The sequence below is a fragment of the Eudoraea algarum genome (assembly GCF_050589645.1).
Taxonomy (GTDB): Bacteria; Bacteroidota; Bacteroidia; order Flavobacteriales; family Flavobacteriaceae; genus JBNGOQ01.
In genome coordinates this window covers 334,502-392,172 of record NZ_JBNGOQ010000001.1, presented here as the reverse complement: position 1 = coordinate 392,172, position 57,671 = coordinate 334,502, and the positions used below count along the sequence as shown (strand labels likewise).

General features: G+C 36.8%; 65 protein-coding genes (1 of these 65 cut by a window edge). 57 read left to right on the top strand and 8 right to left on the bottom strand.

The window, feature by feature from the left end; genetic code table 11:
* The 14 genes from ACRD67_RS01825 to ACRD67_RS01760 form a co-directional block, all read left to right on the top strand.
* A protein-coding gene (locus ACRD67_RS01825) for a hypothetical protein (RefSeq protein WP_430965324.1) crosses the window boundary here: on the top strand, positions 1–249 show its 3' portion. 204 nt of this gene lie to the left of the window's left edge; the window shows 249 of its 453 coding nt (coding positions 205–453); its start codon lies off the left edge, out of view; its stop codon occupies positions 247–249.
* Positions 246–755, top strand: a complete 510-nt coding sequence (locus tag ACRD67_RS01820) for a hypothetical protein (RefSeq protein ID WP_430965323.1) — start codon at positions 246–248, stop codon at positions 753–755. Before ACRD67_RS01825 ends, ACRD67_RS01820 begins: the two co-directional genes overlap by 4 nt.
* A gap of 129 nt (positions 756–884) precedes the next feature.
* Positions 885–1,787 (top strand): LamG-like jellyroll fold domain-containing protein, encoded by a 903-nt coding sequence (locus tag ACRD67_RS01815; RefSeq protein ID WP_430965322.1) that lies wholly within the window; start codon positions 885–887, stop codon positions 1,785–1,787.
* 229 nt (positions 1,788–2,016) lie between these two features.
* Positions 2,017–2,937 carry a helix-turn-helix domain-containing protein gene (locus tag ACRD67_RS01810; RefSeq protein WP_430965321.1) on the top strand — a complete coding sequence of 307 codons (921 nt, stop codon included), beginning with the start codon at positions 2,017–2,019 and terminating at the stop codon, positions 2,935–2,937.
* An 83-nt stretch (positions 2,938–3,020) separates the two neighbouring features.
* Positions 3,021–3,782, top strand: a complete 762-nt coding sequence (locus ACRD67_RS01805) for an SDR family NAD(P)-dependent oxidoreductase (RefSeq protein WP_430965320.1) — start codon at positions 3,021–3,023, stop codon at positions 3,780–3,782.
* A gap of 170 nt (positions 3,783–3,952) precedes the next feature.
* Entirely contained in the window at positions 3,953–4,753 is an 801-nt protein-coding gene (locus tag ACRD67_RS01800; RefSeq protein WP_430965319.1) for an endonuclease/exonuclease/phosphatase family protein, read from the top strand.
* 118 nt (positions 4,754–4,871) lie between these two features.
* A complete protein-coding gene (locus ACRD67_RS01795; protein ID WP_430965318.1) occupies positions 4,872–5,303 on the top strand; it encodes a hypothetical protein in 432 nt (143 codons plus the stop codon).
* 138 nt (positions 5,304–5,441) lie between these two features.
* Positions 5,442–5,882 carry a hypothetical protein gene (locus ACRD67_RS01790; protein ID WP_430965317.1) on the top strand — a complete coding sequence of 147 codons (441 nt, stop codon included), beginning with the start codon at positions 5,442–5,444 and terminating at the stop codon, positions 5,880–5,882.
* Between the two features lie 101 nt (positions 5,883–5,983).
* Positions 5,984–6,664 carry a hypothetical protein gene (locus tag ACRD67_RS01785; RefSeq protein WP_430965316.1) on the top strand — a complete coding sequence of 227 codons (681 nt, stop codon included), beginning with the start codon at positions 5,984–5,986 and terminating at the stop codon, positions 6,662–6,664.
* An 82-nt stretch (positions 6,665–6,746) separates the two neighbouring features.
* Positions 6,747–7,280, top strand: coding sequence for a hypothetical protein (locus ACRD67_RS01780; protein ID WP_430965315.1), 534 nt, complete (start codon positions 6,747–6,749; stop codon positions 7,278–7,280).
* A 120-nt stretch (positions 7,281–7,400) separates the two neighbouring features.
* Entirely contained in the window at positions 7,401–8,456 is a 1,056-nt protein-coding gene (locus ACRD67_RS01775) for a hypothetical protein (RefSeq protein ID WP_430965314.1), read from the top strand.
* 97 nt (positions 8,457–8,553) lie between these two features.
* Entirely contained in the window at positions 8,554–9,438 is an 885-nt protein-coding gene (locus ACRD67_RS01770; protein ID WP_430965313.1) for a hypothetical protein, read from the top strand.
* A gap of 172 nt (positions 9,439–9,610) precedes the next feature.
* The gene (locus tag ACRD67_RS01765; protein WP_430965312.1) at positions 9,611–10,177 is read left to right on the top strand and encodes a Crp/Fnr family transcriptional regulator; all 567 of its coding nucleotides are present in this window, start codon (positions 9,611–9,613) and stop codon (positions 10,175–10,177) included.
* 63 nt (positions 10,178–10,240) lie between these two features.
* A complete protein-coding gene (locus tag ACRD67_RS01760; protein WP_430965311.1) occupies positions 10,241–10,699 on the top strand; it encodes a DoxX family protein in 459 nt (152 codons plus the stop codon).
* Positions 10,700–10,873: 174 nt separating this feature from the next.
* Here the strand turns inward: ACRD67_RS01760 and ACRD67_RS01755 are convergent, their stop codons facing one another.
* Positions 10,874–11,221 (bottom strand): hypothetical protein, encoded by a 348-nt coding sequence (locus tag ACRD67_RS01755; protein ID WP_430965310.1) that lies wholly within the window; start codon positions 11,219–11,221, stop codon positions 10,874–10,876.
* A gap of 128 nt (positions 11,222–11,349) precedes the next feature.
* Here ACRD67_RS01755 and ACRD67_RS01750 point away from each other — a divergent pair, with 128 nt between their 5' ends.
* The 6 genes from ACRD67_RS01750 to ACRD67_RS01725 all read left to right on the top strand — a co-directional run bounded on the left by ACRD67_RS01750 (position 11,350) and on the right by ACRD67_RS01725 (position 16,267).
* Positions 11,350–11,907, top strand: coding sequence for a hypothetical protein (locus ACRD67_RS01750; RefSeq protein ID WP_430965309.1), 558 nt, complete (start codon positions 11,350–11,352; stop codon positions 11,905–11,907).
* Positions 11,908–11,933: 26 nt separating this feature from the next.
* On the top strand, positions 11,934–12,461 hold the full coding sequence (locus ACRD67_RS01745; RefSeq protein ID WP_430965308.1) for a hypothetical protein: 528 nt from the start codon (positions 11,934–11,936) through the stop codon (positions 12,459–12,461).
* A 145-nt stretch (positions 12,462–12,606) separates the two neighbouring features.
* The gene (locus ACRD67_RS01740; protein WP_430965307.1) at positions 12,607–13,986 is read left to right on the top strand and encodes a serine hydrolase; all 1,380 of its coding nucleotides are present in this window, start codon (positions 12,607–12,609) and stop codon (positions 13,984–13,986) included.
* 350 nt (positions 13,987–14,336) lie between these two features.
* Positions 14,337–15,428 carry a helix-turn-helix domain-containing protein gene (locus ACRD67_RS01735; protein WP_430965306.1) on the top strand — a complete coding sequence of 364 codons (1,092 nt, stop codon included), beginning with the start codon at positions 14,337–14,339 and terminating at the stop codon, positions 15,426–15,428.
* A 224-nt stretch (positions 15,429–15,652) separates the two neighbouring features.
* The gene (locus tag ACRD67_RS01730; protein WP_430965305.1) at positions 15,653–15,940 is read left to right on the top strand and encodes a hypothetical protein; all 288 of its coding nucleotides are present in this window, start codon (positions 15,653–15,655) and stop codon (positions 15,938–15,940) included.
* A gap of 3 nt (positions 15,941–15,943) precedes the next feature.
* Entirely contained in the window at positions 15,944–16,267 is a 324-nt protein-coding gene (locus tag ACRD67_RS01725; RefSeq protein WP_430965304.1) for a hypothetical protein, read from the top strand.
* Positions 16,268–16,314: 47 nt separating this feature from the next.
* Here the strand turns inward: ACRD67_RS01725 and ACRD67_RS01720 are convergent, their stop codons facing one another.
* Entirely contained in the window at positions 16,315–16,665 is a 351-nt protein-coding gene (locus ACRD67_RS01720; protein WP_430965303.1) for a hypothetical protein, read from the bottom strand.
* Between the two features lie 118 nt (positions 16,666–16,783).
* On the opposite strand from ACRD67_RS01720, the gene ACRD67_RS01715 reads away from it, so the two are divergent.
* Positions 16,784–18,034: an immunity 26/phosphotriesterase HocA family protein gene (locus tag ACRD67_RS01715; protein ID WP_430965302.1), complete on the top strand. Its 1,251-nt coding sequence runs from the start codon at positions 16,784–16,786 to the stop codon at positions 18,032–18,034.
* Positions 18,035–18,129: 95 nt separating this feature from the next.
* Complete coding sequence (locus ACRD67_RS01710) at positions 18,130–18,714, top strand: hypothetical protein (RefSeq protein WP_430965301.1); 585 nt, start codon at positions 18,130–18,132, stop codon at positions 18,712–18,714.
* 193 nt (positions 18,715–18,907) lie between these two features.
* Here the strand turns inward: ACRD67_RS01710 and ACRD67_RS01705 are convergent, their stop codons facing one another.
* Both ACRD67_RS01705 and ACRD67_RS01700 read right to left on the bottom strand, forming a co-directional pair.
* Positions 18,908–19,606, bottom strand: a complete 699-nt coding sequence (locus ACRD67_RS01705) for a LytR/AlgR family response regulator transcription factor (protein ID WP_430965300.1) — start codon at positions 19,604–19,606, stop codon at positions 18,908–18,910.
* Positions 19,606–20,553, bottom strand: a complete 948-nt coding sequence (locus ACRD67_RS01700) for a sensor histidine kinase (protein ID WP_430965299.1) — start codon at positions 20,551–20,553, stop codon at positions 19,606–19,608. Before ACRD67_RS01700 ends, ACRD67_RS01705 begins: the two co-directional genes overlap by 1 nt.
* Positions 20,554–20,760: 207 nt before the next feature.
* Here ACRD67_RS01700 and ACRD67_RS01695 point away from each other — a divergent pair, with 207 nt between their 5' ends.
* The 3 genes from ACRD67_RS01695 to ACRD67_RS01685 all read left to right on the top strand — a co-directional run bounded on the left by ACRD67_RS01695 (position 20,761) and on the right by ACRD67_RS01685 (position 23,461).
* Positions 20,761–21,765: an alpha/beta hydrolase gene (locus ACRD67_RS01695; protein WP_430965298.1), complete on the top strand. Its 1,005-nt coding sequence runs from the start codon at positions 20,761–20,763 to the stop codon at positions 21,763–21,765.
* A gap of 360 nt (positions 21,766–22,125) precedes the next feature.
* On the top strand, positions 22,126–22,701 hold the full coding sequence (locus ACRD67_RS01690) for a hypothetical protein (protein WP_430965297.1): 576 nt from the start codon (positions 22,126–22,128) through the stop codon (positions 22,699–22,701).
* A 292-nt stretch (positions 22,702–22,993) separates the two neighbouring features.
* On the top strand, positions 22,994–23,461 hold the full coding sequence (locus ACRD67_RS01685) for a hypothetical protein (protein WP_430965296.1): 468 nt from the start codon (positions 22,994–22,996) through the stop codon (positions 23,459–23,461).
* 358 nt (positions 23,462–23,819) lie between these two features.
* Here ACRD67_RS01685 and glgX read toward each other — a convergent pair whose 3' ends face one another.
* Together glgX and ACRD67_RS01675 are read right to left on the bottom strand one after the other, a co-directional pair.
* Positions 23,820–25,907: a glycogen debranching protein GlgX gene (gene glgX, locus ACRD67_RS01680; RefSeq protein WP_430965295.1), complete on the bottom strand. Its 2,088-nt coding sequence runs from the start codon at positions 25,905–25,907 to the stop codon at positions 23,820–23,822.
* Positions 25,904–27,076 (bottom strand): alpha-amylase family glycosyl hydrolase, encoded by a 1,173-nt coding sequence (locus ACRD67_RS01675; protein WP_430965294.1) that lies wholly within the window; start codon positions 27,074–27,076, stop codon positions 25,904–25,906. The genes glgX and ACRD67_RS01675 overlap by 4 nt, the downstream gene beginning before the upstream one ends.
* Positions 27,077–27,501: 425 nt before the next feature.
* Between ACRD67_RS01675 and ACRD67_RS01670 the strand changes: the two genes are divergently transcribed.
* The 32 genes from ACRD67_RS01670 to ACRD67_RS01515 all read left to right on the top strand — a co-directional run bounded on the left by ACRD67_RS01670 (position 27,502) and on the right by ACRD67_RS01515 (position 54,070).
* Positions 27,502–28,101 (top strand): hypothetical protein, encoded by a 600-nt coding sequence (locus ACRD67_RS01670; protein ID WP_430965293.1) that lies wholly within the window; start codon positions 27,502–27,504, stop codon positions 28,099–28,101.
* Between the two features lie 63 nt (positions 28,102–28,164).
* Positions 28,165–28,824 (top strand): CPBP family intramembrane glutamic endopeptidase, encoded by a 660-nt coding sequence (locus ACRD67_RS01665; protein ID WP_430965292.1) that lies wholly within the window; start codon positions 28,165–28,167, stop codon positions 28,822–28,824.
* Between the two features lie 287 nt (positions 28,825–29,111).
* Positions 29,112–29,618, top strand: coding sequence for a DUF7684 family protein (locus ACRD67_RS01660; protein WP_430965291.1), 507 nt, complete (start codon positions 29,112–29,114; stop codon positions 29,616–29,618).
* Positions 29,619–29,693: 75 nt separating this feature from the next.
* Complete coding sequence (locus tag ACRD67_RS01655; protein WP_430965290.1) at positions 29,694–30,203, top strand: hypothetical protein; 510 nt, start codon at positions 29,694–29,696, stop codon at positions 30,201–30,203.
* Positions 30,204–30,275: 72 nt separating this feature from the next.
* Complete coding sequence (locus ACRD67_RS01650) at positions 30,276–30,875, top strand: toxin-antitoxin system YwqK family antitoxin (RefSeq protein ID WP_430965289.1); 600 nt, start codon at positions 30,276–30,278, stop codon at positions 30,873–30,875.
* A gap of 153 nt (positions 30,876–31,028) precedes the next feature.
* Positions 31,029–31,307: a hypothetical protein gene (locus ACRD67_RS01645; protein WP_430965288.1), complete on the top strand. Its 279-nt coding sequence runs from the start codon at positions 31,029–31,031 to the stop codon at positions 31,305–31,307.
* Positions 31,308–31,409: 102 nt separating this feature from the next.
* A complete protein-coding gene (locus ACRD67_RS01640) occupies positions 31,410–31,832 on the top strand; it encodes a VOC family protein (protein WP_430965287.1) in 423 nt (140 codons plus the stop codon).
* 110 nt (positions 31,833–31,942) lie between these two features.
* Positions 31,943–32,941 carry a tetratricopeptide repeat protein gene (locus tag ACRD67_RS01635; RefSeq protein WP_430965286.1) on the top strand — a complete coding sequence of 333 codons (999 nt, stop codon included), beginning with the start codon at positions 31,943–31,945 and terminating at the stop codon, positions 32,939–32,941.
* Between the two features lie 97 nt (positions 32,942–33,038).
* Positions 33,039–33,926 carry an amidohydrolase family protein gene (locus ACRD67_RS01630; protein ID WP_430965285.1) on the top strand — a complete coding sequence of 296 codons (888 nt, stop codon included), beginning with the start codon at positions 33,039–33,041 and terminating at the stop codon, positions 33,924–33,926.
* A 204-nt stretch (positions 33,927–34,130) separates the two neighbouring features.
* Entirely contained in the window at positions 34,131–34,646 is a 516-nt protein-coding gene (locus ACRD67_RS01625) for a hypothetical protein (protein WP_430965284.1), read from the top strand.
* Between the two features lie 142 nt (positions 34,647–34,788).
* The gene (locus tag ACRD67_RS01620; RefSeq protein ID WP_430965283.1) at positions 34,789–35,202 is read left to right on the top strand and encodes a hypothetical protein; all 414 of its coding nucleotides are present in this window, start codon (positions 34,789–34,791) and stop codon (positions 35,200–35,202) included.
* Between the two features lie 204 nt (positions 35,203–35,406).
* A complete protein-coding gene (locus ACRD67_RS01615) occupies positions 35,407–36,267 on the top strand; it encodes a tetratricopeptide repeat protein (RefSeq protein ID WP_430965282.1) in 861 nt (286 codons plus the stop codon).
* 87 nt (positions 36,268–36,354) lie between these two features.
* Positions 36,355–36,603: a DUF7683 domain-containing protein gene (locus ACRD67_RS01610; RefSeq protein ID WP_430965281.1), complete on the top strand. Its 249-nt coding sequence runs from the start codon at positions 36,355–36,357 to the stop codon at positions 36,601–36,603.
* 12 nt (positions 36,604–36,615) lie between these two features.
* The gene (locus ACRD67_RS01605) at positions 36,616–36,909 is read left to right on the top strand and encodes a barstar family protein (protein WP_430965280.1); all 294 of its coding nucleotides are present in this window, start codon (positions 36,616–36,618) and stop codon (positions 36,907–36,909) included.
* 45 nt (positions 36,910–36,954) lie between these two features.
* Positions 36,955–37,173 carry a barstar family protein gene (locus tag ACRD67_RS01600; RefSeq protein WP_430966174.1) on the top strand — a complete coding sequence of 73 codons (219 nt, stop codon included), beginning with the start codon at positions 36,955–36,957 and terminating at the stop codon, positions 37,171–37,173.
* Entirely contained in the window at positions 37,170–37,532 is a 363-nt protein-coding gene (locus tag ACRD67_RS01595) for a hypothetical protein (RefSeq protein WP_430965279.1), read from the top strand. Before ACRD67_RS01600 ends, ACRD67_RS01595 begins: the two co-directional genes overlap by 4 nt.
* Before the next feature lie 137 nt (positions 37,533–37,669).
* Positions 37,670–38,191 carry a cytochrome c oxidase assembly factor Coa1 family protein gene (locus ACRD67_RS01590; RefSeq protein WP_430965278.1) on the top strand — a complete coding sequence of 174 codons (522 nt, stop codon included), beginning with the start codon at positions 37,670–37,672 and terminating at the stop codon, positions 38,189–38,191.
* Positions 38,192–38,897: 706 nt separating this feature from the next.
* Complete coding sequence (locus ACRD67_RS01585; protein WP_430965277.1) at positions 38,898–39,506, top strand: hypothetical protein; 609 nt, start codon at positions 38,898–38,900, stop codon at positions 39,504–39,506.
* A 160-nt stretch (positions 39,507–39,666) separates the two neighbouring features.
* Complete coding sequence (locus ACRD67_RS01580) at positions 39,667–40,305, top strand: tetratricopeptide repeat protein (protein WP_430965276.1); 639 nt, start codon at positions 39,667–39,669, stop codon at positions 40,303–40,305.
* 28 nt (positions 40,306–40,333) lie between these two features.
* Positions 40,334–40,630, top strand: coding sequence for a hypothetical protein (locus ACRD67_RS01575; protein ID WP_430965275.1), 297 nt, complete (start codon positions 40,334–40,336; stop codon positions 40,628–40,630).
* A gap of 269 nt (positions 40,631–40,899) precedes the next feature.
* The gene (locus ACRD67_RS01570) at positions 40,900–41,295 is read left to right on the top strand and encodes a hypothetical protein (RefSeq protein ID WP_430965274.1); all 396 of its coding nucleotides are present in this window, start codon (positions 40,900–40,902) and stop codon (positions 41,293–41,295) included.
* Between the two features lie 659 nt (positions 41,296–41,954).
* The gene (locus ACRD67_RS01565; protein WP_430965273.1) at positions 41,955–43,277 is read left to right on the top strand and encodes a DUF6161 domain-containing protein; all 1,323 of its coding nucleotides are present in this window, start codon (positions 41,955–41,957) and stop codon (positions 43,275–43,277) included.
* A 191-nt stretch (positions 43,278–43,468) separates the two neighbouring features.
* On the top strand, positions 43,469–44,242 hold the full coding sequence (locus tag ACRD67_RS01560; RefSeq protein ID WP_430965272.1) for a hypothetical protein: 774 nt from the start codon (positions 43,469–43,471) through the stop codon (positions 44,240–44,242).
* Positions 44,243–44,348: 106 nt separating this feature from the next.
* Positions 44,349–45,641 (top strand): hypothetical protein, encoded by a 1,293-nt coding sequence (locus ACRD67_RS01555; protein WP_430965271.1) that lies wholly within the window; start codon positions 44,349–44,351, stop codon positions 45,639–45,641.
* 217 nt (positions 45,642–45,858) lie between these two features.
* Positions 45,859–46,590: a trypsin-like peptidase domain-containing protein gene (locus tag ACRD67_RS01550; protein WP_430965270.1), complete on the top strand. Its 732-nt coding sequence runs from the start codon at positions 45,859–45,861 to the stop codon at positions 46,588–46,590.
* A gap of 487 nt (positions 46,591–47,077) precedes the next feature.
* The gene (locus tag ACRD67_RS01545) at positions 47,078–48,187 is read left to right on the top strand and encodes an ImmA/IrrE family metallo-endopeptidase (protein ID WP_430965269.1); all 1,110 of its coding nucleotides are present in this window, start codon (positions 47,078–47,080) and stop codon (positions 48,185–48,187) included.
* Entirely contained in the window at positions 48,184–48,756 is a 573-nt protein-coding gene (locus ACRD67_RS01540; protein ID WP_430965268.1) for a DUF4411 family protein, read from the top strand. The genes ACRD67_RS01545 and ACRD67_RS01540 overlap by 4 nt, the downstream gene beginning before the upstream one ends.
* Before the next feature lie 198 nt (positions 48,757–48,954).
* Positions 48,955–49,824, top strand: a complete 870-nt coding sequence (locus ACRD67_RS01535) for a phosphoribosyltransferase-like protein (RefSeq protein ID WP_430965267.1) — start codon at positions 48,955–48,957, stop codon at positions 49,822–49,824.
* A 10-nt stretch (positions 49,825–49,834) separates the two neighbouring features.
* A complete protein-coding gene (locus tag ACRD67_RS01530) occupies positions 49,835–50,149 on the top strand; it encodes a hypothetical protein (RefSeq protein WP_430965266.1) in 315 nt (104 codons plus the stop codon).
* Positions 50,150–50,319: 170 nt separating this feature from the next.
* Positions 50,320–51,360 carry a retron St85 family RNA-directed DNA polymerase gene (locus ACRD67_RS01525; RefSeq protein ID WP_430965265.1) on the top strand — a complete coding sequence of 347 codons (1,041 nt, stop codon included), beginning with the start codon at positions 50,320–50,322 and terminating at the stop codon, positions 51,358–51,360.
* 390 nt (positions 51,361–51,750) lie between these two features.
* The gene (locus tag ACRD67_RS01520) at positions 51,751–53,142 is read left to right on the top strand and encodes a YopA family protein (protein ID WP_430965264.1); all 1,392 of its coding nucleotides are present in this window, start codon (positions 51,751–51,753) and stop codon (positions 53,140–53,142) included.
* Between the two features lie 181 nt (positions 53,143–53,323).
* The gene (locus ACRD67_RS01515) at positions 53,324–54,070 is read left to right on the top strand and encodes a hypothetical protein (RefSeq protein WP_430965263.1); all 747 of its coding nucleotides are present in this window, start codon (positions 53,324–53,326) and stop codon (positions 54,068–54,070) included.
* 43 nt (positions 54,071–54,113) lie between these two features.
* Here the strand turns inward: ACRD67_RS01515 and ACRD67_RS01510 are convergent, their stop codons facing one another.
* Together ACRD67_RS01510 and ACRD67_RS01505 are read right to left on the bottom strand one after the other, a co-directional pair.
* Positions 54,114–55,313 (bottom strand): CehA/McbA family metallohydrolase domain-containing protein, encoded by a 1,200-nt coding sequence (locus tag ACRD67_RS01510; protein ID WP_430965262.1) that lies wholly within the window; start codon positions 55,311–55,313, stop codon positions 54,114–54,116.
* 263 nt (positions 55,314–55,576) lie between these two features.
* Positions 55,577–57,671: T9SS type A sorting domain-containing protein (locus ACRD67_RS01505; protein ID WP_430965261.1), on the bottom strand; the 2,095-nt coding region annotated here is incomplete at its 5' end.

Below are 57,671 nucleotides of genomic sequence, written 5' to 3'. Positions count from 1 at the left end.
TTTGTTGAACGGCGGGTCGACAATGGCTATAACAATTGGTTCAAGGAACAGTATTTGGAAGCAATCACTCCCGGAAAAAATCCGATCATACGATTGAAATATGCTAAAATAGACAGTTTAAGCTCCGAAAAAATACATGTAACGAGTATATTGGGGTATTATCGTGATGGGTTGCCGTTGGATTCCATAACACTGATCCATCATTATTATTTGAGAAAAAACATAGCTGAAATTCTAATTAAACATTGAGAAGAAAAGAAATTTATTGGTTGCTTGGAACAATCACCTTAGTGCTCATTTTGAATCTAGCAATTTTTGGAATTGACGGATTTAAAACCGACTCTACGTTTAGCTTGAATGTTCATGATACATACTACGTGGTTGAAAACATTCAATTTTTATTTCCACTTTTTGTTTTGATGTTTTTTTGCGTTTATAGTATCCGAACACTAGGGCGGAATTTTAAAAATTTGACTGCAAATCTGATTTTAATGATTGTTACTATTCTTTTGATCTTAGTTATCACAGGGTTAAATTCAATCGTTGATTCCCTGGTACAACAAACTTCAGGTTGGACAACATATCCTCCGTTAAGTTCCGAAGAAATTGTATCGGAAATTGAACCTGGGGTCAAACCATATGAAAACAATTTTGGAGTTTTTTCCAATGCAATGCTCATAATCCATATCGTGTTGCTGATTTTATTGGGGTATTGCGGATTTAAAACTGGACTTAATTATAAGCGAAAGGAATAACAAACGTTATACAACAACGGTTATAATCCGCCCTAAAAGTTGATCAAAAAGTCGTATTTTTATGGGGTATCCTATAGACCTATTAATGATGTGCTTTAGGGAGTTAAACCATTTTAAATACCAAAACCCATGACCAAAATATATCTAGTAAAATACATGGCACCGATCATCGTGTTATGTACTATCGGATTGATTTCCTGTAAGGAGAAAAATGCTAAAAAAGTGGCGGTTAAAGAAGATACCACAGCTACCCATTTAAGGGAAGCTCTTACTTTTTATGCCTCTTTTGATACTGGGGTCAATGCCGATTTTGCAGCAGGAGATTCCCTTATGTACACCGTTCCCAACAGAAATGCCCGCGATTCTGCCAGAGCGGGCCTGCACAAACCTGATATTAGTCGCCAAGCGGGAAAGGGCAAATATGGGTATGGGCTTCAATTTACCGAGCGTAGCAAAGGATATATCTACTATCCCAGCACAGGAAACATAGCTTACAGCAAGGAGAATTGGAACGGGGCCATTTCTTTTTGGTTAAGTCTTGATCCCGCCACCGATCTGGAACCAGGGTATTGTGACCCCATTCAAATTACGGATGTCAGTTATAACGATGCCGCTATTTGGGTAGATTTTACCAAAGATAACCCCAGGGATTTTAGATTAGGGGTTATCGGAGATCGAAATAGCTGGAACCCCGAAGGATTGGAAGAGGAAGATGATCTTTTTCTTCCCCAACTCGCAGCCGTTAACAACCCTCCTTTTGCAACAGGAAAATGGACACATGTCCTCATTAACTTTTCCGGATTGAATACCGAAAAAGGCGAAGCTTCCCTTTATATGAACGGGGAACTAAAAGGTTCAAGGTCGGATATTACCGATCCCTTTAGCTGGGAATTGGACCAGTCCAACATCTATATCGGACTAAGTTATATAGGACTTATGGACGATTTGTCCCTTTACAACAGAAAGCTGACCGAAAACGAGATCAAAGCGCTTTATGCTTTGGAAAATGGCGTCCAAACGATTTTGGAATAGCTAAGGACTAATATTCGTTATGTCTGGAAGGTGACCAAACATCTTTGGAAATGTCTTAGGTTGTTCCAAGTCTATGATGGACCGAATATTTTCGTGTTCAAAAGTCCAGCCCACTTCATTTTCGGGCGATCGACCTTGCGCGTGAAGTTCCTCCCCTCAAAATTGGTCGCTGCACCCCTCTTTCTTTTATTGTGGTCACAACCATATTTGAATTTTGTAATTTTACAAAATGATGAAACCTATTTCCCTCACAGATTTTTATGAGCAAATAAAAAGCGACAATCCTCACATCCCCATAGATCAATTGGGCCATTTCAACGTTTTTGAAATCGAGAAAGTGCAAAAGAGAATGGAGCAATCACCAGAGATGCCCTATAACATGCGCACCTATTTCAAGATTAGTCTCATGAAAGGTGCAAACACAGTGGAATATGCGGACAAAACGCTTCATATTGAGAAATATGGATTGTTGTTTACAACACCAAAAATCCCGTACAACTATATTCCAAAAGATGATGACCAATCGGGCTATTTTTGCGTTTTTACCCATGACTTTCTGGCAAGTGAAAATATAAGCGCCACACTGGATTCCCTTCCCATTTTTGGACATGGCGCGCAACCGGTCTTTGAGATTTCGGAAAACGAATACCGGCGTATCGCCTTGATATATAAGAAAATGCTGGAAGAATTGAATTCGGATTACGAGTTCAGGTTTGGTCTATTGCGCACCTATGTGTTAGAATTGATACATCTTGGCCAGAAATTAATGCCAAAACCGGTGCATAGAACCCCTTTAAGTGCGTCCAAACGCATAGTGAGTATCTTTGTGGAATTGTTGGAAAGACAATTCCCTATCGACAATATAGACCAAAGACTCCAATTGCGAAAAGCTGAGGACTACGCCAAGCGACTTGCGGTACATACCAATCATCTGAATAAAACGCTTAAAGAAGAGACGTCCTTCACCACAAAACAGTTTATTAATCTTCGGATCGCCCAAGAGGCAAAAGCGCTTCTTTCCGAAACCGACTGGCCTGTAGCCACTATAGCGGATTGCCTTGCTTTTGAGGAGACTTCACATTTTTCAAATTTTTTCAAAAAGCAGGTAGGGCTAAGTCCATTGAAATTCCGAACCAAACAAACTATTTGATTTTTGCAATTTTTAGTGTGTTTCTTGTAATCACTGCACCTCAAATGTCCTATACTTTTGTGGCATAATTAAAATTATGTCTTATGAAACAAAATAAAATAGCCTTGGTAACCGGTGGAAGCCGGGGACTGGGAAAGAACATGGCCTTGGAGCTAGCAAAAAGAGGATTGGATGTTATCTTAACCTACCATACCAACACCGAGGAAGCTGAAAAAGTAAGCTCGGAAATCAACGCCAACGGCCAAAATGCCGTGGCCCTGCAATTGAATACGGCCAAGATCGATACCTTCCCTGAGTTTATTGAAACTTTGAAAACTACACTCAACAACGAGTTTGGCGCAACGCATTTGGATTATTTGGTAAACAATGCTGGAACTGGGGTATATGCCTCCTTTTTTGATACTACGGAAGAGCAGTTCGATGCCATGATGAATATACATCTAAAGGGACCCCATTTTCTGACCCAAGGGATACTGCCCATTTTGGCCGATGGCGGTGGCATCGTAAATATATCTACGGGACTTACCCGATTTTCATTGCCGGGATATGCCGCCTATTCATCCATGAAAGGTGGTATTGAGGTCTTTACAAAGTACTTGGCCAAGGAACTGGGTGATAGAAACATCAATGCCAATGTGGTTGCTCCAGGAGCCATTGAAACCGATTTTGGCGGTGGTGCCGTAAGGGACAACCAGGATTTGAACAATTATGTAGCTTCCCATACCGCCTTGGGAAGAGCTGGCCTACCGGAGGATATCGGTAGTGTAGTCGCTTTTCTTTGTACGGATGATGCCAAATGGATCAACGCACAGCGTATCGAGGTGTCGGGTGGGCAAAGTATTTAGGGAATCGAATTAAAAAAAACAGTGGCTAACAACAACTATCACCTGCCCACAAGTTGATAAAAAGTAGTATTTTCATTTCCTTTGGCGTGGATGTACCGAGTTTTCCATATATCCTGGAGTTGTGGTGCATTGAGCAGAGTGAAGGATTTAGAAGCATAGATTGAAAAAATATGAAAATAATGTGTCTCAATGGATGGGGTGGAAAGCTCTATGACAAATTGCTTCCATATTTAAAACAAAATAGCCCGGATATCCTGTGCCTCCAGGAAGTTGTGCACACTCCCGCTACAGATAAAGACTGGCTTACTTATAAAGATGGAAATCACATACTTCCTCAAAGAGCTAATTTCTTTCGTGATGTTGAAATGGCGTTACCCGATCACAAAGGTATTTTTTGTCCTGCTGCTCAAGGGGTGCTATGGGATGAGAACGCCAAAATTCCTTCACAATGGGGGCTTGCTACTTTCGTGCGGAAATCTTACCCAATAATCGAACAAACCCAGGGGTTCGTGTATAAATCCTATTCTCCACATGGCTATGGAGAACATCCTCGATCTCGAAGTGCTCACGCGATCAAAGTATTTGATTATAATAAAAACAGCGCTGTGGTTGTTACGCATATGCACGGTCTACGCGACTTAAACGGTAAAATGGACACCCCGGAAAGAGCTATGCAAGCGCATAAACTAGTCTCAATGGCCACAGGCATGGCAGAAAACAACGACCCCTTAATAGTCTGTGGAGACTTCAATGTAGAGCCAAATAGCGAAACCTTAAAAATATTATCCCAAGCCGGATTAACAGATCTGGTTACTACCCTAACCACAAAAGGCACACGTACGTCCTACTACACGAAGCCCAAAAAATATGCGGACTACATGTTTGTAAATAAACATATAAAGGTTTTAAATTTCAATGTCATTTTTGAACCAGAGGTATCCGATCATTGTCCTTTAATTTTGACTATTTAAATTTTTTAAAAACTAAACTGGTGCCTAAAAATTCAAAAACAAAAGAAACGCACCACAATAATGTACAAAACGCATTTTGCACGTACCGTTATAAAACCCTTTGCAACATTAACCATCCATGGATATTTTTAAAATAGAGAAGCATTTTAAACCGGTCAAATCAATACATCGAAGGGAATTGGTAGCACATCTAAACGGACTTAAAAACTATACATTTTCAAAAAAGGGAACCGATTTGAGTGGGACCTTTACCCGTGGGACCGATTTTTTTAAGCTTCCTTTTTCGACTTTGCTGCGGACCAAATTTAAATTTGAAAAGGACAAGTTGATCGGATTCAAAATAGCTCCAAACTTATTGGGCAAGTTTATCCTCATCAGTTATTTATTGATCGGGATTTATCTTCTGATAAAGGCGATTCTGCAATCCGAATTGCAACATCAACTTGGAATGGGCATAACCGGACTAGGTTTTCTAGCGGGAGTTTTCATCGTAAGAAGCGTCCTGTTGAGGGAAACTAAATCAATAAAGAAAAGATTACAATTGGATTAACAACATTTTCCGACCACAACTATACCCTCCGGCAGGTTCATTGCCTCACAAGTTGATCAAAAAGTCGTATTTTCATGGGGTATAGTATGGATATCCGGAGTTTTCTAGATATACAGTAATTGCGCGTAAATTGAGAAAATGGAATACTACGAAAGAATAAATACGGAACGGAATACATTTCTGACCAAAATATTTGAGCCGGAAGAAAATTCTTTGGAATTTGAATTGACAATGGGAATTGTCGGAGAATTAGAAAAGAGCCCTAAAATTCTTGGAGTTGACATTGGACCATCCCGTCCAGTTTATCACAATGAAAATAGCGATGTCTTCAAAGTAATTTTTGACGAGTATATAGCCTATTCTGTAATCAATGAAAGTTACGAAAGTCTAGGCGGAACTGAATATATAGGACAAAGAATTCGGATTTATTCAAAATCCAACTTTTTGGACTACGTAAAAGCGGATACATTCGCATCCCCCAACTATCCAGGAGAATTTAAACATTATGCGTTTATCTCACTAAATCATATTGTGAATGTAGTATCGACTGTTGAACCGAAAATTGAAAAGATAAAATAAAACCTACTTGCAACAATAACCAAAACCTGCCTGCCCACAAAAGGCTAGCGGGTAAGCGGGAATCATAGCCGAGACCGTTAGGCACAATTTAAATTTGCTAAGTGAAATCAATCTTCATCCTATTATTTTTTAGTATTCTCTTTCAAAGCTTTGGACAAAATTCTGAACTGAATTTGAACAACTATTTCTCGGAAACTGAAATTGCGGATTTGAATAGAATGACGGACTTTTTTCAAAGTGAACTCTGTGGAAAAACGGATAGAATCGAGTTTGGCGAGTGTCTAATGGTATCTTTCCCTGAAAATAGGGAATTGTTTCAATACTGTGTAAGTGGACAAATAAGCTATAGGAAACAGAAAAAACTTTATAAAACCTTGAACAACTCCACTTTTAAAAAAATATGGGCATTATGTCCCTCCACAATTTTGATTACTGAGCCTGAGTATGAATATCAAAGTATTTGTTTTAGTGGCGACACTCAATTTTTGGCGTTTATAAAGGCACTTGGAGAACAAAACGAATACCTAAAATATTATGGCCAAAAGCTTGAAAGGATTGGTGGTTTCGATTCAGGAACTTTTTTGTCAGAAAGTATCATCGGACAATCAGAAAAATGGAATTTGGACAATAGAAATGTTCAAATTTTTCTCGCTATCCATTATTTAACCCATAACGATTTGGAGAACAGGGACAAAAAAGCGAAAAGGCTGGAAAAAAGATATAATCGGGACATGATTAAGAAAATTAAAAAAACTGCGCCCAACAAGGGCTATAATTTATAGCTGGTTTTCGTTAACTTCAAACCTAGAAACCATCAACGGCTATAACCGGCAGCCGGAAATCACAATCAAGACCATAAGCCATATGAAATCCACATTTAGTTTACTCATAATAGTGTTCGGATTTTTATCCTGTGTTGCTCAAAACGGGGTGATTAAGGGAGAAATCATTGCTGAAATCCCTGAAGAGAAACAGCTAATTTCAGAAAAAGTAAAGGTCATTTTAACTATTGGAAATATGGAAAAAATTGTTTCGGTTGACCAAAATCTAAATTTTACTTTTCAGCATCTTGAAGCCGACACAATTCGAATTAGAACAGAACCTCACTCATTTGGCCGGAATCATATTCTAATTGGATATTTGAAACCTAACGATACGATAAATGTTAAACTAAACCTCTCTTTAAGCTGTAAATATGCCAACTCCGGGAGCAGCAAAACATGTCCAATTTGCAAAAAAGAGGATGAAGTTATTCCAATGAGTTATGGTATACTGGCAGAAATTACACGGAAAGGAGAACCCGTAAAAACAAACACACGGGAATATAAATATGGCGGATGTGTTAGAACCGGATGTGACCCAAATTGGTATTGTAAGAGAGATGATAATGAATTTTAAAAAACGGTTTACACTAACGGCCGTGACTTGCTTCGAAGTTGGCAAAAAGCAGTATTTTCGGGGTATAGCAAGGTTATATGGACTTTTCTGTATATCCATTAGTTGTAGCCAATTTGGCAAATGAAAAAACTATTAACCATTGTCTTCCTATTCACATCGATTTCAATCTTTGGTCAAAAGGTTGACTTAGGAACTGTTTTTACAATTGAGTTTAATAATCTAAAAAAGAATATGGATTTTAAACTCGAAAAAATGAATGGTTACGATGGTATATTAGACATCTCTGAAATGGACTCAATCATAAAGTCGAATCCAAAAGAGAATCAAATAATTGGAGTATTTGCAAATGGTAAATTTGGTAAAAGCACAAATTCCATGCTTGTTTTAATTAGTGGATTGAATGATAACCTTGATTATGATTTAAGAATCAAAACCCCAAATAAAAGAAGATTTCAAAAGACTTCCACTGTCACTCTCTTTAAAGGTGTAAAATCAATTGAATATTGGCCTTATCAAATTGAGGAAATTGATTTTAAAGAATTTAAAACCATCCCAAAAGAAAATTTTCAAACATTTCAAATTGAAACAAAAATAGATTCAACTTGCATTAAAAATGCTCATAAAAATATTGAGTTTGGAGAACAAGAATTCAAAACTCATCTTAAGTTAGCAATTTCTGAATTTAACAATAATAACGGAAATTTTAAGCTTGATAAAATGACTGAATATGAGAATTCTATGAACTCAGAAGATGTTTCACTTGGACATTTTTGGTCGCTCGGAAAAGGTATTTATCCAAATGAAAAAGAGTTCAAATTCGGTAACCCAATTAGCTACAGAAGAAATGAATGCCCTTACTTTGAAGGAAAATCAAGTTATTTCTACACAAAAGAGAGCAAAAACATTAAAGTTGTTTCATTTAATTGGGAGACATTTAAAGAATCAAATTTTGGAGCTAATCCAAAAATAGAAAAAGATTTGAATGAAAAATTTAATTCTAAATATGACTTTATTGTTACTGTAGTAAGCGAATTATTAGGTAAACCTTTGGATATAGAACAAGAAAAAGATTCTGGAAGAATAGACACGAAATGGAAATCATTAAATGGAATTAAGGCTTACTTGTTCAAGTTTAAAACTTATAATGAAATTAGATTATACATTTACAAAGAATAAAAAAACTAGCTACAACAATGGCTATAAGTAATTGTTTGTACCTGTCTGCTTGCCAAAGTCGAGAATCATACACCAACCATTATAAAACATTTAAAAATTGAGTTCTGCAGGCCACATATTGGATATGATAAGGCGTATTAGACAAAACAAGTCTTTACGCGCATCGAACCGTCAAAAATTTAAGGGAGACAATAGGGAGACCATTCATACTGGAACGGAAAAAAATAGCAAAGCCACATTCAAGGACATTCCGGAAAAACAAGTAAAAGCAAGCATAAAACGAATTCAAGAAGAAGCCAAATCCAAAAGGCGAAAAGAACTTGTTTTTTATGTTACCTTTTCGGTGCTCGTCGCTGCGGCCATTTTTTATGCATTGTTGCCGTCGAACAACTATTCAGCAAACCCTAAGGCCAAAAGTCTACGTTGGGATGGGTATGCGGCCAAATCCATAGAATGGGGCGGTAAAGCATCCGAGCCTTTAAAAATTCCCTTCTCAAATTTTCTTTATGTCCCGGTCGTTAGAAGTATGGAATATAAAGTCGAAATAAATAGAACTTACCGGATATTTCCTCCAAATATGGTCGTTGACAATACAAGGAACATTCTCTTTTTTGATAAAGACAGTATTGCCCTCGGTAAACTTCTCCCCCAAAATGGTTCTATCTCATTCATGCTCGTAGGTCCGGACGGACCTAATGCCGGACCAAAAAAAATAGTCTACTCAATCGCTGAGAAGGACTCGGATGACGATGGTATAGTTGCTGAGGGCGATCGACACTTTTTGTACATTTCGGACCTAAACGGTAAGCATCTTACAAAAATTACGGACCGGGGAATCAGAAGCTTCCAGTGGATCAACCAGGGCAAGGAACTACTAATTAGGTTTAGCCAACAGCAAGAAATAAAGGATAGCATGTACGGTGTATATCATACGGAAACCAAACAAATGATGTTGACCAATAAACCTGATAAAGAGGATTAAAAGGTTGCCGATAATAGCTATACCCATTGCCTCGCAAGTTAGCCAAAAAGTAGTATTTTCATGGGGTAGCGCATGGACATAAGGTAGTTGTCCATAAGCTTAAAAAAATGGAACGAATAGGAAGAATTAATAGAAGAAGGATTTATTACGTTCAGATTAGAAACACCTTGGAATGAACGAAATCAGAAGGTTTATTGAAAATATCACTCCCATTAACGATTCCGATTGGCAGTTTTTTTCCTCAAAATTGCAGGAAGTAAAACTCAAAAAGCACTCGATTTTATTGAATTTTGGAGCGATTGAAAACCATTTGTCCTTTATAGCAAAAGGAATAGTCAGGTTTTATGTTCCAAGGGAAGAATTTGATTTGACTTTTGGCTTTTTGTTCGAAAATGAATTTGTCACGGGTTATGATTCATTTTTAACACAAACCCCTTCCGAATACCAGATTGAAACCTTGACTGAAACCATTTTGTGGAAAATTTCCCACCAAGACTTGCAGGAGGTCTATGAAAGAACAGGCAGCGGAAATATTATCGGGCGCAAAATGGCCGAAAATATGTTTTTAATAAAGTCGAAGCGAGAACTTTCGTTATTAAGTAAAACAGCGGAAGAACGATATTTGGACCTATTCTCTGACCGTCCCAAGTTATTCCAGCAAATTCCATTAAAATATATTGCTTCCTATATTGGTATTACTCCACAGGCATTGAGCAGAATAAGAAGGCGCATTAGTTAACCTGGGTTCATTGTTTTCAGCTGCACGTTTTCCGAAATTTGTATTTCAACAATCCAGAAAAACATGAAACCACTAATTGTACTTTTGACAAGTTTTGTACTCTTAATTTTTGCAATTAAGATGGTCAGAAAAGAATATGACTTTGCCTTATCAGCAAGAATAGCAATGTCAATAATGCTTCTTTTTACGGCCATTGGGCATTTTGCATTTACACAAGGCATGTCCATGATGATCCCCAAATTTATTCCTTATAAAGAAAGTTTGATTTACCTAACCGGAATATTTGAAATAGTACTGGCAGTAGGGTTACTAATTCCGAAGCTAAAAGTACTGACCGGATGGGCCCTTATAATATTTCTCCTGTTCCTATTACCTGCTAATATATATGCTTCCGTAAATCATGTGAATTATCAAAAAGGAACGTTTGATGGTCCAGGAATTACATACTTATTGTTTAGAATCCCTTTACAAATACTTTTTATTGTTTGGGTGTATGTCAGTACAATCAAAATACGATTGTAAAAGGCGATAGCCAAGGGTTAAGAAGGTGTATGGCCCATTGCGGATGAGTCCCACCTCTAAATTCATTGCAATTCTTTACATTTCCATTAAGGTGATTCAAGCCTTTGAAAATACGGGCCGTTTATTAAGGAATAAAAGTTCAAAAAACGACTGGAAAGTGAGGGCATAAGTTCGTCATTGTGTTTCAGCCATCTTTATTTCTGTTATTTCAAAGAAATCTGCACAAATATCCTCCGTTTCAAAAGATTCGTAGATAAAACCGCTGAATACTACACGCACACCATCAATTTCAAATTCTTCACTAAGATTACAAGGACTCAAGATTCCTATTGGGTTGCGATCTAGCTGCTCATCTGGATCAATAATAAATCCACAGACCTCATTCATTACCAATGTTCCATTTACCTTTTCTACCGTGGCCACTATACGTCTGCCACTTTCTTGATAGCACCCTGGTATAGGATTATCATCGGAGCACCCAAAGAATAAAACCATGCTTATTATCAATGCTACTTTTTCCATACTTTTATTCTAGGATACCAAAATTAGCATTAGTTGCTTTTAACTGGTTATAAATGCTTAAAGTTCAAATAAAGGATAAGAAATTCTATAGCTTAGAGATAACCGAATAAGAACATACAATTGCGTATATGAAAAAACTAATCATTCTTTTTTTAATAGTTTCGACAGGAAGCTACGGTCAAATCAAAGAGACCAATGAAAAGTTGATAGACCGCATCAAAACAACCAAATCATCAAGGACTATTGAAAAACAGATAGTAGGAGTTTGGGAGTTCAAGGGACTAATGGATTCAACAAAAAGTAAAGTCATCGGGGAGAGGAGACTAAGAGTTAATGATACAATAACCGCAATTGAATATGTTGAGAGGCCCAGCATTGAGATTAAAGTAGATGGTACGTATTCGGAATATAACTGTCCTGGAGAATGTGAAACTGGTAAATGGAGTTATGATAAAGGAGAAAAAGTATTGAAGTTCAAATTCAAAGAACCAAAATACAGCGTCCCAATTGACAATCTTGCGCCTGGACTTTTAGAGAAACTGAAGGCCAATGGTCAATTAATAGTATTTGAAGGTGATGAATGGGAAATCAAAGATATAACACAAGACGAACTGATTATCATTGAGCATTTACCCCATAACGAATTTGAGCTTTTGTATAATTTAAGGGTATACCGGAAGAAATAACTCATATTACAAATTTAAATATAAGGATGAGGAAGATTCTATTTATAATATTTGTATTATCAATTAGTAAGAGTTTTGCATGCACCTGTTATAGGACAGAGCTAAAAAAGGAATTAAGGCGTACAAGCTCGATTTTGCATATAAAGGTTCTAAAGATTGAATATGTATCTAAAGGCGATATTTTGACCGTTGAAGAACACAAATACCTTGAGGTTAAGTTTGAATCTGAGCCTCAGATCCTTAATGCATTAGAACGCAAATCTGTCACCAAGGTTGAAATAGAAATTATCGATTCTTATAAGGGAGATATAGATGCAACTAGTTTGACAATTTATACTTCCATGCACGGTCCATCCTGCGGCTACTTTGGTTTTGAAGAAGGAAAAGAATTCATTGTCTTCCTAAACCCGGAAAGACTGTCCAAGAGATTATTTGGGGATTATAATAATGGTATTAACAGAAATCGATTATGGACCAACCGTTGTAGTAGGACGGCGGAGTTTGATAAAACAAAAGCTGTTGAAATAAGAGAAGGATTGAAAAGCCTTGACTAAAGCTCAAATAAACGATGCTGAATAATCGTGAAAAACATGAGAAGTTATGTATAGACCTCTAGTGGTGATACAAAAGAAGACTGTTCCATATTTGAACAAGTTGGACTATATTGGAACCACAAGATTTTGAAAATCACATCATATTATGAAAAGCTATAAAATCACCCTAATAGTTCTTCTGGTGGCAGTTGTCAGTTGTCGATGTCAGCAAAGCCCGGAAAAGAAGGATGAAAAAAATCTTCCTGTTGAAGTTGTGGAGACGATTGAAAAGCGCATTTCGGTCGGTGCCACCCCCAGTATTGCATTAGCCGTAATTGATTCATCAGGCGTTCATTACTTCAACTTTGGCAAAACCTCCTATGATGGTACCGAAGTGGACGAATATACGATCTATGAAATTGGATCAATTTCGAAAGTCTTTACGGGGATAATGCTTGCACGGCAAGTTTTGGACGGCGATATCAGGCTGGATGATCGAATAAACGACCTGCTTCCCGATAGCATAACAGTTCCGGTTACGGGGAATAGTGAAATTACAATAGGGAACCTCACGGACCATACATCGGGTCTTCCTCGAATGCCCAACAACTTTGAGCCCGCAAATCCCAACAATCCCTATGCCGATTATACCGTAGAGAAGATGTACGGGTTTATCTCGAATTACCAACCTGTCCGGGCGGTAGGTTCCGAATATGAATATTCAAATCTTGCTCAAGGACTATTGGGTCATCTCCTGGCAACCAACAAGAATACCACATATGAAGATTTAATGGTGCGGACCATTGCAGATCCACTGGAAATGAACGACACTCGAATTGAATTTACCCAGAGAATGAAGGAAAATTTGGCCTTGGGCCATAATGATGGAAAAGTTGTTGAGAATTGGGACATACCCACCTTAGCTGGTGCGGGAGCCATTAGAAGTTCAACCAGTGACATGGGCAAGTTCATTTCTGGCAATCTAGGTTATGAGGATTCACCCTTAAGGGCGGCTATGGAGCTATCCCATGAGGTCAGGCACAAAAAGGCAGGTGCTATGTCCGTAGCAATGGCGTGGCATATCAAGAAAGGAGAGAACGGTGATGTGATCTGGCATAATGGGGGAACAGGCGGATACAGGACCTTTGCCGGATTTGTTAAGGAAACAGGTAAAGGAGTGGTACTTCTTTCAAATTCCTCAACAGGTGCCGATGATATTGGATTCTATTTACTTGACCCTGGATCAGAACTGGCTGATCCAAAATCCAAGAGCGAGGCAGTCGAATTATCCGAATCCGCACTTCAGAAATATATTGGGGTGTATGAACTGCAACCCGAATTCAAAATAACCATTACAAAAGAGGGCGCACAGTTATTTGGACAAGCCACAGGACAAGGGAAATTCGAGATATATCCTGAGAGCGACACCGTATTTTTTCTGACCGTGGTCGAGGCAAAAATTTCCTTTCAGCTAAAAGAAGGAAATGTTGAGGGCTTAACACTTTTTCAAGGTGGGCAGGAAATACAGGGAAAGAAAATTGAATAATTTCAAGCGAATTGGTCGGTACTTCTGGTTTGGATGTTTCGGGGATTCAAAGGCAGAAGATTTCGAAGGCTGCCTACGACAGGCACCACAAATAATAAAGTTCAAATAAACGATTAAATGAAGGTAGTAAACGGGCATTGTATTGAAGTGAAAAAGATAGTCTTGAGGGTAAAACCAAGCCTCCCGAACCAGTTATGTTAGCGGTGAAAAACAACAGGTCCAATTGAACGATAAATGGACGTTGCCATTTAAAGCAAATTTAGAGAATAAGGAATAGTATGTTAATTGGTAGGGCAGAAAGTACTCAAGCCAAACCAATTATCTATGAAAGAAACTGCATAAGATAAATAATGACCGCAACCTCATTGATCATTAACGTTTTAATTGCTTATGGAACTTGTCAAGCATTTTTTATAGCAGTTGTACTATTAAAGTCTAATAGGACATTATTTAAAAAACTATTTGCAGCCCTGTTAATTATTGAGGGAATCACGCTTTTTGAAAGATTCCTGGTAGAAACGGAACTCATCAATGCCATGCCTCATTTTTTAGGAATTGGTAATCCCATCAGCTTTTTAAAACCACCCTTAATGCTGTTTATGACAATGGGAATTACAATACATCATTTTAAATTAACAAAAAAAGATTATTGGCATTTTATAGGTTTTGGTTTTATGTTGATCTTAAATCTGCCATTCTATTTTCTAAAGGGCAATATAAAGTTAGAAACGGTGAGGGCATTTATGAATAGTATTCCCTCTTATTCCAGTTTAGAGTTTTATTTTACATTGAGTTTTTTTGCGTACATAGGCACCTATATCTATTTAAGCATTAAAAAACTAAAAGAATTCAAGAATGAAGTAACCAATAATATCCTGGTAAATTGGTATTACCATGTGTTATTGGGTTATTCTCTATTTTTATTGTTACACCTTATATACTTTGTTATTCAGCCCATTGGAAAATATAATTTTGCTATAGTCAATCAAATAAGTATGCTGGCAATGACTTTTATTATTCAGGCCATTGCCTATAAAATCATTGACAGGTCAACCATATTTAATAGTAAACCACCCAATTTGCATGATTTACAGCAAAGAAAAACAGACGAAAATGCCATTGTAGGGAAGTTTGAAAATGACAAAATATATTTAAACGACAATCTAAATCTCACTACTTTTTCTGAATCGATTGAACTTCCTTCAGCTTACGTTTCTGAAATTATCAATCAAAAGTTTAATTGCTCTTTTAAAAAATTACTCAGCCATTATCGACTTAAAGAAGCCAAAAACAACATTCATAAAAACAAGGACAACAAGATAAAATTAATTGATATCGCCTTTCAATCGGGATTTAATAACAAGGTTTCATTTTATAGAGCGTTTAAAGAATTCGAAGGGCTTTCTCCTTCTGAATATCTCGAAAAAATAAAAAGAATCTAAAAAATACGGTTACAGAACGGTTCTGTAATCAAATCAGACCACAATTTCCCTAATTTACCTTCAAAAACAGTATGCAATTCAAAGGTTCGGTAATTATTAATAAACCCAGGGAGGTTGTTGTGGATTCATTTATCAACCCAAATTTCAACAAAGATTATCAAGACGGTTTTATAAGGAAGGAATTAATAAGTGGCGTTGCAACACAAGTTGACGCTAAATCCAAAATGTATTATACGTATGGCAAACGAGATATGGTGTTGACCGAGACGGTTTTAAAAAATGAGCTGCCCAAATCGTTTGAAGCCTTTTACTCCCATAAGCATATGGACAATACTATGAAATGTACTTTTATTGAAATCGGTCCCGAAAAAACGGAGTATCGGTACGAGTTTGTGTACACACGAATCAATTGGGTCTTACCCAAACTCATGGCCATTTTGTTCCCTAGTATGTACAGAAAACAAGGTGACAAATGGATGAAACAATTTAAGGAATTTGTAGAAAGCCGATAATTCATGTGGGAAGAAAAATTAAAAGTATATGACCTATTGGTTGCAAAGTGTGACCGATTTGAAAGAAAAGGAAAAACAATGCCCTATACCTCAGCCAACGGTCATATGTTTTCACTTTTTAACAAGGCCGGTGAAATAGGCATTCGATTTTCTAAAGAAGTTCAGAAAAAATACCTAGAAGCGTTTGAAACCACTCTGTACAAATCCTATAATTCCATAATGCACGGATATATATTGATACCAGAACGGATGTGGGATGACTTGGACAAGCTAGCTATATACTTAAATGAAAGCTATGATTATGTAATGAGTTTGCCGCCGAAATGATGATTACAACAACACCATATAAAAAGGACTATCTCATAAGAAGCTGGTCATTGCACTTCATCCGCCATTCTTATTTCCGTTATTTCAAAGAAATCTGCACAAATATCCTCTGTTTCAAAAGATTCGTAGATAAAACCGCTGAATACTACACGCACACCATCAATTTCAAATTCTTCACTAAGATTACAAGGACTCAAGATTCCTATTGGGTTTCGATCTAGCTGTTCATCTGGATCAATAATAAATCCACAGACCTCATTCATTACCAATGTTCCATTTACCTTTTCTACCGTGGCAACTATACGTCTGCCACTTTCTTGATAGCACCCTGGTATAGGATTATCATCTGAGCACCCAAAGAATAAAGCCATGCTTATAATCAATGCTACTTTTTCCATACTTTTATTCTAGGATACTAAAATTAGCATTAGTTGCTTTTAACTGGTTATAAATGCTTAAAGTTCAAATAAAGGATTATCCCCATTAGTTGTCTTACAAACTATACATTAAAGAAATATGTCATTTGAACTTAATAACGAACACAGAGAATACTTAGGACTTCCGATTATCCCTGAGCATTGGGAAAGAGTTGATTTAAAGGGTGATTCATACAGACCAAAATCAGTTTTGTACTATGATGGCAATGTAATCAAACGGCATATCCAATCTACAGAAACGAGCTATATAGAAACCCAGTACAATGAAGAAACTGAAAATAGACAATTGCTGTTACCCAAAACAAATAAGGGCAAGCCTAAGAAACTTTCTCCTTCAACTCTTGAATCGAGAACACCAATTGGTGTTTATTTTAAGTATACCAATAATGGAATATATATCGGCAATCACACAACCCAAAGAGATTATTATTCAACCTATTTTGAAGCTATTAAGTTTAAGTCAATAGCGGAATTACCGAAATGGTTAGAAAAATATATCTCTGAAACGTCAAAAGAAGATTTAGAAGAGATAGAGGATTTCGCTTCAAGAAAAAGGGAGAGGGTAAAACTCAAGGAAGGCGATTATTTTGTTTTCAAGGTAGATAGAAGAAACTATGGCTTTGGAAGACTTGTCTGTGATCTTCGAAAACTTCGCAAAGACCCTGGGTTCAAATTACAGAAGAACTACGGAATCATGAATTTGATGACCCAGCCACTTGTAATTAAGGTGTACCATCTAATTCAAGGTACAAGAGAAGTGGACTTGGATTACCTTAAAAGACTGGATTGGATACCTTCTCAATATATAATGGACAATGCCTTGTTTTATGGTGATTTTGAAATTATAGGAAATCAACCTCTAGAAGATTGGGAGTTTGACTTCCCAATTTCTTACTCAAAAAGTAATAGGTATGACGACCCTTATACAGTATATCTACAATATGGAATGATTTACAAGGAAACATCCATCAAAAAGTTTAATAAGCATTTGAATGCGAACAATTCAAATAAAGATACCAAACCTTGGCAAAGGGTAAAGCATTCTAATATCCATCGAATGGAAGGCATCTCAGGTTCATTAAATTTTGATAAAAGTGTTTTGGAATCCTGTATTGCTGAGCATTCAAATCAGCCATATTGGGATTCAAAATATTTTGATAGGGATACGGATTTAAGAAATCCTAAGAATGGTAATGTCAAAAAAGAAATATTTGAATTCTTTAAGCTGGACTCAGAAAAAAACTATTATTACAACTATATTTCAATGGCCAACAACAAAAAGAGTTCTTTCCTAAAACCCAAAAGCTTCATAAAGAAATTATTTCAATAGTTTAAATTAAGGATGAACAATCACGTCGATTTAATTCCATATTGGAAGAATATTGATGTATTTTACATCGTCATAAGCAAGTTAACAAACATCAAATGCTTCTCAACAGACTCGTTAAATTTTTAAACGACAGGAAATCGAAGTCATATCCGTATTCCGATATTCTTCATTTATGGGAGGACGATTATGCAATGATCGAGCTTGTTCCATCGGAAAATTTGGAATTTGCAATTCAAGAGGGCCAAAGGATAAACGAATTTGGAGAAAAACACAGGGATGGACTAGGGTTTTCAGACATAACGGAAATTGCAGAATTAAAAGTAAAGGTGTTGGACAGGCAACTGGGCTTTTCAAAAGTTTTGGGAATTTTTCAATCAACAGAATTACCACCAATAACTAAGGTCGTTCATCAAAATGCTGGACTTAAAAAGTCGGAAGACCCCCCCTTTGGTTTTGGAAGTCAAAAATTCGGGATTTTATTGGAAGAAAATGATGGACACCTAAATCGGATTTGGTTAACAGGATCTACCAAGAATGAAGAAATCAAAAACCATATGAAATTGGGACTTCGTAAATTTTGTAAATACTTCGATTTCATAGCTGTTAACTGGTATCAAGGAACAGTTTTTGACTTACGGGAAGAAAATCAATTACTTGAGTTTGTTAATAAGGTTTGCTAACAACGGCTACAAGTAATTGCCTGTTCTCGCCTACTCCACCACCACCGGCTGTGTCCAGGCCCGTTCGTATTTGCTCTCGTCCAAAACCTTGGGGTTGCTTTGGTCCGAAATCACCTTGGTGCGGACCATGCTATTTGGAAAGCTCCTTAAAATGGCCCTTTACTACTCCATTTTTGGCCTGATCAATGATGTCTTAACCCTCCAACAAACGATTGACTATGCTCCGATAGGTCTGACCAATAGCAACTTTGTGATTTTGGATAAAGATTTGATTTCCTTGAATACGCTCGATCTTTTTTAAGGAAACGATAAAGGATTTATGGACACGTAAAAAACTGTCTTTTGGCAGTAAATTTTCCAAGGTTGATATTTTTTCATGGCTCAATATCATTTCTTCCTTAAAGAACACCTTGGAGTAATTTCCATAAGCCTGTACAAATAAAATGTCTTCCACATGAACCTGATGATACGTTTTGTCGCCTTTTAGAAAAAAACTGCCCTGTTCCCCACCACTGTTCGATGTTTCAATTGCACTTTCTTTCTTTGTTTCATTTACCCTGTTGACCGCCTTTAGGAAACGTTGAAAAGAAAAAGGTTTGAGCAGATAATCCAGCACATCAAATTCATAACCTTCCATAGCAAATTCCTTATGTGCTGAAGTCACTATGATTTTGGGTGGTGTGGATATTGTTTTCAACCATTCAAAGCCCGTCATTTTAGGCATGTTAAGGTCTAAAAAGATCAAATCCACCTTTTCTTGGGTGACCATCCTGGAAGCTTCAAAGGCATTATAGGCATTGCCTATCTTTTGTAAGTAAGGTAACTCTGCGCAATAGCCCTCAATGATTCGATGTGCTATGGGTTCGTCGTCAATGATACAATAGGTTGTCATCAGTGGGTATTAAGGTTCAAATGAACTGCATAGGTGGTTTTCGTTTTTTCAATCCTCAATTCATGTTTGTTGGGATAAATAAGCTCCAAACGTTTTTTTAGATTATGTAACCCAACACCTCCTTTTTCTGGGGAAATATCGGATTCACAATTATTCTCCATATGAAAAAGTATTCGACCATCCTGCGTTTTTAAACGTAAATAAATATACGCATTACCTATTGAGGGTTCCACGCCATGCTTGAACGCATTTTCCAATAAATTGATAAAAAGTAAGGGCGCGACCTGAATGCTCCCATCCACCTCATGGTCAAATTGGATCGCTACTTTTTTCCGGTATCGGATTTTATGCAGTTCAATATAGGTTTCCAAAAAATTGATTTCATCGGTTAAACCGACCCACTCTTTTTTTCCCTCATAAATGGTATAGCGCATCATATCGGAGAGTCCTAGGACAACCTCCGGGGCTTGGGGGGATTTTTCCACCACCAATCCGTACAAATTGTTCAACGTATTGAAGAAGAAATGCGGATTTACCTGGCTTTTCAGTAAAGCAAGTTCGGCCCTTGTCTTATCCGTCTTCAATATCCGCAACCAACGCCATTGTTCGTAAACCCACAAAGCAGTAAAAACTGGAATCGGAATAAACATGAAATTCGTCAAATACAGGCGATGATTTTCTGCTTGATTAGGTGCTATATTAAAAATGAAAAAATTATAGGCTATAACCAATCCGTACACAGAAAGAATGGCTACCCTATACTTTTTGAAAAAGTCAGGTAAAACAATGTAAGCCACTCCCAACCAGAATAGAATCAAAAGCGGAATAGTGATAGAACTATCCCAAATGCCCTTATAATGTGGTATAACAAGCATTACAGCCAGGAAAATGGCAATGATCCCTCCTTTGATCAAAGCCGTATAATATTTTTGAAAAAAACTATTCATAGCTCAAAAATAGGATTCCTACTATAGACTTCGCATCTTTTTGACCAACGCCGTTGGTTTTGGGTTAAACACCCAATTTTTTGTATTCAACTGTATTTGTCCAAGAATAATGGGTATGTGAGCTGTTTTCTACTGGGTCCATCAAAATAATTTCAAGGTGTTCCTAAGTGAAATTATGTTTGGATGGTAGTAACTAAATCCCGAATTATGATACGAATGATCTTGAAGATTTTAAAGTGGATTGGCTTGTCGATCACCTCACTACTACTGCTAATCATTTTAGTAGGATTATGCTTTCGACTGTTTAGAGACAAGCCACAACCCCCTGGGAAACTTGTTGATATTGGAGGCTTTAAACTCCATATCAATAGCACGGGAGAAAGAAACAGCAAACCAACTTTGGTCATTGAAGCAGGAGCAGGAGGGCATAGTGAATATTATAATTGGATAGCGGAAGGTCTTAGCGATAGCATGCGCGTTGTGCGTTATGACCGAGCTGGGATAGGCTATAGTGAACTAAGCGATACACCACGAGACCCTGAAACCGTTGCGCGTGAACTGCACGCTCTATTAGGAAGGACGGGAGAATCACCGCCCTATATTATGGCCGGCCACTCCCATGGAGGACATTACATTCGTGTATTTAAACAACTTTATCCCAACGAAGTGGCTGCCCTAGTTTTGTTGGATTCTGGGCATCCAGATGAACGTGAACGACTGCCCTGGCCTCCTTCCCCTAGTTGGTTAAACTCAATGTATTATACTGGAGCCGTTTTAGGAGATTTAGGTGTCTTGGATTTATACGTAACCCTGTTCGGGAATATCATGCTGGCGCCAGGTTTGCCCAAAGAAGTTACCGATCGTTACGACGACTACTTTTTAGATGGAAAATATCTATGGGGGTATTTAAAAGAACAAGAGTGGCATAAGTCATTGGAAGAAATGTCTAAAAAAGTAATGGTAAAAGATACCTTACCGATTAGGGTTTTTGCCGGAACACATCTAAACGAAAAAGCCCTTAGAGAAATGGGTTTGAACCCAGAGAAGATGAGAGCCAATCGGCAAAAGATGCAGGAAGAAATGGCAGCTCTTTCAACAAATGGCAAGGTATTCTTCCTTGATGGGGGTCATTTTACCATTTTCACCAAAAAGGAAAATGCGGATATTATCTGTAAAGAAATCATTGAACTTTTGGGAGAACTGGAACACTGACCGACAGCACTAATTGATAAATGATCATAAAAGATCTGTTTGTTAAACAAGAAACAATTTTACAGTCTCATAAACCGAACGTTTTTTGAGACTCTTGCCTTTTTCTTTCTCGGTTCCTTCTAGTGGCTGTTTGAATATACTCTTTGAAAAACTGGACTAGGGCTATTCACTATATTACCGTTTGTAAACGAATTTTATTCGGATAAAATACTATTATGACCTTGTATTCATTACTGTTTACTGGGACTTTAGTAAATTACTTCTATAAAAGAAATATAGTAACTTGTTACTATATACAATTGTTGTGTTTAATGTGGACAAATAACACGTTTTGAATTATTAATTAACCTCGCTTAATATATGAATAGTAAAACACGTTTAATAAAACACTTGATTTTGCTTTTAATCTTAATAAGTATTGGCGGATGTTCGAACAAGAAAACTGAATTCCAAGATTCTATTACGAATACAGAAGATGCAATGAGCTACCTTAGAGAATTGGAAGGGGAATGGATAGCTACACTTGAAGGCAACAATGACCTATATGGCTTTGAATACATTCTAAGTGCAAGAGATAATGTAATTATTGAAAGATTAAGAACTGATATACCAACAGAAATGTTAACGGTTTATAACGTTGAACATAAAACATTAAAAGCTAGTCATTTCTGTCAATTACAAAATCAACCTAAACTTGTAGCTGTAAATTCAGGAAAAGGAGATATAAATCTATTATGTACTGGAGAAGTAGGTAATACATCCAACCACGATGAATTTCACATGCACGGTTATCATATACTTAAAACTGGCAAAGGTTATAAAGTATGGATGGATATGTATGAAGACGGTGATATAATGATGAACAACAGATATGAATTATTTAGAGTTGATTCAGAACGAGGTCAAGAATTGACCAATTTGAAAGAAAAACACTAAACACAACAATGACTATAACCTGCCTGCCGGTTTACCTGCCTGCCGGCAGGCAGGCCCGCCCGTGGAGGGCAGGCAGGTTCATCACTACTTTCTAACTAACTTTAAAACCGATAACATTTAAACGGCTGTTTCGCAGTACTTCTTCTTTTGCCAGTACGTGGAATGCGTAGCTGAGCATTGATTATATACGCTTCCTGATATAGGTCATTTTCTTTCTTTTTCTTAGTCGATATATTTGTTTTCATCCATTTATACGGTGGTGAATCAAATTCTTGGTATAAAATAATAGCTTATGTCTAGTAAAAACAAAACTTTGTACAGCCGGTTGAACTATTTATTGGTGTTTCCCTTATTATGTGCGGGATTACTGATAAGTAGTTGCAATGAGCAAGCGCGCGGATTTGCATTACCTGCGGGCAACATTGAAGAAGGAAAGGCAACCTATACGAGCTTGGCCTGTAATACATGTCATAGTATTCCAGGGGTTGAGTGGACGGGAGGAAGTGATAGTCTCAAAATACAGCTAGGAGGTGAAGTATCTGCTCAGAAATCCTATGGGTACCTGGTTACTTCCATTATAAATCCTTCCCACAAAATCGCGCGGAGCTACAAACAAAAAAACCCGGACCACGGAGGTCTTTCAAAGATGAAGAATTACAATGAGGTTATGACCGTTCAGGAACTCATTGATTTGGTCACTTTTCTGCAATCGGAATATGATGTAATAGTACCACCCACGCATTACAATCCTTATTATTGAAGCGTTTAGGAGTGGACAAAAGCCCCGTAGGAACTATATTGAGGGATTGCCTCACTCCAAATAGAGGGGCAACGGCTAAACGTCCATACCGCTAAAAATTAACACTGGTTAATTTTCGGGTTTTTCAGATCAGAACGATTTATATACAAATCCGTTGTTCTCTATAAATTTTTCATTGTTCCGTAAAACGAAGGTTTAATGAGAATTCCTCTGATTTCCCACTATGTTTCTTAAATCAGCCGTTTTGTGGAACAGAAAATTCCTTGTTTATTTCATCCTTATGAAAATCATACGTCATCCTTACCAAAATCCAATGTGGAACAAAGAAAAACCTAATCCCCAGGCTGAAATCTGATATCTAAGAAGTGGGTAGGGCAATGAGTATCACAGCAGATCTTGCTTTTACCCAATAGTGCTTTTCTTCAACTGCTTTTGCGTTTTCAATCTGATTGATATCATTGGGATATGGCATGGAAGTATCAATCAAGCAAACCCACTGCTTTCTTCCAAGCTCTTTAGGGTCTGGAATCTCGAAATTCAAATTTTCGAAATATGCATTATACATCAAATGTATCACGGAAGGACTATCCTTTGCACTAACGGTACAAGCCAAGCTATGCGATGTAGGGCTCCAGTCTGGGTGTCTCAGTCGAACACCATGCCATTGGATATGTTGTTCAGTATTAAGGAAATCCAGTAAGGACAGATCAGGATAATTATCACCCAAATCCCTTTTTGATCTAAATCCGATCAACATCTTTGTAAATCGATGCAGAGCGGAATTGGCTTCTACAAGGTCCCAGTTGAACCAACTTATTTCATTATCCTGACAGTAGGCGTTATTATTGCCCAATTGTGTACGCCCCACTTCATCTCCCATCAAGAGCATTGGAGTACCATAGGAAAGTAAGGTAACGGCTAAGAAATTCTTTATCTGCTGTTCCCGTAATTTGTTTATAGCCGGATCGGTCGTCGGCCCTTCAACACCACAGTTCCAACTAAGATTATTATTCTCGCCATCGCGGTTGTTTTCTCCGTTGGTTTCGTTGTGCTTTTTATTATAACTGACCAAATCCATCAACGTAAATCCATCATGGCACGTAATAAAGTTAATGCTGGTCTCTGCGTGTTGTTCCTTATGGGCATAGATGTCTGGGCTTGCCAATATCCTTGATGCAAAATTTGAGACAGATCCTCTATCTCCTCTTACAAAGCTGCGTATGTCGTCCCTAAACTTACCGTTCCACTCTTTCCATTTATCCCCGATAAAATGCCCGACCTGATAGAGACCTGCGGCGTCCCAAGCCTCCGCAATGAGTTTGGTTCCGGCCAAAATAGGATCAGATTCGATTTCCCAAAGTAGAGGTGGGTTCTTTTGCGGATTTCCAAACTCGTCTCGCGACAATATAGATGCCAGATCGAATCGGAATCCGTCAACATGCATTTCGGACACCCAAAACCGCAGACTATCTCTGATCATTCTCCTTACCACAGAATGATGGGCGTTGACCGTATTGCCACAGCCCGAATAATTGCCATAAATCCAACTGTCACCTTCCATTAAATAATAGGCTCTATTTTCAATGCCTTTAAAACTGAAAGTGGGGCCCTTTTCACCGCCTTCGGCCGTATGATTGAAGACCACGTCGAGAATGACTTCTATTCCAACCCTGTGCAACGCCTTGACCATATCCCGGAATTCATCTAAAGGTCCCATGACATCCTTGCGCGAACTGTATGCTCTATGCGGTGCAAAAAAGGATACAGGGCTATAGCCCCAATAATTTTTTTTCCCTTCCGGGGCGTCATCTTCGTCAAATTGAAAAACGGGAAGTAATTCTACTGCGGTAATCCCCAAATCCTTTAAATAGGGGATTTTTTCGATCAGCCCGGAATACGTACCTCTCCTATTGCTTTTTAATCCAGAACTGGGATGCCTGGTAAAACCCTTAATGTGCAATTCATAGATAATCGTTTCGGAAAAGGGGCAGCGCGGATGGGAATCTCCTTCCCAATCGTAGACGCTGGTATTTACCGCAACACTTTTCATTGCACTGCCAACATTGTCGCCCGGTTTCATGGCTAGAATACGCTGATATGCTTTGGGTAGAACCACCAACTTGCTATAGGGGTCGAGCAGTACCTTTTTTGAATCAAAACGATGTCCTTTATCAGGTTGAAACGGACCATGAACACGGAATCCATACATCTGTCCTGCCTTAAGCCCTTCAACAAAAACATGCCAATAGAATTCTGTTCTGTTCCGCTTTTTGTCTAAAACTATTATTTCATTGGGTTTGCTCGCCTCAGGCCCATCAAATAACAACAACTCTATACCGGTACTATTCTTGGAATAGACACTAAAATTAACCCCATTATGCTGTACCGACGCGCCAATCGGAAAAGCCTGGCCATTAGCAATATTTTTATGCTTCTTCAGCGTCATTGACTATTCCTGTTTCTATATTTTTTGATTAGATTTCGCAATCCTTCCGAAAATTCTTCGTTGATCGCATCCCAATCAAAGGGTGCTCTCACCGAAAGATCTGAACCGGGATTGGCACCATCCACGGGAGTCAAATTATACCCGCAGTTCTCGGTTCCATTGTAGATAACCACCGGACGGTCTAAGGAAAGTAATAGTTCAAACGCATCCAATAAGACCTTGATATTCCCTTTACAATGTAATAGGAACCGATCCATATCATGATTATCCAAAAATGTCACCATAATGTAATCGGACGGAACCTTCTGAAAATGCTCTTTTATTTTGGACTCTAATTTTTTATTTAATAGAAGATCAACCTCCTTTCTGGTTGCCTCCACCAAGATAGAATTCAATTTAAAGTCTAGAACCCCATCCAATTCCCCGTAATACTCTAATTGGATCTCTTCCTGGGACATTCCAAATTTTCTCTTCAATCTTTTATTTTTAAGTCCTGTAGTCTTATATAGGCTTTTGTCCAAACCCTGTGCCCAAACCTCCCCTATGAAAACAGCCTTGGGGTAACGTTTTTTCATTTTTTTTCTAAACACTTTCCAAAATCGATGTGAAGGTCCTATTGCATGGTCTATTCTAAAACCGTCAAGACCTTTTGACATCCAATAATCTGCTACATCAATCATGTAGTCTCGAGTACTCTTATTGTTCAGGTTTAATTTGGGTAGTTCTTTAAAGTTGAGAAAAGACCGATATTCCTCTGGCCACTTCTCAAAAATGAACCAATCTGAGTACTTACTTTTCTTATTGTGGTAGGCATCCTTGAAAAAGGGATGTTGTACGGCGCAATGGTTCGGGACAAAATCGGCTATTACTTTGAGACCTCTGCTATGTGCCTTGTTGATCAATTCTTTCAAGTCTTCTTCAGCACCAAAATGCGGGTCCACTTTTTTAAAATCCGTTATATGGTATCCGTGATAATTGGTGGTTTCATAGAATGGAGAAAGCCAAAGAACGTTTACACCCAAATTTAATAGGTAATCCAGTTTTTTTATGACACCGTTTAGGTTTCCTCCCAAAAACTCAGGCTGATTCTCAGTTTTCTCAAAGCCATGGAACCTATCGATAAATACTTGATAGATTATCGCTTTTTTGAACCAGTTTAATGTGCTCATTATTTTTTCATTTTCCAGTGTGCCAAACTGCCATTAAGTTACGATTTTAAGCAATTTGTTATTTTCAAACTTCAGTTGTTTTTTCATCTCGTGTAACCGGCTCGCTATGGCCAGAAAAACTGTTTGCGAGAACCTGATTCTGTAGGCTTCGGATTTAATTGAAAGTGTAACTATAGGGTACCATGAAACCAAGGTTTTTTTAGCACAACACCCATCCCTACTCCACCACCACCGGCTGGGTCCAGGCCCGTTCGTATTCGCTCTCGTCAAAAACGTTTTGGTGGGTTTTATTGGCCGGCACTGACATGATGCCTTAAATCACCGGTTTTCCTCCAAAAAGTAGTATTTTCATGGGGTATAGTATGGATATATGGAGTTTTCTCCATATCCAGGAGTTGGTGGTAATATAAAAGACAAAAAAGTAAATGACTAATCATAAAATAAGTGAACCTCTATTTAAAATAGACTACAATAAATGGGATCTCCTTAAAAATCCAGAAACGGGATTATTAATAGAACCCGTACCAATTGAAGACTTTGACAGGTTTGAATATTGGAGTGATGAACTTAATAGACCTGTAAGACAAATTATTTCTAAAAAAAAACGTCGGCTTTATGCTGATTATCTAAACTTAAATACTGCATCGTTATATCGAAGAGTATCATCGCTTCTTGGGGTTAGTCCATACGATGATGAGATTAGTAAAGAGAAATATGAAGAATTATGCCAGATAGCCCTCCTCAAGCACAATTATCAAAAACAAATTAACTACGAAATACTCATACCATTTCAATCACTAGCGCTCACTTTTTTAAAATATAAAGAAAAAACGCTAATACGTAAAGCAAATACGCTATATGAAGTCAACTGCGAAAAACAAAGGGTAGAAAAAACATCATTAATCTCAGAGAACATTATTGACAAAGCTAAAGGAATCAGCGAATATGAATTTTATTATTCTGTCATTCAGACAATGATTGAAAAGAATGGAGAGGAGTTCCTTTCAAATAATAGAGCTCTTTAATTAGCATATGACCATTGGTTAGTCATTTTGGCGGGTATTTTTAAAGGTTAACTTTATCTCTGAATGAAAAAAGAAGCGATTTTTGATTTGGCCATCTTGTTAGTCACGTTTTGCGCCTCATGGTACTTTAAGACATTTTTGCCCTCGCAACTACAAGGGCCTTTTGTAGTGGTATCCACAAGTTTAACTGCCCTACTTATAATTAAAATAAGAAATCTCTCCACGGCAGAGCTTGGATTACGACCACGGTCCCCGAATAAGGTATTTGCCAAAGAAGTAGTTCAAGTTGCTTTGTTGATTTTTGCGGTTCAATTCATTGGACTTATCGTCATTGGATTTTTGTTTGGCAGACCAGAAGCAGGAAGTGCTGTGGATAATCTCCCTAAAACCATTCTCGGATTTATTCTTGACAACGTATTAATTGTTTGGATTGTGACGGCATTCGGGGAGGAATTCATTTTTCGCGGAATAATAATTAACAGACTAAAATTGCTATTTACATCCAATAATTCACTCCTTAATTTTTGTTTGATTTCAGGGATTCAGGCGATATGGTTCGGAATGGCACATCCTAGTCAAGGATTATCCGGTATCCTTATTACCGGACTAATTGGTTTTGCCTTGGGGTTCTATTTTTTAAAAAATCAGAAAGGTGGTTTATGGCCGCTCATTATTGCGCATGGGCTTATTGATACAATTGTTTTAACGGCTAATTTCATTTGATCGAATTCCGAGATGTAAATGAATGGAAAAAGAAAGATTGGTACAAAACTAAATTTGGAACCAATACTGGCAAATGCTAACTGCACAATGCTTTGTGTTTATATGTTTGTCATTTTTCTGGTCAACAGCTAGCTCCATTAAAAGGTCTTTATGCGGTAGCGGCTCGTATGTTGAGGATAAAGGCTCCAAATACTTCTATAGGTGCTAGATTCGGTTTTCATCCAAAAAGTAGTATTTTCATGTGGTATAGCATGGACATAAGTTAGTTGTCGACAAGCCGAAAAAAAATGGAACGGATAGGAAGAATCAATAGAAGAAAGATTTATTACGTTCAGATTAGAAACAACACTGAATGGAAATTTTCATTGCCGAAAAATGATTGGGTCGCGTTTACGATTGCGAATAAAGAAGATGAGCAATTAGTTCCACCGGCAGCAAAAATATGTATGGATAAAAACGTTTCCTATACTTGTAGTGCCGGAACCTTAGCACATTGGACCGAACAATACTTTGACGAAGAAATTACTGGGCGAGCGTTTGATTATGAAATGCAGACGAAACAGGAGTTTGACTACGAATCTTCACCAATAACGACAGCTCATCAAAATTTCAACGAAGGATTTTGGTTCGCAACCACATTAGCTCACGACGCACATAAAGAAATTGACAAAGTTGTCTGTTTGGACTTTACCAAACGGAAAGTAAAAAAGCATTTGACCGAACTGATCGACAAAATAAACAATGGTTGGTTACCAAGTGATGAGGAAATTGAGCTTGCAGAATATGATAACTGACAAAAAAGCCTGTAGGCAGGAATTATAGTGGAGGTTGTTGGGGAAATGTCTGAAAACCGAAATTCTAATTAAACATTGAGAAGAAAAGAAATTTATTGGTTGCTTGGAACAATCACCTTAGTGCTCATTTTGAATCTAGCAATTTTTGGAATTGACGGATTTAAAACTGACTCGACTTTTAGCTTGAATGTTCATGACACATACTACGTGGTTGAAAACATTCAATTTTTATTTCCACTTTTTGTTTTGATGTTTTTTTGCGTTTATAGTATCCGAACACTAGTGCGGAATTTTAAAAATTTGACTGCAAATCTGATTTTAATGATTGCAACGATTCTTTTAATTTTACTTATCGCAAGTGTAAATTCAATCGTTGATTCGCTGATACAACAAACTTCAGGCTGGACCATATATCCTCCTTTAAGTTCCGAAGAAATTGTATCGGAAATTGAACCTGGGGTCAAACCATATGAAAACAATTTTGAGGTTTTTTCCAATGCGATGCTCATAGTCCAAATATTGCTGCTGATTTTATTGGGGTACTGTGGGTTTAAAACTGGACTGAATTATAAACGAAGGGAATAAAAAACCTTTTTCAACATTGGCTATTACCAGCAAGAAGGAATCATGATCAAATCGTTAGCCATAATGTAAAAAATGAGAATTGTAATCTATTTATCACTTCTATTGTTTCAATGCCAAATAGCAATTGGACAAGAAGATGCTATCTATATTTCTGACGATAAGCTGTATGGCGAATTAAAAGAAGGGCTTTCAAAACAAGATACAATCATAGAATTAAAGCAAAATGAAATTCTATTGGGAAAAGGAGCAGTCGCAGTAAGTAAGTATGGAGTGAGCAACTTAAAGGTTGGTTACTGGAAAGAATACCATGAAAATGGAAATCTAAAAATGGAAGGAGATTACCGATTAGGCTCTTACATAAGTTGTTGTACTGGTGGAGCGTGCAGGTCTTTCCACTATTATCGGACCGGACCATGGAAATTCTATACCGATAAAGGTGAACTAAAATACGAATTGACTTTTGAACCGACTGAATTACATATTGATACGGCCTGCGAAGGCGGAGACAAATTACTATTTGGAACAATAAAAGAAATTCCGCTAAAATATTGGGGAGATTTGACAAGTGCCGAAATATTCGAACTTCAGCGAATTAGAACCGAAAACGATTATTCCATTGAAATTTGGACACCTTTGAACGGACGAATTTTTATTGAGTCAAAAATAAAATAACGTACCGTAGCTAGCTACAACCATAACCCTCTCGCCGGTTTCCCCCAAAAAAGTAGTATTTTCATGTCTTATTAGTCAGGATAATCGGTAGTTGCCAACACGCTGAAAAAAATGGATTTAAAAAACACAGAGCTTACGTCAATCAAATTTTGAATGATGGAAATTAAGCATAAAATAGATTCTGAATTTATTTCAATTTGTGAGCAGATTTTAAAAGAAAATCTAGACTTAAACGATTGGAGTCTAATTGAAAGTAGCGACCAATTCCAAACGGAACAATATTGTGGCGGATTCGATGGAACAGAAAAAGAATTTACTTTTAGTTTCTATAATGATAATGGTACTGAATTTTGGTTTCAATTACCGCTTTCCGATATTACAAAAGTAGTAGAGGGAACAATTACCGAAATTAAAATGAGTAACGCGGAATAAAAAACGGTGTACAACAATGGCTATAACCTGCCTGCCAGCAGGCAGGGTTCATAGCTAGGACCGTTATGTGCAAGCTAAAAACAATAACAAAATTGAAACAAAATGAAACAAAATGGCTCTGTTGTAATTCCAACAATGAGATACAAGGATGCCTTGAAAGCAATCGAATGGCTATGTAATGCTTTCGGATTTGAAAAGCATTTGATCGTGCCAGGTGAAGACGAAACCATCGCTCATGCACAGCTAAGTTTTGGCAATGCTATGATTATGTTGGGTTCTGAAAATGATAATGGGTATGGTAAATTCGTAAAGACACCAAAAGATCTTAATGGATTTAATACACAAGCCCCATATATTGTTGTTGAAGAAATAGATAAACATTATCAAAGGGCGATTGCAGGTGGAGCAAAGATAATATTAGATATCAAAGACGAGGATTATGGTGGTCGAGGATACAGTTGTCAAGATCCAGAGGGGCACCTATGGAACTTTGGTTCATACAATCCATGGAGCAATGAAAAATAAAAGCCTACACACAACAAAAAATAAAGCGCATTAAAAACGCGCTTTATTCAGGTAGTTGGCTGTAAGTAAAACCAGACAATGAGAAATTAAACAAATAAATCGGAAATATTATGCGAGTCTATTTACAAAAATTTAATCTAACCTATCCACTGTTATTTTTTGTGCTTTGCATTGCGTGTAATACCAATTCTTCAAGTGACATTAAAAATAAATCAAGTTTTAAACCTATTATCGAAAGACTTTCAATTCAAGGTAATTGGAAAGATGCAATTGATATTGCAAACATTGAACTACAAAAAACGACCTCTGACAAGCAAAACTCATATTATTATCTGGTTTTAGGGCAAAATTATTTTTTTTTGGAAGACTATGATTTATCTGCAGCTAATTTCAAAAAGGTTATAGATAACTCTAAAAAAAATGCGGATTCAGAACATTTAGGTGAAGCATATTATGGTTTGGGAGATATAAATTATCTCAAATGGGCTTATTTTAAACAAGAGGAAGCTTTAAATATCTCAAAAGCTTATTTGGATTCTTCTTTAATTCAGGCAAAGCAGGGAAAACTTTTTGAACTTGAATCAAAAGTTCTATATAGACTTGGTACAATTTTACAAATTCAAGGGCAGAATAAGGAAAGTCTTCAATATTTTGAAAAAGGACTAAAGATATCGTTTTCGATTTCAGACACTGCTGGAATGATTAGGAACGATACTCATAAAGCAGCAGAGCTAATGAGAAATGGCAAATTGGATTCAGCATTATTCCATTATACCCGCGCATACAATTATGGAAAACAAATTAATAGTAATTATACAGAAGCGCATTCACTATGTAATTTAGGACAATATTATTTTGATATTGATGAAACTCTCAAAGCAAAGAGTTATTTTGATAAAGCTATGTATTTATCCGAAGAATTAGGTCAACGAATTGTTATGTGTAGAAGTTATTACGGATTAAGTTTAATTGAAAGAAGATTAGGTAATAAGGAGAATGCAGCTAAGTATGCCAAAAAAGGCTTGAAATCAGCGACTGACAAAGAATATAGCATCTACATGCAAGCATTTATGAGTTTAGTTGAAAACATTGAAAATGATAATAACTAATACCAACAGCCAACATTGTTTATAGTGCATAGCTACCCTAAGGGATAACTACCGCACCATACACTTTCCGTTGTGAGTAATTAAATCCACATTTACCATGAATTACAAAATATTATTTCTGGCCTTCTCATTTTTATTTAGCCTGACAATAGTTCAAGCTCAAATAATTGATGTTCATGTTCATAGTTATTCTTCTTTTGATTATTGGGGAGGATTTCAGCATCCAACAGGCATTCAATCACCTAAAACTGCAGACGAACATTTACAACAGACCATTGCTTTATTAGATAAACATAAAATTGAATTCGCTGTAGTAAGTGGGACTTCTATGGAAAGCGTTGAAAAATATGTTTCGGCCGATGCAAGGTTTATCCCTGGATATATGGATGATGAGGAATTAATTTCCATCGATAAATTTGAGAAATTAATAATAGAAGGTAAAATAGAAGTTTTTGGAGAAATATCAGGAGTTTATTTTGGTCGAACACTTAATGATCCAATCTATGCTCCTTATTTACAACTTTGTGAGAAATATGAGGTTCCTGTCGCCTATCATACTGGAGGAGGACCTCCTATGACTCCATATAATTGCTGCCCAAAATTTAGAATTTCCCTGGGAGATCCGCTTCTTATCGAGGACGTCTTAGTAAAATATCCAAAACTAAAGGTTTACCTAATGCATGGCGGTGAAGTTTTTTTTGAACATGCAATAAGAATGTTATCACTTTATAGACATCTATATATTGATCTTGGTGTTTTATTATGGGTCGATCCAATAGTTAATGACTATGCTATACGACTGCTTAAATTGGCTAAAAATGCAAGAGTATTAGATCGGGTTATGTTTGGTTCAGATCAAATGGTATGGCCGGAAGCCATATCTAAATCCATAGAATTTCTTAACAGCATGGATTTCTTAACTGAAGAAGAAAAAAAGATGATCTTATACGAAAATGCAAAAACATTCTTAAACATAGAACGATAACTACTCACCCACCACCACCGGCTGCGTCCAGGCCCGTTCATATTCGCTCTCGTCAAAAACATTTTGGTGGGTTTGTTGACCGGCACTGACATGATGCCTTAAATCACTGGTTTTCATCCAAAAAGTAGTATTTTCATGTGGTATAGCATGGACATAAGTTAGTTGTCGACAAGCCGAAAAAAAGATGTAAGCCGGAAAATTAATATGAGCAAGCAAAAACTGATTAAAAGACTAAAGAGTTATTATCCTATGGAAAGATTTCATGCTTTTGTAACTTTCCCAGCGATATTGGTTTATCTAATCCTTAATAACTCATTTGTAGATATATTTTTTCTATTGTACGGAATTTTAGTTTGTATAATAATACTAATTCAAGGTCAACACTATTGGAAATTAAAGTTATATAGATTAATGAACAAGCCCTTCAGTCAAGAAAAAAATCTAAATATTTTCAGGAATTCCAAAAAAATAAATTTGATATTAATTGGTCTGATTCCAATAATATTTGCAATTCAATTGTATCAAAATGACTGGGGAACTATACCTGAAAACTTGATTTTGTGGGGAATGTTAGCCAATTTTTTCGCAATTCTTGAACATATAAACTATTATAACCGTCAGTTAATGATCGACAATTCAGCTGATTTAGAATATTTAAAGCGGAATAAAAAATTAAAAATTGCAAGTTTAGCTAAAGACTTAAAAGAGAGTGAACTATAGAGCCAACACCTGGCATATGATGGCTATAACCCATTGTGCCTGCCTGCCCTCCAAAGGCGGGCAGGCAGGTAAATAGGCAGGCAGGGTTTTGTGGCACACCAAAATAATAGCCGAGACCGTTATAAAACATTTTGTAACCCGAATGGACGTAAAATTATTCTTTCCAATTATTTTCTTTTTCATAATCATCGCTTGTGACAATAGAACCCAAAAGGAAAAATTTGACAAACACGTTTACGATGAATACCATTCCAAGTATAACGGAATTGTTATAGCAAAGTACATTGATAACAATGACCATAACAGACACATAATAAAAATAGAACACGAAGTATTTGGAATAAATAGAAAGGATTTGACCTTTCAAAGTCTACAGTTATTTGACTTTATCCAAGTTGGAGATACGCTATTAAAAGATAATCAATCCATCAAATTAAATATAAAACGAATGAATTTGGACACAGTAATTCCCCTAGATTTCGGCAATGTTAAAGGAAAGAATCTATATTACTGGGAAAATCAATATGTAAAACGGGAATTTAGTATTGATGATTGACGAGATAATTGGATATACCATTTTTCATCTCATACTGAATACAATCAGTGGGACGATTAGATAGATTTATGGCTCGATTTGGAGAACTATTTTCAAAAAGCCAAAGTTTAAATTCAAGAAATACCTGTTCAGAAGAAAAAGAATAACTTAAACACATAATTGACGGTTATGCGAAACCGTTAGACCTCATTAAAACTAATTTCATTGCTAATAAATAATTCCATATTCAAAAAGTTAGCAAATCAAGTTTTAGAAAACACTTTGGTTAAAGAAGACCTCAGAGTTTATTGTTTTGACCAAACTGAAAAAGCTCTTAAAAGTTGGGAATCCAATAAACCCAATAAGGCAACGCGAGATATTAACAAAGCGATTCAATTCTTGCCGGATGTTCCGTTCCTTTTAATCATGAAAGCGTTATTTTATTGTTCCGCTAAAAAAACTGTGGAATCAAATTCCATTATTGATTCTCTTAACGAAATAGAACTCTCCGAACTGGAATTGAATTTAATGCAGTATATAGCAAGTTGTAATCATGTCCATGAAAGGAAGTTTCATGAATCAATTTGGTTTGCTGATGAGATAATAAAAAGAGATGAAAAAGCATACTATGCATATTTCCCAAAGGCAATTTCTCTACAAGAGTTAAATGAACACAAAAAGGCGATTAAAAATTTCAAGATAGCTCTAAAAGAAAAATTACTATTAAACGAAATTAAAGCGTGTTTAGCATTCAGCTACATGAAAAACAAAAAATTTATTAAAGCTTTGGTTTTACATCTAAGTGTCAAAAAATATTTCGAAGAGAATTACAAAGTAAATCACCATATTGGAGTAAATTTCTTTTTATTAAATTTCTTTGCCAAAAGTCTGAAATATGTCAACAAGTCAATTGAATTAAAATCGGATTTTGCCGAAGCCTATAGGACAAGAGGATTGATTTACTTGACGCAAGGAAAAAAAAGCAAAGCTAAAGAGGAATTAGAAATAGCAAGAAAACTAGGCGCAACTGATATTGACAAAACAATGAATAGATTTAAATTGAATGAAAAAAATAACGAGGCCTAACCAGGGCTATAACCTGCAGGCAGGTTCATCACGCCTTAGCGAGACGTAATCATAGCCATGACCGTTAAAGTTCAAAGAAAGAAATAGATGAACATAGTAAGACAATTTGATGTATTCGAAAAAGCTTCAGATTACATTTACGAAGAAATTGAAATCGAAAGTTTTGACCTGGAAGCTGCTAAAAAACATCTTGACAATACAGAAAATGACCCGTTGCTTTACAATGGATATAAGATTGAAGGAAAAATAAAATCATACTTTGAAAGCCTTGGCTACAAGTTCCTTACCGATAGGTATGATTATTTCTTATGTTGCTACCAAGATGATAACAAGTAAAAGCCTAAATGAATGATGAAAACAGAGTATGTTATCAACGGAACTCGAATTAAAAGTGAAAAGGTATTCTATAATGAAATTGAAAAAGTACTTACTAGTGGTTTAACTTGGAAGATTGGAAGGAACTTAAATGCATTTAATGATGTTTTAAGAGGAGGATTTGGATGTTATGATTATGGAGAAAAGTTTATTCTTAAATGGAAGAATTTTAGTGTTAGCGAAAGACATTTGGACCCTGGATTCTTAAAGAGGGTTTTGGAGATATTAGAAGAAAATGAAAATGTAACCTTTGTAAAGTTCAAATAAACGATTGCTCAGCGTACTATTAGCTTATGAAAAATGAATTAGGAAATTGACTCTGAATCTGCAAAATATTTTGGAAAAAATCTTGACGCATTTAATGATGCAATTACAGCAGAAGGACCTGGCTTTCCAAGAGATTGTATAATTGAAATTGTCGGAACTGAAAAACTTGAGAAAATATTTGGAAAGGAAGAATTTGACTTTATTATTGGACTTTTAAGAGATGCGGAATTTGTAGAATTGATAGTGGAAAAATCAGAAGAATGAAATACAAGAATATTCCATCTGTGATTCACAATTTTGGACATAGCTTTTTAAGCTATGAAAACTATGTCGATTCTGACTTCGTAATTTATGAACTAAATAAAATAAACGGAAAGAATTACGACATCAGAATTGATTGGAAAACAAAAGAGTTTCAACCGAAAAATATGATTTCTGATAGAATAACTAAATCAATTGAATTTTGGTATGACAACATCAATGAACACTTTCATTCGCAGAATGTGGAATTTGATTCTCTAAAATCATTTGAGCTAATTTGGAGAAATGGAGAAAAACCAAAAGTCATTGCAACTGACGATAGAGGAAAATCATACGAAAAGGAGATAACAAAAACATTGTAAACTGAATAAAAAACTACAGCTAACAACGGTTATAACCTGCCCCACAAGTTAGCAAAAAGTAGTATTTTCATGAGGTATAATATGGATATATGGAGTTTTCCGGGTATCCGGTAGTTGGCAATCATTTATTCAAATCAATGAAGGAATTAGGCATTTTTACAAAATTAGCAATAGGATTGGGACTTCTTTTTTTAGTTTATAGTTTTCTAAGTAGAATTATTCCAATCTATTTTTTTTGGGAAAGCGAAATTTTCTGTTTGATATTCTTAGCCCTTGGAATTATAGGATTACTTTGGGATGGAATGAGAAAAAGGAAAGCGCTAAATAAGCGGACAATCTGGAATAAAGTAGGAATAGGACTAATTTGTTTTATCGCCTTGATTCAAGTTGCACTAATGACCATGCTTCCGATGACAGAAGCGTACAAGGTATCTATAGAATACATAAAAGATAATGACGAGATCAAATCTGAATTAGGGAAAGTGGTTGATCTTCAAATTATTCCCTCGGGAGGTATTACCATAAAGCGGACCTTGGATAATGAGATGGGAAGTGCAAACATTGGTTTCATTGTTAAGGGTACTAGAGGATATAAAAAAGTAAGAGTTCGATCATCAAAACAATATAAGGACATTTGGAAGGTAACTGGAATCAAGTAAAACCTTTTACCAACAACAACCATAACCTGCCTGCCCTCCAAAGGCGGGCAGGGTTTTGTGGCACACCAAAATAATAGCCTGGACCCTTAACAAACCCTTGAAAAATGGCCTACCAAAAAATTATTGTTGGAATCGGAGTTCTACTTGGGCTTCTTCTACTTCGTAGAACCAAACCGACTTTTTTAAAGGCAATTTTAATCGGACTTGCCATAAGTTTCGGACTGATTTTCTTTACGGAAAAATTGCTGGTCAATATTTCGTTTTTCAGTTTTGGTATACTTACGCTTGGGTTTTCAATTCATCAGGGGATACATAAAAAATGGAGGAATTTTATAATCGGATTATTTGCCTTTTTATCCTTCCTGTGGAGTTTATCGCATTGGCCGCTTATTGGGGAGCTTCGATTCTTGATGATTATTCCAATAGCCCTTTATGTATGGACTTTGGTCAAAAAAAGGGAAACGGAAAATGGCCTATCCATTATTACAATTTTGGCCTGGTATGAGCTGTCTGAGTTCTTAATTCTTATGGAACAATGGGCGCAATTGGTATAAAAAATCCATTTCCCGACAACAACCTGCCCGCTTTCCACGTACCGCGAAAATTATTACTTTTAAACGCCACGATTTTATAGCTTGAATTTGCCTTTGTAAATTCTAAGTTGAAATCATAGCCGAGACTGCTGTAACACATTTGAGAGAAACACATGAAAATTAAAATAATCACCCTTCTAGCCTTAATTATATTGATTTCCTGTAAAACTAACCCAAACAAACAAATCGATGAGGGAAAAATAACAGAAAGTACGTACCATAGTAATGAAATTGGCTGGACAATGGAAATTCCTACAGGATGGAATGTAACTCACAAAAGTGTTTCAGACGAAAGAACTGAAAAGGGCTTGGAGGCAATTAAAGAATCAGCTGGAATTGATTACGATGCCACTGGACTCAAACAACTTCTTAATTTTCAAAAAGATAGATTTCATATTTTTCAATCGACATCTGAGCCCTTTGAAATTGAATATGAAGGAGAGTGGGAAGATAATAACGAAGGGCTTAAGCAATTACTATATGAGACCTATGAAAGTCGAGGGATTAAAATCGACACATCATCTTCAACAAAAAAAATAGATAATCTAAACTTTGAAGTTTTTCATATTACTATGTATGGACCAGATGGTAAAATAATTCTCTATCAGGACATGTATAGTCGACTTATTAATGGTTTCGATTTTGGGGTCAATTTGAATTACATAAATGAAAAGGAAAAGAACGAAATGATGAAGGTTTGGAAGGAATCAAAATTTGAATGAAAGGTGAAAATACCAATTCATTTCTAATTAATATTGGATATAGAAAGTTCAAATAAAGAATCACCAATTACATCGATTTTATTCCATCTTAGGAAATTATACATGTATCTTACAACCAAATAGAAAAGTTGTAAACCATTATTCGTTGTCAACTAAATAAATGACTCGATTCGCATTATTCATTTTTGTTTTCACATTTATATCCTGTAAATCTGATAGGACTGAACACTTAGGAGATATCGAAATAATATTTCATCAAAATGGTGGCTCTTCGGTTTTCGTGGGAGGAGATAATTTTGAAAACCAAGACGCTCGAAAACTGAATAATGATGGAATCGCCTTGGCCAAGGAAAAAGAATTTGAAAAGGCCAAAGGGAAATTTCTGAAAGGATTGGAATTTGAACCCGAAAACCCAACGTTGCTAAACAATATCGGGAATACTGAACATAGGCTAAGAAATTATCATAAAGCAATTTATTATTTTGAGAAATCCCTAGAAACTTCGGATTCGACCTATCTTAATTCAAGTCTAAACCTTGGACTTTTATATTGGAAAGATTATGAATTTGAGAAGTCGGTCAATGTTCTGGAATTTACCTTATCTAACTCGAAGGATAGATTCGAGAAAGCTTTTGCCCATCTTCAACTGGCCAAAACATATTTGGACATGAATAAATGCAAAAAATCGGAATTAAGCTATTTACAAGCGGAATCTGAGCTAAGTAACATTTCGGGCTTTACCAAAACGCTTCGGGACTTAAAAATAGAAATAAATAACTGTGTGCAACACAGGCTATAATTCATTGTGGCAAAAGTTCAAACAAAGGATGAATAAGGCAGGTTCAGTTTTTGAAATACATCAAACATTTAATATTACTGGACGCGGTATTGTGCTTACTGGTTTTATTCTCAATGGAGATTTTCGGCTAGGAGATATTATAAAATTTGACTTCAATGGAGATTTAATTTCTCGAAAAATAAAGGGGTTTGACAATGGGATGAGAGTGGAAAAGGGAAAGCCAAATGTTGGTATACTAATCGAGTGTAAAAATCAAAAAGAAATTGAAGCATTAAGAAACTGGAGGCCAAATCGTACAATGGCTGAAATTAGGAGTGATTGGTAAAAAAGTTTAAATAAACGATTTAACATGTTCCTTGATAATGATTTTGAGAAGAAGGTTTGGAAAGCTTTTAGGGATGAAATCCCGTTACTGCTCGTTTATATTCTTGTTCCGGCTTTAGTAGTAATATTATTGTATTACTTGGACAAGTGGATTTAGACTCTCCCTAATAAATGAGGTTCAGTTACTACTAAACAAAATGGGAACGTGCCATACAACATACCGCTAGAAAAGTTCAAATCAACGATTGGTGGAAAATTAATAGAATAATTATGAGTTGGGATTTATATGTACAGGACTGGGGAGGCTTTGATTCATTGGAACAAATCCCAGATGATTTTGAACCGCAATCAATTGGCAAAAGGTCGGAAATAATAGATTCAATAAAAAAAGTAGAACCAACTGTAGATTTTTCGAACCCATCTTGGGGCATATTGGAAAACGAGTGCTTTTCAATTACGTTCAACATGGGAGATTCTGAGGCTCTAAATGGTTTTGTTATGCACATAAAAGGGAGTGAGCTTGCAATACCTTGTATTGGAAATATCCTCGATAGGCTAAATTTAAAAGCTGCGGATGGGTCAACTCCTGACTTTTTCGATGTGCAAAAGTCTAAAGAAGGTATGAGTAAATGGATTGAATACAGAAATTCAATTCTTAAGAAATAATAATGTTCAATTAAAAGATTAACCCATTTCAAATAATGTCGGAGTCATTCTGGATAATTTCCACAAATACCAAGGAAAAAAAGAAAGTGCAAAAGCTTCTGAAGAAAGTATTAGATAATATTGGGATTAAGGGTGTTTCGATTGATTTTAAAACTCATCACGAGACGAAGCTTTTTTATGGAGAGTTTCGATTAACACATGAACATTCATCGAAGGCAGATACCGTCTTTCAAGTTATCAAGTATGGCCAATCTATAGGATACTACTGGCAATTATTTGGAAGTATTGAAACGCAACCGGTGGGAAGGTCTGAAGATTCCAACATCTCAGGAATAACTTCTATGGAATGGCACGTTGAATTTGATTAAAACGACAAACAAAAGCTCAAAAAAAACCACCTCCCTTTCAACCAAAAATACCCATCAACGGGTATTTTTTTGTTTCCGATTTATTCTGATATTAAAAAGCTCCTTTTCTTCTTACAAATTCCAAGGCTTTCTAATGGGCCCAAAACAGCAAGACGGTGTGGAAAAGTTTTGAGAGCTCCTAAAGGGAATCCGTAAGAAAAACCAACAAAAAGTAGTATTTTCATTGGGATAGCATGGATATATGGTGTTTTTCCGATATCCAATAGTTAGTCACAAGCTGAAAACGAAATAATGACAACAACCGAAATAAGAAAAAAAATAGCAGAGTCAGCCGAGAAAGATTGGTTTAATTCGGTTGAAGTTACAATTCGATATCCTCATATAGAATTCGAACAATCATTAAAGGGACTTAGCTCAATTCATAGATTTTTATCGAAACAAGTTGTTGGATGGGAGGAATACACATCTGTTCCGAACGTCTTGAACTCTTCAAAACAACATTTCACTAATCTGAAAAACAGAATTGAAAGTTTTATCAATAGATATCATAACCACAATGAAGCTCAATTAAATAATGTTTGGAGCACAGAACGATCCCAATTACGAAGCAACAGTGGTTACTTCACATTTGATTCAGTCTACACAAAATTTCTAATAGATTTATCGGAACACCTACCAAATTCGGTTATCGGAGCTTTTAACTATCTAATAAAATCAAATAATAACCTAAATGACAGAAATGCATTCATTGGAAGTCTATTGGCTTATGAATTTGAATTAAAAGATAAAGCAGAAATAACCGAAAGAAGAAAAAAAGAAAGAACTTCCCTGAGTAGACTTAAAACAGAATTTAAAAATCAATTAAGTGAAACGGAAACAGATTTGGTCAATCATCTTAAAAGCACAAATGAAAAGTATGATGATTATGTAGAAAAAATTGACAATCTGAAAAACGAGAAGGAACAGCTTTTTACGGATTGGTTTGAAGGAAATGAAGAAAATGAAATTATAGGTGTAAAAGAGGAATTTGACAATTTCAAAGCCAATAAAGAATCAATTTTTAACGATTGGTTTGAAGGAACAGAAGAAGACATAGGAGCAAAGAAGAAAGTATCTGACCTTGAACATACCTATGAAGAACTTCTGAGATTAAAAAAACCTGCTGAATATTGGAAAACCAGAGCTTCTGAATTAAAAAAAGAAGGCTGGAAAGCTATTTATTGGTTAATCGGACTTGTCGCTTTCGCTTGTATTACATTGTATCTATTGCTTTGGCTAACACCAGAAGGAATGCTATTAAGTTTCATAAAAGGTAATGCCCAGGCTATAAAGTGGTCTATTGTTTACATTACTTTCATATCATTTCTAGCATTTGGAATAAGAGCATTAAATAAAGTCGCCTTTAGTTCATTTCACTTGGCTAGAGATGCCGAAGAAAGAGAACGATTAACCTATGTATATTTAGCGTTAATAAAAGACAATGCAGTTGATGAAAAAGATAAAAATCTAATTATGCAATCTTTATTTAGTAGAGCTGACACAGGGTTATTGAAAGATGATTCCGGCCCTACAATGCCAAACAACATTACAGGAAAAATATTTGGCGGAAAATAGAAAAGCCAGCCGCTAACAACAACCATGACTTACCTACCTCCCACACTACCACGAAAATTCTTACTTTTAAACGGTTTGATTTCTTAACTCAAATTTGATAACGTAAATTCCAAGTTGACCTGGCTGCACTTCAAAGGGGAGTGCCCGGCAAGTACGAATCATAGCTATGACAGTTAAAGTTCAAATAAACGATGGTATCCTCTTTTAAAAAATATAAGGAATACCTACCCCTGGCAATCATATTGCCAACACTTCTGGGGGCTTTGGTACAATTGATACATTTAATTAGGATTTCTTCAGGATTTTACAAGTTTTTTTCTCTTTCTCAATCAATTATTGACGGCTCTTATATTTTGCTTCAATTGACCATATTTTGTGCAGCCTTTTATATCATGAATCATTTTGCCAATGATGATGAGTTTTATGTTTTCAAAAATCAGACCTTTATGCAAGGTAATACGGGGAAAAAGAAAAAAATTCTTTTTTGGAGATTGTTAAGAATTAATGTGGGGTTTGCTTTCTCGGTTTTTTTTATTCAAAATTTTGCAATTAGCTTTTCAACGCCATCAATGAAAACTATCGGTTTGCTTTTAATACTAGCACTCTTGAGTGGGGTATTTTTGGCTTGGAAAAGAACAAAGATGTATTTACAAAAACTCTTATGGCTTCATAAAGCTAAAGCAACCCCGGTACAAAACAAGGCAATCCAGATCAGTTCACGTTTTGTCTTTTTTGTTTTTACCTTTTTTATCTTTTTAGCCGTCGTAAATTCAAAACCACCTACTATTGGTTATAATAATTCTGTTTTCATCGAGCGCCTAATAAAGGAGTACAATCTGGAAGGTGCAAGGATTTTATATTTTAATGATTCTTACATTATCGTGGATGTTCAAAATAAAGATTGTGAATGGCAAAAGGGCGTCTTTAAAACTGAAGAGTATATATTGCCAAATCCATTTAAGTGAAGTTTAAATTAGCGATGACCAATTACATCGGTCTTATCCTGTTGTGGGGTATAAAGATGTATTTTACACTCATATAACCTAGTTAGCAACAACCCAAACATTAATAATGTCTAGCGTACTCAAATTATTATCACAGGCTCTAAACAAGGGAACATTGCTTGAACTTGTAATTGAGGACGTCTTTATTGATATGAGACTAGATAACGTTAGAAAACAAAAAAGCGGAAGTCAATACGGTTATGACGTCATAGGTTTTCAAGATGGTAAATGTTGGAAGGCTGAATGTAAGAATTTAAAAAGTGAAGCTACAATAAACGATATTGCTCCAAAACTTATTTGGCATCTTGACGGAAAGAAAATTGACAAATTTATTATTGTCAGCGTTAACGGTATTAGTAATGACCTTTTTCATCTTTTTGAAAATCATTTGTTTTCTTTCCCAATTGAAATATGGCATTCTGAGTACCTTGAATTTTTAATTAAAAATAGTCCTCGCGCAAGAAAAAGGCTTGAAATAAAAAAAAGCGAAAGAATTCGGGAGACATCACCATTAACTTTTTTGCCAAAAGGAATAAAATTTGAAGTAGTCTATAAACGGAACACTCCTTTTTCTTATGACTATTTTAAACTGGATAATGAACTGATTAAGTCCTTTACTGAAAAGGACTTCAAACTTGTAGCGACCATTAGTAATTTGACAAAATCGGATGTGGTAATTAAAGAAGTAAACGTCCGAACTATTAATTATAAGTCGACAAAGGATATACGTGTCTTTAGGCAAGGAATGGCACAAGGAATAATCAAGGCAATACAACTCAATTTCATTCCTAAAAATTCAATTAATGGTAATATAAATCTAATAGAAGGTTCATTAATTGAAGTAAAGCAATCCGAAAATGAGTATTTGGAATTCAATTTGTCATCAGAAGCAAAATCTGGATATTATGAGTTAATATTCGAAATTAGTTTTACGGAAAATGGTATTAACAAAACTTTATTTAGCCCTATTTTTCCTCTTCATATAATTAATGCAACTAACGATTGTGTTAGATTAGAAGTGAAAGGCAAGTATTATGACACCCCTGTCCAAAAAATTCTAGACCTAGAGGAACGAATCTGGAAAAGGATAAAACAAGATGAAGACATTTATTTGCGATTTCTTGGACCCAATTTATTGGAATCGGATGAAAATTTTGGACCGTATTGGAAAGTCTCTTCACTAAAAAAGATCTACAAAGAAAATGCTCCAAAGGGCTTTTTTGGTTTGAGATTACTTGAAAATGATGATGAAACTATCGAACTTAAGATTCCAATTGAAGAAAAACTTTGGTCTGAGAAAGAGTTTTTCAAGGAAATGCAACCCTTTATGGATAAAATAAAAAAGGATATGAATCTATAAAAGTAATAGCGCAGTTGCTACAAAGCATAAATGCAATAAAGGTGGAATTTCCTAGCGGAAAGTTCCACCTTTTTGTTTACTTTTAAATCTAGCGGATAATGACTTACAGACTTACCCAGCTGATTCTCATGCAGACCCAAGGTCTGCTGCCAATTGCGCGGCAAGCCCGACCATTACTGACATTTATACAAAACCGTTGCCAAAGTTCAAATAAACGATGAGCCCGATTACTTCAAATATAATTAGTAGAGTTTTTCAGGTTGGGTTTGAGGAAGATTACGGAACTGGCTTTACAATAGAATCTATGGAATCTCAATACCTAGTTTCAGCTCGACATGTCTTTGAACCAAATTACGACAAGAATGAACTGATTCTAAAAAATGGTCAGACACTTAATATAGACTTATTTCACGAAGAAAGCTGGGTAAACTTAGAAGTTATTTGCAATTTGAGTGAGAATGAAAATATGGATATTGTTGTTTTCACCTTGCCTGCCGACATCAGCGGAAGAACAGAACTTCCCATTGTGAAACAATACTTTTATGGAGAAGATGGATACTTTTTAGGATTTCCTTATACCAAAAACATGTTAGATGATACAAAACTTAACAATGGGTATCCATTTCCTTTTGTGAAAAAATGCATTTGCTCCTCATTGCCTTTGAAAACATCAGAAGGCTTAATGTTTTTTTTAGATGGCCATATTAACCCGGGTTTCTCTGGTGGCCCAGTGGTGTTTATTAGGGATAATGGACAAATAGCTTTGGGAGGAGTGGCAACAGGTTATGTTAAACATCCAGGTCTAGTTGAATATGAATATGTTGAAGATAATGGGAAACTGGAAAAAGAGGAACTAGAATATCTTGAAAATTCAGGAATTATAGAAGCACTCTCAGTTATGGAGATATTTAAAATTATAGATAAAGTTCAAAAGAACGATCTCCATTAAAACTAAAAATACCCGTTGATGGGTATTTTTTTGTTTCCGATTTATCCTCATATTCAAAGCCTCCTTTTCTTCTCACGAATTTCAACGCTTTCCAATGGGCCCAAAGCAACAAGACGTTGTGGAAAAGTTTTGGGAGCTCCTAAAGGGAATCCGTAAGAAAAACCAACAAAAAGCTGTACTTTGGGAGGAGTATTTTGAGGAAGGGCAAACCCGCGGTTTTAGAAATCCTGAGAGATTGGATATTTACAGGGCTACCTGTTACTAGTATTTAAGGCATAGGGTGCTTTCTGGGAAGTTGAGATTATAAAAAAATAACCCTTTACATCGATTATATTCCATTTTGGGAGTATATAGATATATTTACATACATATAAACAAGTTAGCTGCAAGCTGGACAAAATGTCAAATTTGTACATTTGACCTCTGAAAACTAAAACCATTCTTGAAAGTAGAACATAACATATCTCGATTAAAACATTTACTGAAGATGTATAAACTTTCAGTATCAGAATTTTTATCGAGAATTAGTGTTGGGCTAAAGCTATCTATCACAGAAGATGACGTTTTTTCTGGAAAAATTGAAATTGGACACCTAAAGAGAATCGATAAAGTTTTCGAAAAAGGAATTCACTATTATTTAGACCCAAAGTCACCTGAAAACTCGAAAGAGGCAAGTGTTTTTTTTAGAAAAGAAAGTTTTGGAACTGACTTAAATTTTAGAGCTAAAAAAATTGTCAGTCAATTTGAAGAACTGAAAATATCAATTACCGCAATTTCTAAATTGGCTGAATTAGATACTGAAAGAAAAATTCCAAAATTCAGTATAAATGACAATCCAGAAAAAGTTGCAAATGAGTTTAGAAAAATTCTGTATCCAAAATTCACTACAAAACGCAGAGATTTTCTCAAATCATTAATTTCAAAATTAGCTGAAAATAACATATTGGTTTTCGAGTTTGTAGAAACTCATAATAGAAAAGAGAAGGCAAACATTGATGGTTTTTTTCTAAAGCCAAATGTTATTGTTTTGAAAAGACATCAATCTTTTCGAAGAGAGATATTCACGTTAGCACACGAATTAGGACATTTTTTACTTGACAAAGAAGAGATTGAATTACTCGATTATGAGGTCATTGCTGATAAGCATTTATCATCCATAGAAAGATGGTGCAATGATTTTGCTTACTATTTTTTAATTGGCGATTATGGTAAAGTCATTAAAAACCTTGAACCAGCCAAACCATCCAATGATTATCATTTCGACTTAATTAAATCTATTTCAGATGATACTCATTTAAGTCAAATTGCACTATTTACGAGGTTGTTATTTCAGAATCAAATCAGCCAAAAAAATTATAATAAGGTTAGGAGTGACTTTGAAGAACAATTCAAACAATATCAAGAAGAAAAGCAAAGAGAAAAGGAGCTACAAAAAGAGAAAGGAATAAAGCAAAGAGGTTCAGTTGCAAAACCAATTTCTTCACCACTGTTCATATCGACTATTCAAGCCGCATTTTATGAAGGTATTATTAATGAATATGACGTTTACAAAAAGTTGAAGATTAAACCTGAAAAATTAGACAAGTTTATTCAATGATAGTGGTAATCGATACAAGCTCTTTATTGTCCTTGGTTCGTTATTACTTACCATTTGACCAGAACAATAAACTTCTGAACTTAATTAAACGAGAGATTCAAAATCATAACATCGTAGTTATTGATGAAGTATTGAACGAGTGTAAATTGGTTTCAGGCAAATTAGTTGTAAAGAAATTAGATTTTTTAATTGATAAAGACTTTTTAAAGGCTCACAAAATTCCTATTAAAACTGAAAATCTAATCCCACCATCGCCTACCAGATTCTATAATCTTGTAGATAGAAATTTTATAACAACAAATGCTAAAAGGTTAAATAGCGCTCAATTTGAACAGCAAAAAAAGGAATTTTTAGAATCTGCGGATGCAAGAATGATTATTTATTTACTAACTCAAATCAGTAAAAACTCATTTGAAGAGATAATTCTTGTAACAGAGGAAACAGAAGGGAGCAATGATTTAAAAGCCTTCAAAAAGCTTCCTGCGATTTGTAAAATTTTAAATATTGAGATAAAAACATTACCAGAATTATTAGAATTGTACACTGATATAAACTTCTCGTTTGAATAGTAAAAAGCCAATGTACAACACAGCGTATAAGACAGTTAGCAAACCCTTGAAAAATGGCCTACCAAAAAATTATTATTGGAATCAGAATACTAAACTTGGCCTAAGAGAATTTTGGTCTGAACTGTCCGATTATATCCCTAATTGGAAGGAACTGTATGAACAGTTGTATAGGATGAAGTTATAAGCAATAGAAATTCTATGAGGAAGAAGCTTGAGACAAAATTTGATTTTAAACAAATAACGGAACTTCGTAATGTTTTTGTGGGGCGAAATTGGGCTAATTTTGATGAGTTTGAGAGTTTTTTTGACAATTTTTGTTCTATCTCCGAGCATTTAGACCAAACTCAAGCAAATCTAGTTTTAGAACTTACTGATCAATTTTTGTGGTTACGAGAAACTGAATATTATTCCATATTTAAAAAGGTTCTCATAAAACTTTCTAAAATAAAACATTTGAACTTAAATAGGGTGTATGTAATTCCCATGCTTTCCCCAACTGATAGAGAAGGAAGCAAAACAAAGAGTTCGCGTGTTGTAGCTTATCTATGTCGAAGTACTCTTTTAAAATTTATTACAGAATTTAAAAGTACAGAGTTTATAATTGTAGATGACTTAAAACATCTCCCAAATCATAAGAAAGTAAAGAAAAATAACCATCCCGTTATTTTGGTAGACGATTTCGTGGGTACGGGAGATACTGCTACTGAAGCATTAGAGGAGATAATAGGAATTCAAAAATATTCAAATGAAACCTTGTTTATACTTTCACTAGTGAGCCAGAGACAAGGTATTAAAGCAGTCAATGATATGGGATATCACCTATTAACAGAGGTAGTCCATCCTAAGGGAATTTCTGAAAGATATGATGGTAAAGAAGAGCTGGAAAAGAAAAAAATAATGAAAAGCATTGAAGATATTCTTGCGATAAGCAAAAACTATCGTTTTGGATATAAAGGATCTGAGGCACTTGTTTCAATGATAAGAACGCCAAATAACACCTTTCCAATGTATTGGTGGAATTGCAAACTTGAAAAAGGCAAGAAATGGAATGCTCCCTTTCCCAGGTAAAAATCAGATAATGGAAGACACAATTAAATTGAAGATGTTATTAATAATGTCGAATGATGGCAGTATCCGTGAATTTATTAGGAATGGTTATACTTATAGCCAGATCGCGATGATGACTAATGAGTTGATTCAAGATGAATACGTTATTGAAAAAGACGGTAGCTTAACCTTGAGTAAAAAAGGTGAAGAGTGGTTGTCAAAGGAATTTAAAGAAAATAGAATTAAGGGGGCAGAAAGTTGGATTGTTCCAGAGGATAAAAGCAGAATTAAGAAGTTAAATGAAAATGAAGTATATTTACCTAATAGAAATGAACTTCATTTTTAGAAAGATTTGGGTAGGGAGTCCCTATCTATTTTGAGAACTTTCTTTCAAGCCAAACAAGGCTTAGCAACGGTAAAATTTCGCGAAGGGCGAAATATTCCCCGTCACTAATCCTTGTTTATTCCGAACGGGGGCTAAAACAATATAGTCCCCTGTTCATATGGAGATGTTGTATGGATTCATTTGAAAAATATTCCGAAAAGTTTACCGCAAAAGCACTAAATGCTGGTTATTCACAAGATGAAATTGATCATTGTTTACATTATGCTGAGCCAATATTTGAAAGGAATCTTCCAATTATTTATAATACCTCACATTTTTCTGCACTAGTTGGGTATAACCAAAAATATATAAGAAGGGTCGTTAGAACTAAATCAACTGAATGGTTCTACCGAAAATTTGAAATAAAAAAAGTTAACGGTGGTTTTCGAACCATACAAGAGCCACTACCAAGCCTCAAGGAAATTCAAAAGTGGATTTTAGATAACGTTCTTAACAAGATACCCATTAGTCCATATGCAAAGGCTTATACTCGAAAACGAAATATTAGGGATCATGCTCGGTATCATAGAAAACAAAAAGTCGTGGTTACCATGGACATCGAGAATTTTTTTGATAGAATTACTAGGAGGGAAATTGAAAAAATTTATAGGAAGGTTGATTATTCAGAAAAAGTGTCTGAGTTACTATCTAAGATTTGTACTCTAGAAGATAAATTACCACAAGGTGCACCTACAAGCCCTTATTTGTCAAATGTTTTAATGAGTGAATTCGACAAGGAAATTTCAGAGTATTGCATTTCAAGTAGTCTAAAATATACCAGATATGCTGATGATATGGCGTTCTCAGGTGATGAGGTAGACTTAAAAAAATTAAGGAGTAAAATAGATAGAGAGCTCAAAAAAGTAGGTTTGAACCTTAACAATGACAAGACATTCGAAATGCCCTCAGTTAAACGACAGCTTATTTCTGGAATAATAGTTAATGAGAAAATACAAGTACCAAGGAAAAAACGCGATGAATTAAGACAGGCAATATATTTCATTGAAAATTTTGGTCTTGAAAGTCATCTAGAAAGAATAGGTTGTGCTAAGTCAAATTATCTTAAACATCTGCTTGGAGTGGGAAACTATATTTTATTGATAAACCCAAAAGATGAGCGAACAAAAAAGATAATGATTAAGCTAAGAGAGCTTTATCAAAATAGCATTTGAGTGATTTTTCTCTGATTGACATTCAGGTAATCTAAACAATTTAGCTAAGTACTATTTTTCATTTACGAATAAAAGTTAATATGAGAGTGAGAGATATTCTTTACAAATCGCACCTTTTGTAAAGAGTTTATTATATGGAACAAATTTTAGTATCTTCCTTAAAAGTTCAAATAAACGATTTTTTAAATTGAAAGAAACTCATTGTCCAGTTTGCTAACGTAAATTCCAAGTTGACCTGCCTGCCCTTCAATGGTAGGTAAATAAGCCGGCAGGTCCATTGCTCAGTAAGTTGGTTAAAAAGTAATATTTTCATGTGGTATAGTATGGATATCTAGAGTTTTCCCCAGATCCAGTATTTTAGATGTAATCTAAAAAATCAACAATAAAGATTTGGAAAAAGATAAGCGCACAGAATTATATAAAGACTATCCTGAAATTATTGAAGGAAATGTCAAAATGGACAAAGCCAATTCAAAAATCAATATTTATTCTGGCGTTTATACTCTTAAAGATGATAAAAATGAACTAAAAATAAATGGGGAAATATTTTTTTCTTGGTTTCCGAATTCGGGAACCTATTTCTCTGGAATTCCGACTGAAAAAGGAATTGACACTTTTGACATTTTGAATAGAATAAATTCTTTTAAAATAGTGATTAATAATCTTGAACTTGGAGATGGGTTTATAACTAACTCAACGATACAAAGTTTTAGCGGAGCATCAAAAATTCAGGGTATCTTGTCTCAACAGGCTGTTTTTGGAGATAAGAGTGTTTCGGTTGAAGCAATAAACTTTTGCGTACCCAACCTTAGAAGCTTTCACGGAACAATTGTAAAAAAGATAACTAAAGGAAAAAGATACACAGGTAAAAACAGATTAAAACTAGAAAATGAAAAGTATCTAATTTCAATCGACAAGGCCAAGAACTACAATGACTTAAAAAGCGAATTAAAAGAAAACGGAGGTTATCTTATTCTATACAATGGGTTATTGAAAAGTAAAAAGGGAGCAATAAGTTTCGAGGACTCAAAAGATATTTTTCATTGTTTAAGCTCATTCTTGACTTTTTTAAATGGTAGAAGAGTTTCTGCTCTATTTGCTACTGGAACCTTTGAGGGCAAAAATATTTGGTGTGACTATACAGACTATCATGTTGACATTTATAAGCATTGTACTTCGTGGCCTCAGAGTCATTCAATTATAGGTAGTGAGGCTATTTGGATAAAATTCAATGACCTTTGGAAAGATAAAGAAAATAGAAACTTCTTAACTTCAGTTATTCATTGGTATGTCGAAGCGAATAATAATTCTGGTTTCTCTGAAGGTGCAATTATTATGGCACAAACTGCTTTAGAATTGTTATATAATTGGTGGATAATTGAAAACAAAAAAATAATTATCGGCAAAGACTCGGAGAATATCAATGCATCAAATAAAATTAGATTACTATTATCTCAATTAGGAATTCAATGTTCTGTACCAGCTGGATTTAAATACTTACAAGAATTTTTAGATAGTGAAATACAAATAGTAGATGCTTGTGATGCTGTTGTACAAATTCGGAACGCTATCGTACATTCTCAGGAAGAAAAAAGAAAGAAATTAAGTTCAATACATTATAGAGCAAAGTACGAAGCCTTGGAACTTTGCATATGGTACATAGAAATGGCATTATTAGGGATTCTAGGTTATAATGATAAATATTATAATAGAACCTCAAATGAATTTGTAAAAAGTGAGGCTAACGAATTAGTACCTTGGTCAAGCAAAAAAAATCAGTAAAGCCTACTTCTAACAATATATAAGACATAGTGCGAGTCATTGCAAACGCTAATGGTTCGTGCATTTTAGGGAAGTCTCCAAATTTAAAAACTCTGCTCTGCGTTAAACCGAAAAGTTAGTGCCTTTTTACACGCTACATTTCATACACAAGACCGTTGTACGCAAGCTGAAAAACGAAGAAATGGATTGGAACTTAAAAAGTGGAGTTATCGTAATCGGTTCATTATTATGGCAGGATTATCTGAACGAAAAAGGAGACGATATTAGGCGCAGTTGGCGAGAAGAACATTTAGACTTAGACAACAAAATTCCGATTAAAGTTCCAATCAGATATGGCCGTTTATCAAGGTCAGGAATTGCTACTATGGTTTATTCCAATAGAATGAAAAATAAACTCGGTTTTGCTTACTTAATTCCTTTGAAGCATAAAATCAATAATACTGAGGCGCTAATTGAAGAAACCCAAGCTCTATCAGTCGCCGAAGGAATGAAAGGAGATTTTACCCGAGCCTGGGGAGTTTTAACATACTTGATGAACGAAGAAAGAATTAACCCGGATTTTAAAAAAAAGATTATCCGAGTTTTCAGGCAGAGAAAAAACGCGGAATTGGATATAAATCAATATAAAGTCGGGCGAGAAAAAAGTTGCATCACAAAATCACTAAAGCTTAACATTGATTGGGTAAAGCCTATTCGGAGTAAGGATTTGAAAAAATTGGAGCAGTTTGATTTTCTAATGGCTACCGCAACCAAACCAAAAAATAGATTACTGACTTTTAAGGAAATTGCAAACGGAATAGAATCAGATTTAGGTAGAGAATATTTTATAAATAACATTAAGAATGGCATTGTCACACAAGAAGATTTCATAATAGCCAAGCAAATGGAAAAGCCAGCGAACAACAAAGGCTCCTCTAAAAAGCCCTAGTCCAGCTTCATAAAACGAACGTTTGGGACAATCCGTATCCCCCCTACTCCACCACTGGCTGCGTCCAGGCCCGTTCGTGTTCGCTCTCGTCAAAAACGTTGGGGTTGCTTTGGTCCGAAACCACCTTGGTGCGGACAAAGAGGTAGGCATCGCTTAGCTCAAAGGTGGCCTTGGTGCCCGCTACCCGCTCAATGATCTTGGATTGCTTCGTGGCCCGCTCCAGGCCGATCAACTGAATCTCATAGTTAACGCCCGGTTCGGCATCCACTTCAATGGTAAGCTTCTTGCCCTTCTTTTCCACCGTTTTTAAGACCACCCCGGTAGAGGCGTAGAAGTGGCCCTGTTCCATGGCGTCAATGATCCCGGCCGCACTGAGGCTATCGGCCTGCACCATGACCCAGCCCCGGCCCGGATTGCCGTTCTCCTTGTTGAATTGGTGGTAATGGTGGCTGTCGTCCGCAGCAACACCATACAGCAACGGTTTTCCTTGCTCCAGGTAGGAGGCATTGATCAAATCCCACATGGTCTCCGTGCCCAGGTGGTCGGCGTCGCCATTGTTGTTCACCAGCGGGTGACCGTTATAGACCTCAAAAAAGCGCACGTCCCGGATCTGGGTAAAGTCGGCCGCGGTGATGGCATAGCCGTAATTGGGGTGGTTAATATGCGGCAAGATGGGGACCCCGGTGCTTTTGCGCTGTTCCAAAATGGCGTCAATGTTGTTTTGGATGACCTCCACCACACTGGCCCCGGGCTGGGGAGCTATCTTTTCCTGGATGTTGGCGGCGTTGATATGTATGGGCTTGTCCTGGTAGGCGGTGGTAATTTCCTCGGAGGGCAGGATCAGAAAGCGGCCCGCTTCCTCGAACAGGGGGCGGTATTCCTCTAGGGTCTTTAATTTTACCTGGGTGTTACCCGCACTATCGCTTCGATGCTGCACCCAATCTTCCCCATAGGTGTTAAGGTAGTCCTTAAACCCTTTTTGTATATGGATGCGATTGGAAAGGGTGATCCATTTCTCCCCCTCGTTCAGGGTATTGTGGTCCGACAGTACCGTAAACTGATAGCCCTGGGCCTTGTACCAGGCCATAATGACCTCCGGGAATTCATTGCCATCGCTCCAATAGGAGTGCGCGTGCAAATTGCCCTTATACCATGGCTTGGTCGGTTCCGGACCGGAGGTGCAGGAAAAGGCCACCAAACTTAGGGTGATCAGGAAGTATGTGCCACTGTTTTTTGTCTTCATTGCTTTGTTTTGTCGGGTGTTTTTGTTCCCTAAATTTACGCTAATCCTAGGGAACCACTGTTCTCGATACGATCTTCTACACAACACTGCGCACTGAAAACTGCCAACTGTTAACTAGTTTCTGGTTTCTGGTTTCTCGGTTACCGTTCCCTGTCGACCATCGTCCTTCACTCAAATTAGGGAAGAGCGAAAAGGTAATAGCGAAGTCAGAGGTCAGAGATCAGTATTGATAATTGTTCATTGCTAATTGTTTATTGTCTTCACTACTTTATGATGACCTTCCTCTTTATCATTGATCCATCCCCGAGCTCCATGACCAGAAAATAGACGCCCGCTTGTTTCCCCGAAAGATCAAGTTCATAGGTGTGGTCATCCTTTCTAAGGGCAGGTGGAACCAATACCCGGCCCGTTGTATCGAACAGTTGAAAACTTGTCCTGGTCCCTACAAAACGTGAGGAGCGGAGGGTGAGGAGACCATCCGTGGGGTTGGGAACCACCCTAATCATTTCACCGGACCAGGGGAGCGCTACGGCCAGTTTCCCCTCACAGGCCACACTGGAAAGGACCTCCACCATGTCCCCCTGGTTTACCGCCACGGAAAATTTATGGGTACCGTACTGCCCAATGACCTTGTCGTTGACCTTTACCGTATAGGGCGCCGTGCCCGAGGCGATCTCCACGGCTACTTTGTTGGGGATACCGCTCCCTGTGCCCAGCGAGGTCTTCCCGGACAGGACAGGGGCCGCTGCCACCATAAGCTCAAAACACTGTTGGTAAGCGGAGCCTTTGACGGCGATGCATACGGGATAGGGGCCCGGGGGCAGGTCCGTTACCTTGAGTTCCTTTGTAAAATCATGGGTCTTGTCCTTTACCGTGGCGGTATATTCAAGTTCCTGTGCGGCACTGATTTGGATCGCGCCGTTGTCCCTGCCCTTGCAGGTCTCGCCCATGGCCCAAAGCTGAAAATTGTCGCCCACCAGTACATCCTCGGCACGGACCACCCTTACTTTGAAGGTATGGATGGCCATACCCCCATAGTTGTCCCTTGCCGTAATGGTAATGTCGGCAACGCCCGTGCCCTCTTCCGTAAGGAGCAAGCTTCCTTGCCCGGAAAGGCTTGCTGTTACCACACCTGCATTGGCCGAGGCGACGGTGATTGTAAGCTCATGCCCGTCGGGATCCGTAAAAAGACCGTCCAGATCCAGAATATGGGTCCCAAAACCCACATTCATTTGCCGGTCCGCTATGGGGTTCGCTACCGCAGGTGGGTGGTTCCCTTGGACCATGACGCTTACAAGGAACACCTCAACGGCCCGGCCCCCATGACCATCTTCCGCACTTACCCTAATATCGGTGACACCCGCACCCGTTTCGGTCAGGTGCAGTTGGGCCCCGTCCCCGGAAAGGCTTGCTGTTACCACACCTGCATTGGCCGAGGCGACGGTGACCGTAAGCTTATGCCTGTCGGGATCCGTAAAAAGACCGTCCAGATCTAGGGTATGGATTCCAAAACCCTCATTAAACTCCTGGTCGGGAATTTCCCTGCTTACTATGGGGGAACGGTTTCCTTCCGTAACCACCGCCACAGCAAAGACATCTGTTGCAACACCGCCATGGCCGTCGTCGGCCGTTAGGGTGATGTCGGCAATGCCGGGACCCGTTTCGGTCAGCTGCAGTTGGCTCCCGTCCTCGGAAATGGATACGCTGACCACCTCCTCCTTGTCCGGGACCGCACGGAAACGAAGGGCATGGCCGTCCCCATCGGCAAACACCCCGTCCAGCTCAAGGTTATGGGTCTTAAAACCCCCGTCCATCAGTTGGTCCGGAATGCCGGCCACTATGGTCGGCAGCCGGTTGTTCATATACCAGGCAATCCTGTTGTCCGCAGTTGAGGCCGAGAGCACATCCAGGTCCCCGTCCCCATCCAGATCGCCAGTATGGACCGAAAGGGCACCCTCCGCATCGGTGGAGATCATTAATTGTTCCCCAAAGTTGCCCGCCCCATCGTTCTCGTACCAGGCGATCTTGTCGTCATCGGCAGAGGCCGAGAGCACGTCCAGATCCCCGTCGCCGTCCAGATCTCCGACGTGTACCGAAGAGGCACCCTCCGCCTCGGTGGAAATGATCTGTTGTTCCCCAAAATGGCCCGCCCCATCGTTCTCGTACCAGGCGATCTTGTTGTCCGTACTAGAGGCCGAAAGCACATCCAGGTCCCCGTCCCCGTCCAGATCACCGGCATGCACAGAAGAGGCACCCTCCGCCTCGTTGGAGATCATTAATTGTTCCCCAAAATGGCCCGCCCCATCGTTCTCGTACCAGGCGATCTTGTTGTCCGTACTAGAGGCCGAAAGCACATCC

Coding starts and splice junctions, on each gene's coding strand:
- ACRD67_RS01815 (WP_430965322.1), top strand. CDS start 885: ATGACCAAAATATATCTAGTAAAATACATGGCACCGATCATCGTGTTA.
- ACRD67_RS01810 (WP_430965321.1), top strand. CDS start 2,017: ATGATGAAACCTATTTCCCTCACAGATTTTTATGAGCAAATAAAAAGC.
- ACRD67_RS01805 (WP_430965320.1), top strand. CDS start 3,021: ATGAAACAAAATAAAATAGCCTTGGTAACCGGTGGAAGCCGGGGACTG.
- ACRD67_RS01800 (WP_430965319.1), top strand. CDS start 3,953: ATGAAAATAATGTGTCTCAATGGATGGGGTGGAAAGCTCTATGACAAA.
- ACRD67_RS01795 (WP_430965318.1), top strand. CDS start 4,872: ATGGATATTTTTAAAATAGAGAAGCATTTTAAACCGGTCAAATCAATA.
- ACRD67_RS01790 (WP_430965317.1), top strand. CDS start 5,442: ATGGAATACTACGAAAGAATAAATACGGAACGGAATACATTTCTGACC.
- ACRD67_RS01780 (WP_430965315.1), top strand. CDS start 6,747: ATGAAATCCACATTTAGTTTACTCATAATAGTGTTCGGATTTTTATCC.
- ACRD67_RS01775 (WP_430965314.1), top strand. CDS start 7,401: ATGAAAAAACTATTAACCATTGTCTTCCTATTCACATCGATTTCAATC.
- ACRD67_RS01765 (WP_430965312.1), top strand. CDS start 9,611: ATGAACGAAATCAGAAGGTTTATTGAAAATATCACTCCCATTAACGAT.
- ACRD67_RS01760 (WP_430965311.1), top strand. CDS start 10,241: ATGAAACCACTAATTGTACTTTTGACAAGTTTTGTACTCTTAATTTTT.
- ACRD67_RS01755 (WP_430965310.1), bottom strand. CDS start 11,221: ATGGAAAAAGTAGCATTGATAATAAGCATGGTTTTATTCTTTGGGTGC.
- ACRD67_RS01750 (WP_430965309.1), top strand. CDS start 11,350: ATGAAAAAACTAATCATTCTTTTTTTAATAGTTTCGACAGGAAGCTAC.
- ACRD67_RS01745 (WP_430965308.1), top strand. CDS start 11,934: ATGAGGAAGATTCTATTTATAATATTTGTATTATCAATTAGTAAGAGT.
- ACRD67_RS01740 (WP_430965307.1), top strand. CDS start 12,607: ATGAAAAGCTATAAAATCACCCTAATAGTTCTTCTGGTGGCAGTTGTC.
- ACRD67_RS01735 (WP_430965306.1), top strand. CDS start 14,337: ATGACCGCAACCTCATTGATCATTAACGTTTTAATTGCTTATGGAACT.
- ACRD67_RS01730 (WP_430965305.1), top strand. CDS start 15,653: ATGTATTATACGTATGGCAAACGAGATATGGTGTTGACCGAGACGGTT.
- ACRD67_RS01725 (WP_430965304.1), top strand. CDS start 15,944: ATGTGGGAAGAAAAATTAAAAGTATATGACCTATTGGTTGCAAAGTGT.
- ACRD67_RS01720 (WP_430965303.1), bottom strand. CDS start 16,665: ATGGAAAAAGTAGCATTGATTATAAGCATGGCTTTATTCTTTGGGTGC.
- ACRD67_RS01715 (WP_430965302.1), top strand. CDS start 16,784: ATGTCATTTGAACTTAATAACGAACACAGAGAATACTTAGGACTTCCG.
- ACRD67_RS01710 (WP_430965301.1), top strand. CDS start 18,130: ATGCTTCTCAACAGACTCGTTAAATTTTTAAACGACAGGAAATCGAAG.
- ACRD67_RS01705 (WP_430965300.1), bottom strand. CDS start 19,606: ATGACAACCTATTGTATCATTGACGACGAACCCATAGCACATCGAATC.
- ACRD67_RS01700 (WP_430965299.1), bottom strand. CDS start 20,553: ATGAATAGTTTTTTTCAAAAATATTATACGGCTTTGATCAAAGGAGGG.
- ACRD67_RS01695 (WP_430965298.1), top strand. CDS start 20,761: ATGATACGAATGATCTTGAAGATTTTAAAGTGGATTGGCTTGTCGATC.
- ACRD67_RS01690 (WP_430965297.1), top strand. CDS start 22,126: ATGAATAGTAAAACACGTTTAATAAAACACTTGATTTTGCTTTTAATC.
- ACRD67_RS01685 (WP_430965296.1), top strand. CDS start 22,994: ATGTCTAGTAAAAACAAAACTTTGTACAGCCGGTTGAACTATTTATTG.
- glgX (WP_430965295.1), bottom strand. CDS start 25,907: ATGACGCTGAAGAAGCATAAAAATATTGCTAATGGCCAGGCTTTTCCG.
- ACRD67_RS01675 (WP_430965294.1), bottom strand. CDS start 27,076: ATGAGCACATTAAACTGGTTCAAAAAAGCGATAATCTATCAAGTATTT.
- ACRD67_RS01670 (WP_430965293.1), top strand. CDS start 27,502: ATGACTAATCATAAAATAAGTGAACCTCTATTTAAAATAGACTACAAT.
- ACRD67_RS01665 (WP_430965292.1), top strand. CDS start 28,165: ATGAAAAAAGAAGCGATTTTTGATTTGGCCATCTTGTTAGTCACGTTT.
- ACRD67_RS01660 (WP_430965291.1), top strand. CDS start 29,112: ATGGAACGGATAGGAAGAATCAATAGAAGAAAGATTTATTACGTTCAG.
- ACRD67_RS01650 (WP_430965289.1), top strand. CDS start 30,276: ATGAGAATTGTAATCTATTTATCACTTCTATTGTTTCAATGCCAAATA.
- ACRD67_RS01645 (WP_430965288.1), top strand. CDS start 31,029: ATGATGGAAATTAAGCATAAAATAGATTCTGAATTTATTTCAATTTGT.
- ACRD67_RS01640 (WP_430965287.1), top strand. CDS start 31,410: ATGAAACAAAATGGCTCTGTTGTAATTCCAACAATGAGATACAAGGAT.
- ACRD67_RS01635 (WP_430965286.1), top strand. CDS start 31,943: ATGCGAGTCTATTTACAAAAATTTAATCTAACCTATCCACTGTTATTT.
- ACRD67_RS01630 (WP_430965285.1), top strand. CDS start 33,039: ATGAATTACAAAATATTATTTCTGGCCTTCTCATTTTTATTTAGCCTG.
- ACRD67_RS01625 (WP_430965284.1), top strand. CDS start 34,131: ATGAGCAAGCAAAAACTGATTAAAAGACTAAAGAGTTATTATCCTATG.
- ACRD67_RS01620 (WP_430965283.1), top strand. CDS start 34,789: ATGGACGTAAAATTATTCTTTCCAATTATTTTCTTTTTCATAATCATC.
- ACRD67_RS01610 (WP_430965281.1), top strand. CDS start 36,355: ATGAACATAGTAAGACAATTTGATGTATTCGAAAAAGCTTCAGATTAC.
- ACRD67_RS01605 (WP_430965280.1), top strand. CDS start 36,616: ATGATGAAAACAGAGTATGTTATCAACGGAACTCGAATTAAAAGTGAA.
- ACRD67_RS01595 (WP_430965279.1), top strand. CDS start 37,170: ATGAAATACAAGAATATTCCATCTGTGATTCACAATTTTGGACATAGC.
- ACRD67_RS01590 (WP_430965278.1), top strand. CDS start 37,670: ATGAAGGAATTAGGCATTTTTACAAAATTAGCAATAGGATTGGGACTT.
- ACRD67_RS01585 (WP_430965277.1), top strand. CDS start 38,898: ATGAAAATTAAAATAATCACCCTTCTAGCCTTAATTATATTGATTTCC.
- ACRD67_RS01580 (WP_430965276.1), top strand. CDS start 39,667: ATGACTCGATTCGCATTATTCATTTTTGTTTTCACATTTATATCCTGT.
- ACRD67_RS01575 (WP_430965275.1), top strand. CDS start 40,334: ATGAATAAGGCAGGTTCAGTTTTTGAAATACATCAAACATTTAATATT.
- ACRD67_RS01570 (WP_430965274.1), top strand. CDS start 40,900: ATGAGTTGGGATTTATATGTACAGGACTGGGGAGGCTTTGATTCATTG.
- ACRD67_RS01565 (WP_430965273.1), top strand. CDS start 41,955: ATGACAACAACCGAAATAAGAAAAAAAATAGCAGAGTCAGCCGAGAAA.
- ACRD67_RS01560 (WP_430965272.1), top strand. CDS start 43,469: ATGGTATCCTCTTTTAAAAAATATAAGGAATACCTACCCCTGGCAATC.
- ACRD67_RS01555 (WP_430965271.1), top strand. CDS start 44,349: ATGTCTAGCGTACTCAAATTATTATCACAGGCTCTAAACAAGGGAACA.
- ACRD67_RS01550 (WP_430965270.1), top strand. CDS start 45,859: ATGAGCCCGATTACTTCAAATATAATTAGTAGAGTTTTTCAGGTTGGG.
- ACRD67_RS01545 (WP_430965269.1), top strand. CDS start 47,078: ATGTATAAACTTTCAGTATCAGAATTTTTATCGAGAATTAGTGTTGGG.
- ACRD67_RS01540 (WP_430965268.1), top strand. CDS start 48,184: ATGATAGTGGTAATCGATACAAGCTCTTTATTGTCCTTGGTTCGTTAT.
- ACRD67_RS01535 (WP_430965267.1), top strand. CDS start 48,955: ATGAGGAAGAAGCTTGAGACAAAATTTGATTTTAAACAAATAACGGAA.
- ACRD67_RS01530 (WP_430965266.1), top strand. CDS start 49,835: ATGGAAGACACAATTAAATTGAAGATGTTATTAATAATGTCGAATGAT.
- ACRD67_RS01525 (WP_430965265.1), top strand. CDS start 50,320: ATGGATTCATTTGAAAAATATTCCGAAAAGTTTACCGCAAAAGCACTA.
- ACRD67_RS01515 (WP_430965263.1), top strand. CDS start 53,324: ATGGATTGGAACTTAAAAAGTGGAGTTATCGTAATCGGTTCATTATTA.
- ACRD67_RS01510 (WP_430965262.1), bottom strand. CDS start 55,313: ATGAAGACAAAAAACAGTGGCACATACTTCCTGATCACCCTAAGTTTG.